Here is a 54,964-nt window from a genome sequence, read left to right on the forward strand (position 1 = left end):
GGCTCGGACCCCGCCTGGTCCCCCCTTCTCAACTAGGCTTGCTTACAGTCGCCACCCCGTAGACTCTGACGGCGCTCCGGCGCTCACCCATCCAAAAGGAGACGCATCACATGGTCATCAGCAGCAAGAGCGCCTGGCGCCTCACGCTCGTCGCCGCCGCCGCCCTGACGGTCACCGCCTGTCAGTCGCGGCCGAAGCCGACCTATCCGGCCCAGACCACGACGCCGGCCCAGCCGACCCAGCCCGGAACGACCACGCCGCCGCCGGTCAGCGGCCAACCGCTCGGGGCCGTGCCCGGCTCGCAGCAGGACTTCGTCGTCAACGTGGGCGAGCGGGTCTACTTCGACTTCGACCGCTACGACATTCGCGCCGATGCCCAGCCGATCCTGGCGGCCCAGGCCGCCTGGCTGCGCCGCTATCCCAGCGTGCGCGTCCGCATCGAGGGCAACACCGACGAGATGGGCACCCGCGAATACAACCTCGCGCTCGGCGCCCGTCGCGCCAACGCGGTGCGCGACTATCTGGTCTCCAACGGCGTGACAGCGGACCGGATCGCCACCGTCTCCTACGGCAAGGAGCAGCCGATCGACCCGGGCTCGTCCGAGGAGGCCCACGCCCAGAACCGCAACGCCAAGACGGCGATCGTCAGCGGCGCCCGCTAGGGCGGTTCAGCCATCCCGGGCATGGTTCGCGTCTCCAGGCGAATCTCGCCCGGGTCGCCGCAAATCCGCCGCCCCGTCCCTGCAGGCTCAAGGTCCATGCTGCTCCATCGTCTCCGCGCTCCCGCCGTCCTCCTCGCCCTGGCGCTCACGGCCGCTCCGGCCGCGGCCCAGACACCCATGGAGGATCCGCTGGATGCGCGGGACGCCCGCCGCGTCGACCGGATGGAGAAGGTGGTGCGCGAACTGCGCGACATCGTCTTCAAGGCCCAGAGGACGGGTGCGCCGGTGGTGGTCCAGCCCGCCGACACCGACGCCCGGATGGCGGAGCTCGGCAACCGGATCTCAGACCTCGAGCAGTCGCTGACCCGCATCAATGGCTCGCTGGAGACCACGACCTACGAACTCGATCTCGCCAAGCGCGAGAACGAGACGCTGAAGGCCCAGGTGAAGGATCTCACCGACCGGCTGACGGTCGCCGAGCGGGCTGTCGCCCCGCCTCCGCCGCCGGAGCCGCCAGCCGAGCAGGCCGCCCGGGCCGCCACGCCACAGGAGGCCTTCACCGCCGCGCGGCAGCTCATGCTGAGCGGCGACTACGGAGCGGCCGAGCAGGCGTTCGCGGACTATGTCCAGGACTACCCGGAGGGACCTCGGATCGCCGAAGCGCGCTACTGGTGGGGGAAGACGCTGACGGTGCGCAGCGCCCACGCCCAGGCCGCCACCGCCTATATCGGCGCCATCCGCGGCTGGCCGCAGACCAGCTGGGCGCCCGACGCCGTGGTGGAGCTGGCCCGCTCCCTGGTGGCGCTGAAGAAACCGACCGACGCCTGCCAGACGCTCGCCGAACTGCCCAAGCGTTACCCCAAGGCTCCGGCCACCGTCACGAGCCGGGCCGCGGCGACCCGCACCCAGGCGAAGTGCGCGGCCTAGACGTCGGCCCGGCGGACAGCCTCGCCGACCAAGTCCGCCCCGTCCTCGACCGCCGTCTGCTGACCGACGTCGACGCCCCGTTGGCCGTGGCCCTGTCCGGCGGCGGCGACAGCCTGGCGCTGACGCTGATCGCCGCCGACTGGGCGCGCGACGCCCGGCGGCGACTCCTCATCCTGACCGTCGACCACCGCCTGCAGCCGCAGGGCGGCGCCTGGACCGAACGCTGCGCCCGAACGGCCGAACGGCTCGGCGCCGGCTTCCAGGCGCTCGCCTGGGAAGGGCCGAAGCCCGCCGCCGGCCTTCCCGCCGCCGCGCGCGACGCCCGCCACCGGCTGCTCGCCGAGGCCGGGCGGCAGGCCGGCGCGCGGGTGATCCTGATGGGCCATACGGCGAGCGACCTCGCCGAAGCCGCCGCCATGCGGGCGGAAGGCTCCACCACGCCCGCCCCCCGCGAGTGGGCGCCTTCCCCTTCGTGGCCGGAGGGGCGGGGGGTCTTCCTGCTCCGTCCGCTGCTCGGCGCTTCCCGCGAGGAGATCCGCGACTGGCTGCGCGCCCGGGACGAGACCTGGATCGACGATCCCGCCAACAGCGACATGGCCTCCGCCCGCGCGCGCGCCCGGGCCGCGGGCGCAGGGGCGGTCGGGGCGATCGCCCCGCCGCCAGAGCCGGCCGCGCTCGCCGAGGCCTGCCTCTTCGATGCCGGTTGCGGAATCCGCCTGCCGCGCCAGGCCCTCCGGGATACGCCGCCCGCGACCGCCCAGGCCTTCCTGGGCATCGCCACGGTCTGCGTGGGCGGCGGCGACCGGCGGCCGGCCGGCGATCGCCTGCGGCGGGTGCGCGAGATCCTGGCGGGTCCGGCGGCGCTCGCCACCACCCTGGCCGGGGCGCGCATCGAGGCCGACGAGCACGAAGTCAGCCTCCTGCGCGAGCCCGGCGAGGCCCGGCGCGGCGGCCTGCCCACCCTTTACCTGACGCCCGGTCGTCGGCTCGTCTGGGACGGCCGGTTCGAGTTCACCGCCGCCCGGGCCGGGATGCACGTCGACCGGCTGGAGGGCGTGTCGCGCCGCCTGTCGCCCGAGCAGCAGCAGATCCTGCGCCAGCTGCCGCCCAAGGCGCGCCTGGGACTGCCGGTGATCGTGGAAGGCGGCCGGGTCGCCTGCCCCGCGCTGGCGGAGGTCGAGGGCGTCGAGATGCGTCCGCTGGTCCCGGACCGGCTGTTCGCCGCCTGCGGGCTGGTGGAGCGCGAGCCGGTCTAGCGGCGGGCGAGCACGTGCTCGACGCCGCGCACCACCGGGTCGGCAAAGCGGGGGCCGAGCAGGCTGGCGTGGGTGGCGCGCGCCACATGCTCCACATAGCCATGCTCGGAGGCGAGCGCCGGGACCGTCTGCAGCTTCTTCAGCCAGGGCCGGCGCCGCTCGCCGCCGGCCGTGATCACCGCGACGGGCAGGGCGGGGGGCAGGTCTGCGGCGCCGGCCTGTTCCGATATCGCCGCCCAGCTCGCCACCTCGTCGGCGGCGCCGCGGGCGTGGGGCGCCGAGGCGTGGATGCGCCGCTTCTCCGTCGCGGCCGATCCGGTCAGGCCGATGAGGTTGCCGGTGATCAGCGCGACCGGCCGCATCAGGCCGAGGTCGGCCCCGACGCCCGCCAGCCGCAGGACCCCAGCGAAGGAGCCGATCGCCTCCCGCCCCGCCGGCAGCCGGATGACGTCGGGCGTCATGGCGTCGACCAGCACCAGCCCCAGCACGCGCTCCGGCCGGGCAAGGGTGAACAGCCGGGCCATCAGCCCGCCCATGGAGTGGCCGACCACCACCAGGGGCCTATCCTCGCCCAGGCGGTCCAGGAGCCGCTCGGCGTCGGCCAGGATCGCGCGGCCGTCCCGCGGCCGCGGCCCGGGGTCGGAGTGGCCGAGACCCGCGCGGTCGTAGGCCAGGCTGCGCAGGCCCTTCACCGCCAGCCGCTCCTGCACCACCGCCCAGTCGGCGGCGCAGCCGAAGGCGCCGTGCTCAAGCAAGACCAGCGGCTGGCCGTCGTCCGGGCCCGCGCGGACGATGCGAAGGCAGCGCCCGCCCAGGTCGACGCGCTCGCCGCGGATCGCAGCGCCGCGGACGGTCTCGGCCGCGCTCACCCCTTCTGGAAGGGCTTGGGCGCGCGGGCCGCGCCTTGACGGGCGAGCATCCAGCCAGGGTACTCGGCGACGAGTTCGCTCACCTCGTCGAGGCGCGACACCTCTTCGGCGGTGAGTTGCAGCTCGGCGGCGGCCAGATTGTCGTCGAGCTGCTCCAGCGTCTTGGCCCCGATGATGATGCTCATCACGTGAGGCTTGGCGAGAAGCCAGGCGAGCGCCACCCGCGCCACGGAGGCGCCGTGCGCCTCGCCCACCTCGCGCATCACCTCCACACACTTCCAGGCGCGGTCCTTGTCCACCGGCGGAAAGTCAAAGTTGGTCCGCCGGGCGCCCTCCGGATTGTTGGAGCCCGGGCCGAACTTGCCCGAGAGGAGGCCGCCTGCCAGGGGCGACCAGACCATCAGCCCGAGTTTTTCGGAGGTGAGCATCGGCACGAGCTCGCGTTCCAGGTCGCGGCCGGCGATGGAGTAGTAGGCCTGCAGGGTCTCGAAGCGGGCGTAGCCCCTGGCCTCGCTGATCCCGAGGGCCTTGGCGATCTTCCAGGCCTGCCAGTTGGAGACGCCCACGTAGCGCACGAGCCCCTGCCGGGTGAGGTCGTCGAGCGCCCTCAGCATCTCGTCGAGCGGCGTCACCGGGTCGTTGGCGTGGATCTGGTAGAGGTCGATATGGTCGGTCTGCAGCCGCTCAAGGCTCCTCTGCACCGAGTCCATGATGTGGCCGCGGGACGCACCACGGTCGTTCGGCCCAGGCCCCATCTCGCCATAGACCTTGGTGGCGATCACCACGTCGCTGCGACTGACGCCGAGGTTCCTGAGCGCCTGGCCGGTGAGCCGCTCCGACTCGCCGAACGAGTAGACATCGGCCGTGTCGATGAAGTTGACGCCGGCCTCGATCGCCCGACCGACGATGGCGTCCACCTCGCCCTGCTGCAGGGCGCCGATGGCCCGCCACATGCCCGCGGCCTCCGTGCCGCCGAAGGTCATGGTCCCGAGGCAGATCTCGGACACGTAGAGGCCGGTCCGGCCGAGCTGGTTGTACTTCATGCGGGCGACCTCCTGGGGGCGCCACAGGTATGGAGAACCTTGGGCGCCAGGTCGAGCCCGTCAGCCGGCGGCGGTGGCGATCGCCTCTTCCGCGGGCAGGGTGGAAACCGGCGGCGGCGAAGGGGCCACCGGAGCCACCGGCGGCGCGGCGGCGGGCTCCACGGGCCGGCGATCGGCGCCGAAGCGGATGGTCGCCCGCGGCCGGCCCTCCTCGTAGCGGACAGTGACGGAAGCGTCCCGGCCGGCGTCGGTCGCGGAGGGCGCGCTGCGCTCCAGCCTGGCCTGCTGCTTGGCCGCCATCAGCGCCTTCTTGCTCTCGGGAATGCGGGAGACGTAGGCGATGCGGACGCGGCGCGGGAAGCGCCGGGCGTCGCGCAGCGGCAGGTCCTCGGCGGTGGCGAAGGACCTGCCGACAAACATGGCGGGGTTCAGCGGCCGGTCCTTGGCGTCACGGATCTCGAAATGCAGGTGCGGCCCGGTGGAGGTTCCGGACGAGCCCACCCGGCCCACCGGCGTGCCGGCGCTCACCGCCAGGCCGGGGCGCATCTCAGCCGCCACCCGGCCCATGTGGGCGTAGAGCGTCGTGAGGCCCTCCGCGTGCTCGACCTCCACGAAACGGCCGTAGGTGTAGCTTTGCCCCGCACGGGTGACGACGCCGTCGGCGGCGGCCAGCACCGGCTCGCCGAAGTCGGCGGCGATGTCCACGCCCTCGTGCAGGCGACCGTTCTCCTCCCAGGGCAGCTGGCGCAGGCCGAACGGGGAGACGATCTCCTGGCCCAGCACCGGGTGCTGGAAAGCGATCAGGTGGGCGGGCTCGGCGGGCTGGGCGGCTGCCGGGACGATGCGCTGGGCGCTGGTCATCCGGACCTCGGACGGACCTTCGCTCCGCTCCGGGAGGGCCGCATGCGCCATGCCGATGGCGCCCAGCGCCACCGCTGCGCCCACCGCCGCATCCACGATCCAATGACGCGCACGCGCCTCGAGAGCCGAACTCGCTTCAGTCAAGGCCGATAGTCTCCCAGCACCGCCGCGCCCTTGGCGGCCTTCCCCAAGGCAGGGGCGGCCGGGCGTCGGCAATTCCCGCGGTAAGGGTTTGGTTAACTGGGGGGCCTTCTAGGCAAAAACTTGGCGGCAGGTCATCAACAATTGTTCGGCGGGGCCGAAACCCCGCCGCCAAGCTTGGCCTTAGCCTCGCGTTCTACCTAGAAGAGGAAGCGCACGACGGCGCGCAGGTCGTAGTCGCTGTAGCCGTCGTCGAAGGTGCCGCCGCCGTCGATGGCGTAGAGCACCTGGTTGGTCCCGCCGCGCACGCCGATCCGCGCCACGGCGCCGCCGGAATAGACGTCCTCCGCGTCGAGGGTGAAGGGCGTGCCGGTTCCGAAGCGGGCGGTGGTCTGACCCGGGTCGCCCGCGAGCTTAGCCCGCCAGCCCACCTTCACCTCGGGCGACCACCAGAAGTCGTCGCCGAAGCGCGCGCCGATCGCCAGCAGCGCCTGCCCCGTGAGCAGATCGCCCTTGCGGTCCTCCACCGTCAGGTCGAAGCCGTCGCCGCCGCCGGTCTCTTCGTAGCCGTCCTCCGACAGCCGCAGATAGTCCACGGAGAGCTCGGGACGGGCATAGAGCCAGCCGAGGCTCGCCTGATAGGAGACGCCCGCGTGGGCCTCGGCGAGCCAGCCATTCCAGTCGGCGTCGCTGCGCAGGTTGAGGTCGGTCGCGGTGAAGATCCGCTTGCTGTCGAAGGACACATAGCCGAGGCCGCCGCGCACGTCGGCCTGCAGACCGCCGGCCTGGAGGCGCCAGTAGAGGCCCCCCTCGACGAAGTTCATCGCCACGCGTTCCCCGGCCGAGGCGGACTTGTCGTTGAAGTCGGCGCTGACGAAGCTGCCGTTGATCCCCACCGCCTGGTTCGCGCCCACCAGCTCGAAACCGGCGGCGAGGCCGAAGCCCTCGGCCTCGAAGCCAAGCGCGTCCTCGGCGTCGCGGTCGATCTGGAAGATGATCTCCTGCGCCCACAGGCCGCTTCCGCCGGCCGCGTTGTCCGGATTGCGGTGGGCGATCGCCGCCGAGATGGCGGTGGAGATGGCCTGGGCCGACATGATCGCCCCGCCGGAGTGGTCCGGCAGCAGCTGGTCGTAGAGCCGCTCGAAGCCCGCCTGCTCCTTCTGGGCGAGGAAGGCTGCCTCGATGCCCGCGTTGCGGTCCAGAGCGTCGAACACGCCTGAATAGGCCTGGCCCTGCGAGCGGTTGAGGCCAAGCTCGGCCGCCGTCTTCGGCCGGATGTCCACCACCACCGTGTCGGCGGCGGCGTCGGCCCGGATTTCCGCCCGGTAGAGCCAGGGCGCGCCCACGACGCTCGCCGCCGTGGCCCCCGCGACCTGCAGGTCGCCCGAGCGGATGATCTCGTAGGACTGCGAACCGCGCAGGACCGACGCGAGGTTGAGGTCGAACTGCGCGCCGGAAGCGATGGTCGTCGCTCCCGCGACGTTGAACCGCGTGGCCGTGCCCGCCTGCCCGTCGATGGTCACCGCGAGCACGCTCTTGGCGCCGAGCGACATGCCGCTGAGCTGGATGGTTTCGGTGTTGGTGACCGCCAGGCGGCCCTCGCCCACGGCGACGGTCAGCAGGCCGTCGGTGTCGGTGAGCCGGCCCGAGACCACGCCGCCTGCGTCGATCACCAGGCTGTCGGCCCCGGCGCCGAAGGCCATGGCGCCGGTCATGGTCCCGCCGACGATCTCCAGGCGGTCGGAGCCCGAGCCGAACAGCACGTCGCCGGTGATCGACGGGGCGCCGGTGCTGGTCGCCTTGGTCTGGCGCACCGTGGCGCCGGCGGTGTTCGCCCGCAGGTCGAGGGCGATCGACTGGCCGACGCTGGTGGAGCCGCTCTTCGGAATGGACACCGCGCGGATGGCGCCGGTGTTTTCCACCAGCGACAGCGTGCCGGAGAGGTCCACCACCGCGCGGGCGTCCTGCGATCCATTGGTGAGCAGGGCCTCGATCGTGCCCGAGTTGCGGAGCGCCGGGACCACGGCCCCGTCGTTCAGCAGGATCGCGGTCGCCGCGCCGCCCTGCGCCGTCACGTCAGCGCCGATGGCCGTGGCCTGCACGCGGCCGCCGAGGATATTGATCCCGCCCTGGATTGTCGTGGCGCCGCCGCCCGCCTGGCCGATGCGCACGGCGGTTGCGGCCACGCCGTCGTTGACCCCGGCGCCCACGACCTCGCCCTTAAGCACCAGGCCGTAGGCGGTGTCGCCCGCACCGACCAGGCCGATGGTGGTGGCGCGGTCGGTCGCGCCGATGTCCAGCGCCGGGGCCGAGCCCACGGAGGTGAGCGCGCCGTTGCCTTCCTGGGCGTCGGCGATCCCGTCGTCGTCCTCGTCGGTGTCGGTGGTGCTGTTGTCGGCCGGACGCACGTCCAGCATCACGCCGCCGCCCACGTTGCCGTTGATCCGGACCGCGGCGCCGCCCTGCTTCAGGTCGTCCGCGTCCAGCTTGGCGCGCGACGCGTCGGGAAGCCGCTGGACGGTGCGGTAGCCGGTGGAGGAGACCACGCCCTGCAGGCGCACGCCGCCGCCGACGTCGCCGAGATGCACGCCGACGGAGCCTTCCCCCTGCACCTGCACGGTGCCGTTGATCTGGGCGTTGCCGACGACGTCCGTTGCGTGGATGCCGACGCCGCGGTCGCCGGTGACGGTCACGGCGCCGCCGTTCGCCAGGTGCCCGTTGATGCGCGTCTCGGCCAGGATGCCGGCCGAGTCGTTGCCCTCGATGTTGATCGCGCCGGCCGGCTCGTTGCGGATGTCGCCGTTGAAGGCGTCGGGGCCGGTCACCCGCACGCCGATCCGGTTGCTGCCCTGTGCGAACGCCCCGTCGAGGTCGCCATCGTTGTCGGTGTCGGTAGGGGTGTAGTCCTCGAGCAGGCCGATCAGGCCGGTGTTCGTGAGTGATCCGGTGCGCCCGCCCAGGATCAGCACGCCCGTGGCGTTGCTCTGGCCGTCGAAGCCGATCGTGCCGGCGTTCTTCACGGCGTTGTTGGAGTTAAGCGTCACCGCCACGCCCGGGCCGGTCGGTTTCACCGAGCCGCTGGACTCCACAGTCACGTCGTCGGGCTGGCCGCTGGCCGCCGTGGCCGTTGCGACAGGCGTCGTAATGGCCGTGGTGATCTTGGTCTCTGCGCCGGCGGACGCGGCGTAAGCCAGCGGCAAAAGGGCCGCGGACACGAACAGACGCTTCATTCTTGGAGATCCCCTCGGACGCCCCCGCGCCCCGAAAAGCAGAGCCATTCTAGTAGGCTGGCATGCAGGTCGTGACAAGCGGCGGCGCGTGACGTATGTATTTGTTTCGTAAAAACTGTACGCGGCTTCCGCTGGCCCTTCAAGATGGTTCTGCGGCGGGCCCCAGCGTCCCGAGGAGCTCCTGATGCCCAGACCCGCCGCCGACCCCGCCAAGGCCGCCCAGACGAAAGTCCTGCGCCAGCAGGCGGGGCGCTGGCTGAAGGCGGCGCGGGAGACGGCCGGCCTGACACAGGCCGAGCTCGCCGAACGGGTGGGGCTGCGCTACTACACCTTCGTCAGCCAGGTGGAGAGCGGTCTGGGCCGGCTCCCCATCGAGACCCAGCGGGCCTGGGCCGAGGCCCTGGGCCTCGAACCGCGGGAATTCGCCCAGACCCTCTTGCGCTACTACGAACCTGAGCTTTATCGACTGCTGTTCGACGAAGACGCCGGCCGCCAGGCGGCCCAGGCCTAGGACTTTCAGCACACCATGGGCGACGTCCTCCCTTTCATCGCGAAGGTTCGCGCCAGCGGCGACTGGACCGCGGCCGAGCGGGCGCGCCTGGAAGAGCTCGGGCGGCAGTTCGCCGAGACCGGCATGGGCGTCGAGGTGGTCTTCGGCACCACCGAGGACGGCGATCCCTGGTGCGTGGTCAAGGACCAGAACGAGGAGGTCATCGTCCACGTCGCGCGGATCGGCGGCCGGTTCGTGGTCCACCATGCGGTGGACGACGCCCTGGCCGAGGGCGCGGATCTGCACACCGCGCTCGCCGAGCGCCTGGCGCCGGCGGACGCCGCGCAGGGCGACGAGTCCGTGGTGGTGCCCTTCAGCCTGGCGGGCCGCCAGGCCCAGACCTTCATGGCGCTCATCGTGGCGACGGCCTTCTTCTACGAGACCAGCGCTGCGGTGGACATGGGCGATCCGGTCGAGGAACTGGCCCTTGAGAGCGATCCGCCCGCGCCGCCGCCGACGCCCGACGACGTCGGCCTGACCCAGAAGCGGGAGGTGGCGGCCCACGCGACGGTGATCAACTCCACCGAGCCCGCGCCCGAAGCCCCCGCCACGGCCTGGGCGGTCCGCGCCGAACCGGCGGCGGCGGTCGGCGGCGGCTTGGCCGTGGCGGAAGCGGCGGAGGCGGGAACGGAGCTCCCGCAACTCGCCGCTCTCGAGGGCGAGCGGCCGGCGGCGCGCCTGGCGCTCCAGTCCGACCCGCCCACGTTCAACCTGATCCGGGGCGGCGACGGCGACGACGTGCTGACCGGAGGCGCCGGCTCCGACCGGGTGATTGGCGGAGCCGGGAACGACACCCTCTCCGGCGGCGGCGCGGGGCATGGAGGCTACGACCTGCTGCAGGGCGGCGCCGGCGACGACCGCCTGGAGGTGGCCGCGGACACGGTGGCCGAAGGCGGTGAGGGCGCCGACACCTTCGTGCTCGCCAGGCCCGCCGAGATGGGGAACGCCGAGACCTTCCTGGGCGTCATCCTCGACCTGCGCTTCGACGAGGGCGACCAGCTTCAGACCGGCGACGGCGGGCCGGTGACGATCCTCCCGACGGCTCCGGGCGGAACCCCGTCGGCCGAACCCCCTGCGACGCCGGGCGACTTCGGTGTGGAGCAGACGCCGCCCCGGCCGGACACCCTGCTGCCCGGCTTTGGTCCGGGCCGGCGCGTGGAAGTCGATCTCGACGGCGACGGCGTCGCCGACGGCTATTTGCTGGTGGGCGAGATGCGGCCAGCCGCCAAGATAGCGCCGCCCGACGTCGATCCCCCGGTGGTGATCACCGGCCAGGCCATCGGGGCATGGGAGATCGGCTGAACAGGCCCTAGAGGGCCTTCAGGATGCCCTCGACCATCTTCTTGGCGTCGGCGAACAGCATCATGGTGTTGTCGCGGAAGAAGAGCTCGTTCTCGACGCCCGCATAGCCCGAGGCCATGCCGCGCTTCACGAAGAGGACGGTCCGCGCCTTCTCCACGTCGAGGATCGGCATGCCGTAGATCGCGGAGGTCGGGTCGGTCTTCGCCGCCGGGTTGGTGACGTCGTTGGCCCCGATGACGAAAGCCACGTCGGCGGTGGAGAACTCCGAGTTGATGTCCTCCAGCTCGAACACCTCGTCGTAGGGGACGTTCGCCTCGGCCAGCAGCACGTTCATGTGCCCGGGCATGCGGCCGGCCACCGGGTGGATGGCGTACTTCACCTCGACGCCCTCCTCCTTCAGCTTGTCGGCCATCTCCCGCAGCGCGTGCTGCGCCTGGCTCACCGCCATGCCGTAGCCGGGGACGATGATCACCTTGGACGCGTTCTTCATGATGAAGGCCGCGTCGTCGGCGGAGCCCTGCTTCACCGGCCGGGTCTCGACCCGCCCGCCGGCCGCCGCGGCGCTGTCGTCCGCGCCGAACCCGCCCAGGATCACGGAGATGAAGCTGCGGTTCATCCCCTTGCACATGATGTAGCTGAGGATGGCCCCCGAGGAGCCCACCAGCGCCCCCGTGATGATCAGGGTGGTGTTCTCGAGCGTGAAGCCCAGGGCCGCGGCCGCCCAGCCGGAGTAGCTGTTCAGCATCGAGACCACGACCGGCATGTCGGCGCCGCCGATCGGGATGATCAGGGTGACGCCGATCAGCAGCGCGAGCGCGAAGATCCCCCAGAAGGCCCAGAGCGCCGTGCCGCCGCTCATCACCAGGACGACGACCAGGGCGACGATGCCCAGGCCGATGGCGATGTTCAGCAGGTGGCGGGCCGGCAGCAGGATCGGCGCGCCGCTCATGTTGCCGTTCAGCTTGGCGAAGGCGATCACCGAGCCGGTGAAGGTGATGGCGCCGATGGCCAAGCCCAGGGAGAGCTCGATCAGGGAGGTCAGGTGCACCCGGCCGGCCTCGGCGATGCCATAGGCCTCCGGCGTGTGGATGGCCGCCACCGCGACCAGGCAGGCGGCCATGCCGACCAGGCTGTGGAAGGCCGCCACCAGCTGCGGCATGGAGGTCATCGCGACGCGCTTGGCGATCACCGCTCCGATCGCGCCGCCGATCGCGACGCCGCCGACGATCAGCGCCAGGGTGAAGCCGTCGAGCTTGCCCTGGCCGGCGAGCGTCGCCAGGACGGTGCCGACCGCGATGGCCATGCCGATCATGCCGTTGCGGTTGCCGGCCTGGCTGGACGTGGGCGACGACAGGCCGCGCAGCGCCAGGATGAAGAGGACGCCGGAGACGAGATAGAGGATGGCCGCGAGGTTGGCGTTCATTTATCAGCGCCCCCCCGGCGCCGGAAAAGGCTGCGCGCGGCGGCGATCAGGCCGCCCGCGATGACAGCGCCGCCGACCACCAGCATGGCGTCGCCGACGATACCGTAGGAGAGTTCGGGGGCGCGCTGGCTGACCGCCACGAGCGCGCCGCCGGCCGCCACGAGGATGGCGGCGCGCGAGAGTTCGGCTTCCCGCTCGTATCCGCGGGTCACTTCGCCCTGTCCTTCTTCTTGTACATGGCCAGCATCCGCTGGGTGACCAGGAAGCCGCCGAAGATGTTCACGGCCGCGAAGGCCGCGGCCACGGCGCCGGCGCCCTTGGAGATCAGGATGTTGCGCGTCAGCTCGCCCGTCTCGGGCCGGGCCGCGGCGGCCACCAGGGCGCCCACGATGATCACCGAGGAGATGGCGTTGGTGACCGCCATCAGCGGCGTGTGCAAGGCCGGCGTCACGCTCCAGACCACGTAGTAGCCGACGAAGATCGCCAGCACGAAGATGGCCAGCCGGAAGACTGTGGGATCGACGGCTTCCATGGGACCTCAGCTTGCGAGTTGCGGGTGGACGACCTTGCCGGCCTGGGTGACGAGCGCGGCCTTGAGGATCTCGTCCTCGTAATCCGGACCGAGCTTGCCCTCCTTGTCGAGGAGGAGCCCTGCGAAGGCGAGCAGGTTGCGGGCGTAGAGGGCTGAGGCGTCGGCGGCGATGCGGCCCGGCAGGTTCGGCCGGCCGAGGATCTTCACCCCGTTGGCGGTCTCGGCCACCTCGCCCAGCTTCACGCCCTCGACGTTGCCGCCCTGCTCCACGGCCAGGTCGACGATCACCGAGCCGGGCTTCATGGACGCCACCTGGGCGGCGCTGACCAGCTTCGGCGGCGGGCGCCCGGGAATAAGGGCCGTGGTGATGACGATGTCCTGCTTGGCGATGTGGCTGGAGACCAGCTCCGCCTGCTTGGCCTGGTATTCCGGGCTCATCTCCTTGGCATAGCCGCCGGCGGTCTGGGCGTTCCGGAATTCCTCGTCCTCGACGGCCAGGAACTTGGCGCCCAGGCTCTCCACCTGCTCCTTGGTTGCGGGCCGCACGTCGGTGGCGGTCACCACCGCGCCCAGTCGGCGGGCCGTGGCGATGGCCTGCAGGCCGGCCACGCCCACACCCATGATGAAGACCTTCGCGGCGGCGATCGTACCGGCGGCCGTCATCATCATCGGCAGGGCCTTGCCGTAGGCCTCGGCGGCCTCGATCACCGCGCGATAGCCGGCGAGGTTGGCCTGGGAGGACAGGGCGTCCATCACCTGGGCGCGGGTGATCCGGGGCACGAACTCCATGGCGAAGGCGCTCGCCCCCTTCTTCGCCAGGGCGTCCACGATCGCCTTGTCCTGGTAGGGGTTGAGCAGGGCGGCGACGATGGCGCCGGCCTTCAGGGCCGCGATCTCCTCGTCGGCCGGGGCGCGCACCTTGAAGAGGATGTCGGCCTTGGCGAGCGCCTCCTTCGCGGTCTTGGCGATCGTCGCGCCGGCGGCCTGGTACTCGCTGTCGGGATAGGATGCGGCCGCGCCGGCTCCCGCTTCGACGGTCACCTCGAAACCAGCGGCGATGAGCTTCTTCACCGTCTCGGGAACCGCGGCCACGCGGGTCTCCTCGGCCCGGCGTTCCCTGGTGACGGCGATCACGGCCATACACATCCCCCCTCGTCTTGGGCGGGACCATAGGTGGCCGAGTCAGGGTCTGTCCAGCGAGCCGAGGGGCCGCTCAAACAGATGTTTGAACAGCGCCCTCAGCTTTGCTGAAAGCGGAGCTAGTGGGCTCCGCCCTTCTTCTCACGCAGCAGGAAGACGCCGGCGACGACCAGCACCGCCGCGGAGACTACGGCGCCCATGAAGCCGGCGTCCGTGCAGAACCAGACGGTCAGCCACAGGATCAGGGCGGCGGTGGCCAGCGAGCCCCACTTGGTGATGCCCATCACCAGGTTGTAGGTCGACGTCTGCTCGCTGATGTCCATCGCGCCGCGGTGGTAGTCGGTGGTGGCGTCGGCCATCGAAGGCTGTCTCTCTTGCGTGAGGGGAAGTCGGGCGGGTTGCTACACGAGACCGCCGCGCCGCTCAAGCTGGGCCGGTCGCGGGCCAGGCCGCCAGCAGGGCGCGGATCGCCGCCACCAGGGCCAGCGGCTGGTCGATCATGATGTGGTGGTGGGAATCGGGGATCTCCACCTCCAGCATGTCCTTCGGGAAGAAGGAGGCCTCGCCGGTCTTGCGGCGCTGGATGATCACCGAATTGGCCCCGTAGATGTGGACCATGGGGGTGACGATCCGCAGGCCCTGTTCGGGCATCATCCCGGTGCGGTCGAGCTTCTCCCACATGCTGGGATCGAAGCGCCAGCTCCAGCCTTCTCCCGAGCCGTCCGGCAGCGGCGCGCGCTTCAGCGAACGGCGAGCGATGAAGTCGGCGACGAAGGCGTTGCCGGCAGGCTGCGGCGGCATCAGCCGGAAGCGCGCGAGCGCCGCCTCGATGGTCGGATAGACGCGGCTTGGCCGATCGACCGTGGGGATGTTGCGGACCTGCTCCATCCGCTTCTGGCGCTCGGCGAGCACCTCCGGCGGCGGGCCGCCGAAGCCGGTGTCCACGAGGATCGCGGCCCGCATCTGCTCGGGCTTGCGGGCGGCGGCAAAGAACACCTGGCCGCCCCCGAATGAGTGGCCGATGTAGACCGGCTTCACGCCGCCGTCGTAGAGGCCGGTGGCGCGGGCCACTGCCTCGGCGTCCTCGGCGAAGTCGGTGAAGGCGTAGCGTTCGCGCCAGTCCGACGCGCCCATGCCGGCGAGCGACATCGAGGTCACCCGGTAGTCGGCGGCGAAGAACGGGGCGATGAAGCTCCACCAGTCGGCGTGCGCGCTGTTGCCGTGCACCAGCAGCAGGCCGGGCTTGCCGCGCTCGCCCCAGGTCAGGGCCTCGAGCTTCGTGCCCAGGCTCTCCACGAAGCTGCGCTCCGGCGCCTGGGCGATGGCGTCCCTGAACCACTGCGGGGCCGGCGGCTCCTCGCCCTTGAACGCCTCCAGCGGCGCGCGGACCTCCGGCGGCAGGTTGTCGGAATGGAACGGCCGGTCGTCGTAGGTTTCCTTCCCGGGCGCGTCCGTTCCGGCCCCTTCCGGCGCCTGTCCCGCTTCGTCGGCCATCATGCGATCCCCAGAACGTCCCGCTCCGCCGGCGCCTTCCGGACCTCGCGGATGCCCTTGTAGACGGCGGTTCCGGTCATCAGCGTCCGGTCGCCGCACCAGATGCGGCCGCGGACGGTGAAGAGGTCGTCCCCCTCCGCCACAATCTCGCTCGTCCCCTCGACCCAGTCGCCCATGCGCGCGGCGGAGAGGAAATCGGTCATCAGCCGCACGGTGACCCAACCGATCGAGCGCTGGCTCGAGATCACCCGGCCCCAGGCCATGTCGGCAAAGCTCATCAGCATGCCGCCGTGGCAGTTGTTCATGCCGTTGGCGTGGTGCTCCTCCACGCGGAAGGCCAGGGTCTCTCGGCCGTCCGCCTCCCGCCGCGAATAGAACGGGCCCACGGTCCGGCCGAACCCCCGCTGCCAGAGGTTGATCTCGTAGCCGTCGGGCACGACGGCGGCCTGGACCTCGGTCAAGTCGTCGGACATCGTCTTCGGGTCTAACGGGCGTTTGAAAAATGGCAAGCACCGAGGCGGCGGGGAAGAAACCCGCTGCCCGCGTCGTTGGCGGGTCGGGACGCTGACCGATTACCGACGCCGCCTACGTGACCGAACCGAACGACCGCCCGAGCCGGCCGCGGACGCCGCAGCTCGAGATCCGCGCGCGCAAGCGCATAGGCCTGCGCCGCGCCTACCGCAGCTGGCGCTACCACAATCGCGAAACCCTCTTCGGATGGACCGCCGGGATCATCGCGCTCGCCCTGCTGACCGGCGTGCTCTTCGTGCTCGCGAGCCTGCTCGCCTGAGGCGGCTTGTCGCAGCAACGGCCTGTTTAGCTTGATATTGCAGGCTCAGACGGCATGTTCAGAGGCGTAGCCGTCGTCGGGGTTTCACCAATGCAGACACTGATCGGACGCCGCGAGGCGCTGCGCCTGGGTGGCGCGGCCGCGCTTTCCGGCCTTGCCATGCCGGCCTGGGCGAGCGCGCTCGGGGACAGCCCGCGGCGGGCGGTCCTGCACAATCTGCACACCGGCGACCGCTTCAACGCCGTCTATTTCGAGAACGGCCGCTATGTGCCCCAGGCGCTCGCCGAGGCCATGCGTGTCCTGCGGGACTGGCGCACGGGCGAGGAGCGCATGATGGAGCCGGCCCTGTTCGACGCCCTGCACGCCATCAACACGCGGCTGGAGAGCAACCGGCCGTTCCAGATCATCTCCGGCTATCGGTCGCCCAAGACCAACGCCATGCTTCACGCCAAGAGCAAGGGCGTCGCCTCGCAGAGCCAGCATACGCTGGGCAAGGCCGTGGACGTGCGGATCGAGGGCGTCCAGCTCGCCCACCTGCACAAGGCGGCCCTCGACGTCTCCGCCGGCGGCGTCGGCTACTATCCCAAGTCCAACTTCGTCCACGTCGACACCGGCCGGGTGCGCCGGTGGTCGGGCTCCTAGGGCACGGGTTCGGCGGCAGGTTCCGGCGGCGGAGCCTCCGGAGCGGTCTCGTCCTGCGGCTCGCGCGTCGTCATGCCCACCGCGGCGGCGTCTTCGGCGACCTGCTCGTCGATGGGCGGCAGCGGCAGCGGCGATGACTCCGGCTCAGGCGCCGTGGCGGCGGCGGGGACCGCCTGCTCCTCCGCGGCGGGCGCGGTCACCTCGGCAGGCGCCTTGGCCGTGGGCTCGGACGTGAACCGCGCGCCACGGGTCAGGGCCAGAGCCAGCAGCAGCACGGCGCACGCCGCCGCGATCCACAGCACCACTCTCAGCATCGGTCAGGCCTCTTCGGTCTTCTTCGGCGCCGCCAGAACGCCCACCCGGCGCAGCAGCTCACGGTCCCAGTCATAGGGGTCGGAGCGGAAGTGCATCTGGCCGTCGGCCCCCGCGAACGTGGTCCAGTAGAGGATGAAGACCGGCACCTGCGTGGGCAAGCGCGCCCGCACGGTCTTGCCGCTGTCGAGGGTCGTGGCGATCTGCTCGGGCGTCCACTGAGCGTCGCCCGCGAAAAGGGCCTCCGCGAGCTCCCTGGGCTTTTCGACACGGACGCAGCCGTGACTGGCCTGGCGGGCGAACCGCTCGAACGTGGCCTTCGTCGGGGTGTCGTGCAGGTACACGGCGAACGGATTGTCGAAGTCGAACTTGTAGCGGCCGAGCGCGCTTTGCTCCGAGCTTTGCTGCAGGCGCCGGGATCCATCGTCGTTGGTGATCACGCGGAAGCCGTTGCGGGCCAGATAGCCCGGGTTCGCCCGCTCCTTGGGCCACAGCTCCTCGTTCGCGATGCTGCTCGGGACGTTCCACGGCGGGTTGATCACCACGCTGTGGATAGCCGACTGCAGCATGGGCGTCTCGTCGCCGGGCTTGCCCGAGACCGCCTTCATCGACAGCACCGGCCGGTCGTCCTGGAACAGGGTTACGATGGCCGCGCCGGAGTTCACCTGCACGCGGTTGGCCGGCATCTCGCGCGGCATCCAGCGCCAACGCTCCATGTTGGCGATGATCTGCAGCACGCGCTGGCCCACCGGCTGGTTCAGCATCCGCAGGGTGCCGGGCCCGACCACACCGTCGGGCTCAATGCCGAACCGGCGCTGGGCCCGCTGCACGGCCTGGTGCAGCGCCTCGTCGAACGTCGCGCCGGCGGTCCCGGCGACCTGCGGATCCTCCACGGCCAGCCGAGCGCGGAGCGACTCCACGCGCGGATCGGTGACGCCAAGCTTGAGCGGCGTCCCCTCGGGGACAGCCTTCCAGCCGCCCGCGGACGCGATCTCGCGATATTTGACCAGGCCGCGCTTGAGGGCCGCGTAACCGGAATAGGGCGGCGGCAGGCTGTCCAGCCAAGGCTTCAGCCGGTCGGCGGCGAGCGCCTGCGCCAGCTCCGGCGCCGGGTCATAGGCGGCCGGCCGCAGGGCCCACATCTTCGGGAAATCGCCGGGCTCCATCCGCCCCACGCGAACGTCGTGGGCATAGCGCAGGAGGGCCGCGGCGACCGCGCCGCCGTCCGGCGCATCGCCGGCCGGGACATAGTCCTTGGGCTGCAGGCCGTGGGCGTCGGCGTCGCGCATCACCTGCAGCGCCAGCTCCTGCTGGGCCGGCGTGAGCGCCGGCTGGGCTGCGCGGCCGGCCGCCGGCGGCGCAGCCGGCTCCTGGGCGTGCAGCGCCGCGCCGGCCAGGACGATCGGCAGGACGGCGGCCACGGCGGCCAGTCGGATGCTCGCGCGCCGCTCTGATCTCAAAGTCATACTCCGGGATACCTCAGCCTTCGCCCTCGGTCCCTCGAACGCGCGAAGAGTTCATTTCGTGGCATTGCCGCGCCGCAGCCTTGATCGACGTCATGTGGAGATCGCGTGCAGGGCTCACCTGTCCGGCACCAGGGTCTCGAACTCGTCCACGAGCCGCTCGATCTGCTTCATGCCCGCGGCCCAGAAGGCCTTCTGGCGCGGATCGAGGCCGAACGGAGCCAGCGCCTCCACATAGGTCTTCGTCCCTCCGGCGGCGAGCAGGGCCTCGTAGAGCGGCGCGAAGCCCTGCGGATCCTCCCGCCGCTTCTCCATGAGACCGCGCACCAGGAGGTCTCCGAAGGCGTAGGCGTAGACGTAGAACGGCGAGTGCACGAAGTGGCTGATATAGCCCCAGTAATGCTCGTAGCCCCGGTTGAGCCGGATCGCCGGCCCCAAGCTCTCGCCCATCACCTCCAGCCAGAGGCCGCCGATCTCCTGGGGCGAGAGCTCGCCCTCCAGGCGCGCGGCGTGGAACCGGGTCTCGAAACGGTGGAAGGCGATCTGGCGTACCACCGTGTTCAGGGCGTCCTCGATCTTGCCGGCCAGCAGGCCGCGCTTCTCCTCCGGGGTGGCCGCCGCCAGCAGCCGCTCGAAGACCAGTCCCTCGCCGAAGATCGACGCCGTCTCGGCGAGCGTCAGCGGCGTGTCGGCCAGGAGGGTGCCGAGAGGCTGGCAGAGCGTCTGGTGGACCGCGTGGCCGAGCTCGTGGGCCAGCGTCAGCACGTCCCGTCGCTCGCCCATGTAGTTCATGAAGACGTAGGGGTGCCGCTCGGCCGTGACCGGGTGAGAATAGGCGCCGGACTGCTTGCCGGGCCGGGGCAAGGCATCGATCCAGGGCTGGTTGAAGAAGGTGTGGGCGGCGTCGGCAAACTTCGGCGCGAGATCGGCGAAGCTCTCCAGCACCAGACCCTTGGCCTCGTCCCAGCTGTAGAGCCGGGGCGGCGCGGTATCGAGGGGCGCGTTGCGGTCCCAGTGGTCCAGCGCTTCCCGGCCCATCACCCGGGCCTTCAGCCGGTAGTAGCGGTGGCTTACCGACGGGTAAGCCTCCACCACCGCCTGCTCCAACGCATCCACCGAGGCGGCGTCGACCTCGTTGGCCAGGTGCCGTCCGGCGGCGGGATCAGGGTACTTCCGCCAGCGGTCCTCCACCTGCTTCTCGAAGGCCAGAGTGTTCAGGCAGAGCGCCAGTGTCGGCGCGCGATCCCCGAGCGCCTTGGCCAGCGCCATGGCCGCCTGCTTGCGCAGGCCCGGATCCGGACTGGAGAGGCGGTTCAGCGCCTCGGAGAGCGTCAGCGTCTCCTTGCCCACCCGGGCGGTGAGCTTCGCCAGGGTCTCGTCGGACAGCCGCCCCCAGTTCGCCACCGCGGGCGCGCGATCCACCAGCATCCGCTCGAGCTCCGCCGAGAGCTCGTGCGGCCGCGCCAAGCGCACCCGGCGGATCCACGGCCGCCAGCGGGCGGCGGGCGGATGGCCCTCGAGCGCGGCCTCGATCTCGGCGTCCTCGAGCTGGTTGATCTCCAGGGTGAAGAACAGGCTCTCCGCGGCGATCTGGGAGGCGCGGGCCCGCAGGTCCGCCTCGAATTTCGACCACGCGGGGTCGTCGCGCGCCACGGACGCGGCGAGCGAGGCGTAGGAGCCCACGCTCCAGAGCGCGTTGGTGGCCGCCTCATAGTGGCCGATCCCCTCATCCAGCAGGCGGCCCAGCCCCGCGGCGTCGGCCCGACTGGCCACGAACCGGCCTTTCAGCGCCACCAGGGCGCCGTTCGCCGTGCGGGCGCGATGGAGATCGGCCTCGATACGAGGATCTTCGCGGTCGGTATAGAGGTCATCCAGCCGCCACTGCGGCAGGGTCTCGGGCTTCACGGGCGCGTTCATGGCTCGGATGTAGTCCATCCGCCCCCGGAGCGGGAGGAGGCGCCCTACAACTTCTGGGTCGCCAGAAGGATCGAGGTCTCGGTGGAGGCGATGCCTTCCAGCGTCCTTATCTGGTCCAGGGTGCGGCTGAACTCGGCCAGGCTCTCGGTGTCGAGCTCGGCCACCAGATCCCAGCGGCCGTTGGTGGTGTGGATCGCCGCCACCTCCGGGAAGCCCTTTAGCGCCTTCACCACTGCGCCGGAGCGCTCGCCCTCGATGGCGATGCACATGATGGCGCGCACCCGGTTCGCCTCGAGTTCGGGACGGGTGCGGACGGTGAAGCCCTGGATCACGCCGCGGGCCAGAAGCCGCTCCATCCGGTTCTGCACCGTACCGCGGCTGACCTTCAGCGCCGCGGCAAGGGAGGAGGCCGGCTGACGCGAATCGGCCCGCAGCAGGGCCACGAGCCTGCGGTCGAGGTCATCAAGCAATTCGCCAGCCATCCATGGCATTCCGACAAGGCCTTTAGCGAAAAGTAGCAGGTTGTCCGCTTTTCGCTAGCGCCGCCTTGGGCGATCCTTCTGAGGGTCAATTGCTGGAGGGTTCGCATGGCGCTCTTCCTCATGACCGATCCCGGTCACTTCGAGGTCTGCTACCAGATCAATCCCTGGATGAAGCCCACCGCGTGGCGCGCCGACCGCGAAGGCTGCCTCACCGCCGCGAAGGCCGCGTCGGACGCCCTGAAGGCCGCGCTGAAGGCCGCCGGCGCCCGCGTCGAGCTGGTAGAGGCCGCCCGCGGCCTGCCTGACCTGGTGTTCCCGGCCAACGCCGCCGTGGTGCTCGACGGCCGCGTCCTCCTGGCCCGCTTCCGGCATCCGGAGCGGCAGGGCGAGGAGGCGATCTTCCGCTCGGCCTTCTGCAAGCTGAAGACGCGCGGCGTGGTGCAGGAGATCATGGACCTGCCGGAGGGCCTGTTCCACGAGGGTGCGGGCGACGCGATCTGGGACCTCGGCCGGCAGCTCTTCTGGGCTGGCTACGGCCCCCGCTCGAGCCGCGGCGCGCTGGCCGTCCTGCAGGGCTTCTTCGGCCAGGAGGTGGTCCCGCTGGAGCTGGCGTCGGAGCGCTACTACCACCTGGACACCTGCTTCTGCCCGCTGTCGGGCGGCGAGGTGCTCTACTATCCACCGGCCTTCACCGAGACCGCCCTCGCCACGATCCGCGAGCGGGTGCCCGAAGAGCAGCGCATCGAGGCCACCGACGAGGACGCCGCCGCCTTCTGCGTGAACGCGGTGAACATCGACCGGACCATCGTCATGGCCAAGGCGCCCGCGGCGCTGCGCGCCCGCCTGGAGCAGCGCGGCTACCAGCTGGTCGAGGTGGACCTCTCGCCCTTCATCCTCTCGGGCGGGGCCGCCTATTGCATGACGCTGCGCCTCGACCGGACCAGCGTCCCCCAAGCTTCCGCCATCGCCGCCGAATAGGGGCTCGACACCGATGAACGACATCACGCTGCAACGCTCGATCGCCGCCGACCTGATCGCCACCGAGGCCCTCTACGGCGCCAAGAACTACAAGCCCCTCGACGTGGTGCTGACCCGCGGCGAGGGGGTCTACGTCTGGGACGTGGACGGCAACCGCTACATGGACTGCCTCTCGGCCTATTCAGCCGTGAACCAGGGCCACTGCCACCCGAAGATCCTGGAGGCCCTGGTCTCCCAGGCCTCGCGCCTGACGCTCACCTCGCGGGCCTTCCGCAACGACCAGCTCGCGCCTTTCTACGAGGAGCTCTGCGCACTCACCAAGTCGCACAAGGCCCTGCCGATGAACTCGGGCGCCGAGGCCGTCGAGAGCGCCATCAAGGTCGCCCGCAAGTGGGGCTACGAGGTGAAGGGCGTGCCGGAGGGCCAGGCCGAGATCATCGTCGCCGCCGACAACTTCCATGGCCGCACCGTGGCTATCGTGGGCTTCTCCACCGATCCGGGTTCGCGCGGCGGCTTCGGGCCCTTCGCCCCAGGTTTCAGGGTCGTGCCCTACGGGAACGCCGACGCCCTGGAGCAGGCCATCGGGCCCAATACGGTGGCCTTCCTGGTGGAGCCGATCCAGGGCGAGGCGGGCGTGATCATTCCGCCGGCGGGGTACCTGAAACGCGCCCGCGAACTCTGCACGAAGCACAACGTGATCCTGATCCTCGACGAGATCCAGACCGGCCTCGGCCGCACGGGAAGGCTGCTCGCCGAGGAGCACGAGGGGATCGAGGCCGACCTCACCCTGATCGGCAAGGCGCTCTCGGGTGGCTTCTACCCGGTCTCGGCCGTGCTCTCGAACTCCGAGGTCATGTCCGTCCTGCACCCGGGTGAGCACGGCTCCACCTTCGGCGGCAACCCGCTGGCCTGCGCCGTTGCGCGCGCGGCCCTGAGGGTCCTGACCGAGGAGGGCATGATCGACAACGCCGCCCGCGTGGGCGAGCGCCTCAAGACCTCGCTCTCCGGCATCCGGGCCGACGGGGTCAAGGACGTCCGCGGCCGCGGCCTGATGCTGGCCGTGGAGCTCCATCCCGAGGCCGGAGGCGCGCGGCGGGTCTGCGAGGCCCTGCAGGCCCGCGGCCTGCTGGCCAAGGAGACGCACGACCACACCATCCGCATCGCCCCGCCGCTGATCCTCTCCGACGGCCAGGCCGACTGGATCGCCGAGCAGTTCGCTGCGGTCCTGCCCTAGCTCTTGGGCGGCGGCGCGGGCGTCCTGGACCCCTGCGCCGTCGCGGGGGCGGCGGCGGCGTTCCTCGCCTCCTGGATGACGTAGGCGCGAACGTCCTCGGCGTCCTTGGGCGTCAGGAAACGGGCGAAACTCGCCATGCCGCGCGGGGCCAGCACGCCGTCGATCACCACGCCCTTCCAGTCCTCGGCGCTCGCCAGCATCGGCGAGGCCCGCAGGTTGGGCAGCCACGCGCCCGCCGCGTTCGGTCCGTGGCAGACCTGGCATTGCTGGTGGAAGACCGCGAAGCCGTTCTTCACGTCGCCGGATGAACTGACGCCCGTCAGGTCGATCTCGGGTTGGGCGGGCACGTTGAACGGCGGCGCCGTCGCCTGGCCGCCGATCTTGAAGACCAGCAGCCGGCCGGGAAGCCTCGGCCGCTGCGGCATGAAGCCCGGGGCCGAGATCTGGCCGCCGCCGCCCGCGCCCACCATCACGGCCACGTACTGCTCGCCGTCGATCTGGTAGCTCATTGGCGCGGCGATGATCCCGTTGCCGGTCTTGTAGGTCCACAGCTTGGCGCCCTTGGCCGCGTCATAGGCCACGAACTCGCCCTGGGCCGCGCCCTGGAAGACCAGGCCGCCGGCCGTCGACAGCACGCCCGCGTTCCAGAAGTAGGGGTGCTCGACGGTCCAGACCGCCTTCTGCTGCACCGGGTCCCAGGCGACCAGCGCGCCGCGGATCATCGACGCCACGGCCTTCTGCGTCGCCTCGTCGGTGGGCAGCGCATTGGTGAGGAAGTCCACCCCGACGTTCCAGGCGCCGTCCTTGTAGGTGAAGCCCGTGTCGTCCGTATAGGCGAACGGCGTGACGTTGGTGGGGATGTAGACCAGCCCGGCCTTCGGATTGTAGGCCATGGGCTGCCAGTTGTGCGCCCCGAGCGGCCCCGGGATGGCCAGCGCCGGGCCCTGGCCGTAGCGGGCGTTGGGCGCCTCGATCGGCCGGCCGGTCTTCAGGTCGACGCCGGTGGCCCAGCTGATGTTGGTGTAGTTCTTGGCCGAGAGCAGCTGACCGGTGGCCCGGTCGATCACATAGAAGAAGCCGTTCTTTGGCGCCTGCATCAGGACCTTGCGCGGCTGGCCCTCGATGTTCAGGTCGGCCAGCATGATGTGCTGGGTGGCGGTGTAGTCCCAGCTCTCGGCCGGGGTGGTCTGGTAGTGCCAGACGTACTCGCCGGTGTCCGGCTTCAGCGCCAGGATCGAGGACAGGAAGAGGTTGTCTCCCTTGCCGCCCGAACGGCGCTGGTGGTTCCACGGCGTGCCGTTGCCGACGCCTAGGTAGACGATGTCCAGGGTGGGGTCATAGGCGATGGAGTCCCACACCGTGCCGCCGCCGCCGGTCTTCTTCCACTCCCCGTCCGACCAGGTGGCCGCGGCCTTCTCGGCCATGACCTTGTCGGAGGCCGCGCCGTCGGCCGCGCCGGTGGGGTTGGGCGTGGTGTAGAAGCGCCAGGCCTGCTTGCCGGTCGCCGCGTCATAGGCGGCGATGTAGCCGCGCACGCCGTATTCGGCGCCGCCGTTGCCGATCAGCACCTTGTCCTTCACGACCCTGGGCGCGCCGGTGATGGTGTAGGGCTTGGAGGTGTCGGTGGTCTGCACGGACCAGACCGGCTGGCCGGTCTTGGCGTCCAGCGCGATCAGCCGGCCGTCGATGGTGCCGAGGTAGACGCGGCCCTTCCACAGGGCGACGCCGCGGTTGACCACGTCGCAGCAGGCGTTGAAGCCCTTGGCGCCCTCCACCTTCGGATCGAAGGCCCAGAGCTGCTTGCCGGTCTTCGCGTCGAAGGCGTAGGCCTTGGACCAGGCGGTGGTCGTGTAGAGCACCCCGTCGGCCACCAGGGGCGTCGCCTCCTGTCCACGGTCGGTGTCGAATTCGGCATACCAGGCCAGGCCGAGCTGGCCCACGTTGGCGGCGTTCACCTGGTCGAGGGGGCTGAACCGCTGCTCGGAATAGCCCTTGCCGTAGGAGAGCCACTCCGCGTTGCCGTCGGCCGCGGCGATCCGCGCTCCGTCGACCTGGCCGCCCGTCGCCGCCGGCTTCTGACAGGCGGCTACCGCGCCGGCCAGCGCCAGCACAACCGCAAGGGTCCTGATCCTCATCTCGCCTCCCCGTGGCCTTTGCCGGCCTTGCCGAGACGTTAGGCCCGGAGCGGAGCGGCGGGCAAGCACGCCGCCACGTCAACCGAGGCGGCGGGGGGAGCCCCGGAGCGCCGCTCCGGAGCCCCCTTCATCCACTAGCGACGGTAGTTGTAGCCGTAGCGGCGGTCGTCGTCCCTGCGTTCCCAGCGGATGCGCGCGGCGAGCGCGTCGAAGCGGCGGTCGAGGTCGGCCATCTCACGGGGTGTGTAGCCGCCGCGGCGGTAGCGCATGTCCAGTCGCGCCACGTCGCGGTACTCGGCCCGCAGGCGCGCCGCCTCGCCGGCGGTCAACTGCCCGCTGCGCAGGCCCTGTTCGATGCGGCGCTCGAGCTGCGCCTTGCGCCGCTCGACCGGCACCCAGCGGCCGCCCTCGTCGGCCCAGCCGGACCCGCCGAACCAGCCGCGCTCGCGGTCGGTGCGGTCATAGCGGATGCGCATCGAGAGCTGGTCGAAACGCCGGTCGAGATCCTGCCGCTCCCAGGCTGACAGGCCGCCGGCCCTGTAGCGGGCCTCCAGGCCGATCAGGTCGCGGAACTCGGCCCGAAGGGACATCGCCTCCGATCGCGACAGGTCGCCGGAGCGCATCCCCGCCTCGATGCGCTCGTCGAGGCGAGCCTGCCGTTCATTGATGGACATCCAGGCCTGTGCAGAGGCTGCGCCGGCGCTCATCGCCAGCGCCACGCCGGCCAGCATGGCGGTCCGGTTGTGCTTGGTCATGGGGTCTCTCCTTCTCGTGTCGTCCCCCCACGCGAGGCGCCCCTGGCGCGGCTCAAACTCGCCAAGGCCGCGTTTGGTTCGCCCCAGGCGGCCAAGCCGGGCCGTGAACCCATTGACCGGCTTGGGTGTTTAGGAGCGTCCGCAACGGAGATGCGAAAAGGCGATGACCCAGTCGACCCGCCCCCTTATCGCGGCCCTCGCCGCGGCCGGCGTGGCGCTGGCCGCCTGGCCGGCCGCGGCCGAGATCAAACCCGGTGAGCAGCAAGGCCTGGGCCTCACCGCCAGCGAGGTCCCCGAGCTGCTGAAGAAGGTGAAGGCCGATCCCTACGCGCCGGCAGACTGCGAGGCGGCCTATCAGGAACTTGCCCAGCTCGACCAGATCCTCGGCCCCGACGCTGACGAGCCCGATGTCGAGAAAACCAACGCCGGCGACCTGCTGGTGAAGGGCGCGCGAAGCCTGATCCCCTACCGGGGGGTGTTCCGCATCATCACCGGCGTGGACCGCAAGGAGCGCGAACTCGCCGACGCCGCCATGGCCGGCTGGGCCCGTCGCGGCTTCCTGAAGGCCAAGCTGCGCCAGTGCGAGGATGCGCCGGAAGCCACCATCGCCGCCGCAGACACCTACGCCGCTCCGGCCGCGGTCACGGCCACGGTCCCGCCCGCCGCGGAGCCCGTCGACTTCGCGCCGCCGCCGCTTGAGCCTGCCGCGCCGGCGGAGACCTTCGGGCCCTCGGATGCGCTCGCCGGTCACAGCCAGACGGTCGCGGCCGTTAACCCCTGATTCGGGTCTCCGAAACTCGGCCTTTACCCACCGCCTGTATCAATTCGGGCCACGAAGAGCATCGTCCAGAAGAGACGAGTGTCCGATTGAGGTGGGTATTCTCCAATGTCCAAGACGGTCCTCGTCGTCGATGACGACCCGACCCAGCGCAGGCTGATCCAGGCTGTCCTGGAGCGCGAAGGCTTCGCCGTGGCCCACGCCGAGAGCGGCGACGAAGCCATCCGCAAGCTCGGGGCGGGGGTGAAGGCCGACGTGGTTCTCCTCGATCTGGTCATGCCCGGTATCTCCGGCCAGGACACGCTCGCGGAGATGCGCGCGCGCGGCTTCAACCAGCCCGTGATCGTGGTCACCGCCACCGGCGGGATCGACACCGTGGTGCAGGCCATGCAGGCCGGCGCCATCGACTTCTTCGTCAAGCCGGCCGCGCCGGAGCGGATCATCGTCTCGATCCGCAACGCCCTGTCCATGGGCGCCCTGAAGGGCGAGGTGGACCGGCTGAAGAAGCACGCCACCGGCCGCACCACCTTCGACGACCTGATCGGCGCCTCGCCGGCCATGACCATGGTCAAGCGCCTGGGCGAACGGGCCGCCAAGTCGTCCATCCCCATCCTGATCACCGGCGAGAGCGGGGTCGGCAAGGAAGTGATCGCGCGGGCCGTGCATGGCTCCTCCGAGCGCGCCGGCAAGCCGTTCGTGGCCGTCAACTGCGGAGCCATTCCCGAGAACCTCGTGGAATCCATCCTGTTCGGCCACGAGAAGGGGAGCTTCACCGGCGCCACCGACAAGCACCTGGGCAAGTTCCAGGAGGCGAGCGGCGGCACCCTGTTCCTCGACGAGGTGGGCGAACTGCCGCTCGACATCCAGGTGAAGCTGCTGCGGGCCCTGCAGGAGAGTGAGATCGATCCGATCGGCTCCAAGCGCTCCATCAAGGTCGACGTGCGGATCGTTTCGGCGACGAACCGCGACCTCTCACAGGCCGTGGCCGAGGGCCGCTTCCGCGAGGACCTCTACTACCGCCTGAACGTCTTCCCGATCGAGGCGCCGGCGCTGCGCGAGCGCAAGGAAGACATCCCGGCCCTGGTCGACGCCTTCGTGCGCCGGTTCAACGTGGAAGAGGGCAAGTCCGTGGTCGGCGCCGCGCCCGACACCATGAGCTTCCTCACCGCCTTCGACTGGCCGGGCAATGTCCGCCAGCTGGAGAACGCCGTCTACCGCGCCATCGTGCTGTCAGACGCCCCGTATCTGGCTCCGCACGACTTCCCGGCCATCTCTGGCGTCGCCGCCCCGCCCCCGGAGTCGGTCGTGCAACCGGTGGCGACCGCCCTGCCCCAGGCCATCCCGACCGCCGAGCAGCTCGTCGCCGAGATGCCGAAGGACGCCCCGGTGCGCATCCTGGACGAGCGCGGCCACCTGCGGACGCTGGAGGAGATCGAGCGCGACCTGATCCAGCTCGCCATCGGGATTTACGCCGGCCACATGAGCGAGGTGGCCCGCCGCCTCGGCATCGGTCGCTCCACCCTCTACCGCAAGGTCAAGGAGCAGGGCCTGGAGGACGTGGTCGAGCAGGTGGCGGCGCAGGGCTGACCTAGTCTTCGCCACCCTTCGGCTTCCGGCGGAAGCCCTTGCCCCGGCTCATCGGCTTCTTCTCGCCCTTGGCCTTGGCGGCGATCTCCTTGAGCTTCACCGACTGCATGAGGGAGAGCGCCTCGCCGCGGGCGCCCTTCTCCGGGTCGCCGAAGGCGCGGCCATAGGTCTTCACGCGTTCGGCGACGCTGCCGAGGAATTCGCCCTCCCAGTCGGAGAGCTCGACGCCCGCCTTCTCGGCGGTCCGGCGGGCGCGTTTCAGGGCGTTGAGGGCGGCGCGCCTGGCGGCCGCCCGCTGCGCCTCGAAGGGCGATGGTGGCGCCTTGCGCTTCAAATCTCTCCGATCGCCGAGAGGTAGAGGTCGAGGATCGCCTCTTCCTCCATCCGCTTGGCGCGGTCCTGCTTTCGGATCCGGACCACCTTGCGGAGCACCTTCACGTCGAAGCCGTTGCCCTTGGCCTCGGCGAAGACCTCCTTGATCTGCTCGGCGATCTCGGACTTCTCCTGCTCGAGGCGCTCGATACGCTCGATGATGCTCTTCAGCTGGCCCTGGGCCGCCTGGTTGAGCACGTCGGGGTGGGCGTCGGCGGCGTCGTCGGCCATGGGGGAGAGCCTCTCACAAGTCTCGGGGGTTCGGAAAGCGGCGGAACCTAGCCACCGGCCGGCCCCGTGTCATCCGTCGCTTGAACCTTTGCCGAAGCCCGACCATTGAGACGCATCGACGCGGAGGCAGCCGATGGCCGAAGAGAAACGCCCACTCACGCAGCAGGACGCCGAGGCCGCCGTCCGCACCCTCATCGAATGGGCGGGGGACGACCCCACGCGCGAGGGGCTCCTGGAGACGCCGAAGCGAGTGGCCAAGGCCTACCGGGAACTCTTCGCCGGCTACGAGACCGACCCGCGGGAGTACCTGGCCCGCACCTTCGAGGAGGTGGGCGGCTACGACGAACTGGTGATCCTGAAGGACATCCGGGTGGTCAGCTTCTGCGAGCACCACATGCTGCCGTTCCTGGGCAAGGCGCACGTGGGCTACCTGCCGGCCAACCGCGTGGTCGGCATCTCCAAGCTTGCGCGGGTCGTCAACGGCTTCGCTCGCCGGCTGCAAATCCAGGAAAAGCTCACCGCCGAGATCGCCGAGGCGATCCAGGACATCCTGCAGCCGAAGGGCGTGGGCGTGGTGCTCGTCTCCGAGCACAGCTGCATGACCATGCGGGGGGTGAACACGCCGGGCTCACGGCTGACCACCAGTCACCTGCTGGGCGAGGTCCGCGACGACCCGCGGACGCGGCAGGAGTTCTTCGAGCTGGTCCGCGGCGGCCCCGCCTAGAGGAGACCGCGGGCCTCCAGGGCCGGCCGCAGCGAGGCGGGGTCGGTGAAGTGATGGACGTCGAAGCCAAGCTCGCGGGCCGCCTCGATGTTCTTCGCGCTGTCGTCCACGAACAGCAGGTCACGCGGCGCATAGCCGAACCGCTCCGCCGCCAGGCGGAAGATCGCGGGATCCGGCTTTGTCAGCCGCTCCCGGCCGGAGATGATGGCGTCCTTCAGCCGCCCGAAGGCCGGGCTCATGGCGTAGGTGCCCTCGACGGTGTCCTGATGGATATTGGACAGGCCGAACTGGGGCACGCCGCGCACGTCCAGGGCCTCGATGGCCGCCTCGGTCTCCGGGATCGCGCCGGAGAACATCTCCCACCAGCGCTCGCGCCACGCGCGGATCGCCGGCGCATGGTCGGGATGCCTGGCGATGAGGACAGCGATGTTGTCCTCGAAGCTCTCCCCGCGGTCGTGCGCCATGTGCCAGTCCATGGTGCAGACATGGGCGAGGAACCGGTCGCACTCGGCCGGGTCGGGGAAGATCTTCTGGTAGAGCGTGCGGGGATTCCACCGCACGATGACGTTGCCGAAGTCCCAGACAACGGCCCTAGGGCCGACAGCCTGGGGGCCAACCGCCTCAGGCATCGGCCGGCGCGCTTAGCCCTGCTTGGCTTTGAAGCGCGGGTCCGTCTTGTTGATGATGTACACCCGGCCCTTGCGGCGCACGAGCTTGCAGTCGCGGTGGCGAGTCTTGAGCGACTTGAGCGAGCTTCTGACCTTCATGACCTGTTCTCGGGCGTGCGCGGACGCGCGGCGTCCTGGTTCAACAAGAGAGCGGGCGCATATACGGGGAGGCTGGGCCTGAGTCAACGCATTGGCCCCTGACGGCGTTGTGACTGGGCGCCGACTCGCGGCTCACTAGATAAGGTCATGATGCGCCGCCGCTATCTTCTCGCCCTGTACGTCCTGGCCGGGTGCGCGAGCCCCGCCAACAAGGCCCTCTTGCCGACGCCCACCGTGACGCCGCCGCCGCCGGCCGTGGCGCCTGCCCCGGCGCCGGCGCCGCAGCCGGTGATCCCGCCGGTGGTCTCCGGCGACCAGGTGTTCGACGCCTGGGCGGCCGAGTTCTACGGCCGGGCCACAAAGGCCGGCGTCTCGCGCTCGGTGTTGGACCGCGAGCTGAAGGGCCTGACCCCCGATCCCCGCGTCGGCAACCTGGACAGCCGGCAGCCCGAGTTCTCCAAGCCGATCTCGGAGTATCTGAAGGGCGTGGTCACCGGCGGCCGGGTCTCCATGGGCCTGCAGCGCCGCAGCGAGCCCTATTTCGACCGGATCGAGCAGCGCTATGGCGTCCCGCGGGAGATCCTGATGGGGGTCTGGGCGCTGGAGAGCGGCTACGGCGCGATCCAGGGCGACTATGACGTGATCCGCTCGCTGGCCACGCTGGCGGCCCAGGGCCGGCGGCGGAGCTGGGCCGAGGGCGAACTGATCGCGGTTCTGAAGATCATCGAGTCGGGCGAGCACGCGCGCTCGCGCCTGCGCGGCTCCTGGGCTGGGGCCATGGGGCAGACCCAGTTCATCCCCACGACCTTCGCCTCCACGGCCGTGGACCACGACGGCGACGGCAAGCGCGACATCTGGGCCTCGCCGGCCGACGCCCTGGCCTCGGCGGCCAACCTGCTGTCCAAGGCCGGCTGGGTGCGCGGGCAGAGCTGGGCGCGCGAGGTCACCGTTCCCGCAGGCTTCGACTGGAGCCTTACGGAAGGCCCGCGCGAGACGCCTGGCTGGTGGGCGGACAGGGGCGTGACGCGCGCTGACCGCCTCCCCTGGGCCGACACCGACCTTTCCGCCAAGGCCCAGCTGGTCGCGCCCACGGGCGCGCGGGGGCCGGTATTCCTGCTGTTCCCGAACCACTTCGCCATCCGCCGGTACAACAACTCCATCGCCTATGCGCTCGGCGTGGGGCTGCTGGCCGACCGCATCGGCGGCCAGGGCGACCTGGTGAAGCCGTGGCCGGCCGAGACGCCCCTCTCGCTGGCAGATCGCATGACCGCCCAGCGGGCGCTGGCGGCGCTGGGCTTCGATCCCGGCGCACCCGACGGCGTGGTCGGCATGGGCACGCGCACGGCGCTCCGGAACTGGCAGAAGGCCCGCGGCCTGGTGGCCGACGGTTACCTCTCGCCGGAGATGGTGCAGCGGCTGAAGACCGAGGCCCAGGCCGCCGGCGCCGCAAGCTAGGGCGCGCCGCCCTCGTCCTGCTTTTCCAGGGTGGCGATGGCGGTGTCGGCGCGCGTGGCGGGCTTCGGGTCGGCGTTGCGGAGCTGCTTGTTGCGGAAGGCGTAGACCAGCATCCCCAGCATCAGCGCCATGTTCAGCAGGAACGGCGCCGGGTTCGAGTGCTGGTAGAGCCAGACGAAGAACGGCGCGAGCACCACATTGACTCCGTTGACCGCCGCGATGGCGCCGGCCACGCGGGCCTGTTCGCCCATGTCCACGGCCAGGGACGAGCCGGCGGTGAAGCCGGGCCGGGCGAAGCCGAACCCGAGGCTGGAGACCGCATAGCCCGCCACCACCGTCCAGTAGTCCGGCGACAGCGCCACCATCAGGTTGCCAAGCGCCGCCACGGCCACGCCCCAGCGCAGCAGCTGGCGCGGCGTCATCTCGAACATCCGGATGATGCCCCACTGGGCGAGGAGCCCCGCCACCGCGCCGAACATCATGGCGATGGCGATGAAGCCCTGGGCCTGGGTCGGCGTGAAGCTCAGCTTGTCGATGATCAGGAAGCCCAGCGTCTGGGCCTGGGCCGTCTGGCAGACGGCGACCACGAAGCCGTAGATCAGGAAGGGCGTCACCCGCGGGTCGCGCCACATCGGCGTGTCGCGCTTGGCGCCGGCGACCACCGGGCGGCGTGGGCGGGCGGCCTCGGGATCGACGGGCGACTCCGGCAGGTAGCGCCAGACCACGAACAGCATCGCCGCGGCGATCAGGGCGAAGGTGAAGAGGGGACCCGCCAAGCCGAGGACGGGGAAGATGAACAACGGCGCCAGGAACGGCCCGATGACCGTGCCCAGGCCGAAGGCGCCGGCCAGGCTGGACATCGCCTGGGTCCGCTTCTCCGGCGCGGTGCGCTCGGCCACATAGGCCTGGGTGGCGGGGTTCGAGGCCGCGCCGAACAGGCCGAACAGCGCCCGCGCGAAGAGGAAGAGGACGAAGATGACCAGCGGCGCGGCGAGGTGCCGAAGGCCGGCGCTGACCACGAAGCCGCAGGCGATCATCGAGATCATGAAGCCCGACAGCCCCACCAGCATCAGCGGCTTTCGACCGTAGCGGTCGGACGCGCGCGCCCACCACGGCGAGGACAGCGCCCACAGCAGCGCCGAGAGCGAGAACACCGCCGCCACCATGGGGTCGGGAATCCCGATCGAGCGGCCGATGGCCGGCAGCACGCTGATCAGGCCGGTGTTGCCCAGCGCGGTGGCCAGGGACACGCCGAAGATGATCGTGAACGCCCGCTTCGAGAGGTCGCGTTGGGGGGCGGGCGGAGCGGACATGGCCCATCGATTAAGATGCCCGCCGCGGGCGCGCAAACCCGAAAGCCGCTCACCGCCCATTAAGCATTAACGGCCATGTTCCGGGAGACTACGGGGACCCGCGAAGTATGTTTCAGATCATCGGCATCGTGCTGCTGTTCGCCCTGGTGTTCGGCAGCTACCTGATCTCCGGCGGGAACATGGGCGTGATCATGCACGCCCTCCCTCACGAAATGATGGCGATCGGCGGCGCGGGCGTCGCCGCCTACCTGATCGGCAACTCGATGCCGGTGATCAAGGGCACCCTGTCGGGCTTCTCGAAGGTGTTCGGCGGGCCGAAATGGAAGGCCTCCGACTACCGCGACCTGCTCAGCCTGCTCTTCCTGCTCACCAAGACCATGAAGTCGAAGGGCGTCATCGCGCTCGAGAGCCACATCGAGAACCCGAAGGAGAGCACCATCTTCTCGCGGTTCCCGAAGATCATGAAGGACCACTTCGCGGTCGACTTCATCTGCGACACGCTGCGCATGATGACCATGAACCTGGAGGATCCCCACCAGGTCGAGGACGCCATGGAGAAGCAGCTCGAGAAGCACCATCACGAGGCGATGGGGCCGCCGCATGCGCTGCAGAATCTGGCCGACGCTCTTCCCGCGCTCGGCATCGTCGCCGCGGTGCTGGGCGTCATCAAGACCATGGGCGCGATCACCGAGCCCCCCGAAGTCCTCGGCGAGATGATCGGCTCCGCGCTCGTCGGCACCTTCCTGGGCGTGTTCCTCGCCTACGGCCTGGTGGGGCCGATGGCTACGCGCATGAAGGAGGTCACCGAGGAGGAGGGCTCCTTCTATCGGATCATCCAGTCCGTGCTGGTCGCCCACCTGCACGGCAACGCCGCCCAGATCTCCGTGGAGATCGGCCGCGGCAGCGTGCCCTCCGGCGCACAACCCAGCTTCCTGGAGCTGGAAGAGGCGCTCAACGCGATCCCGAACGAGGCGTGATCGCCCGCCTTTCCCCCCGGCCGGGCCGGATTCGGAAAGGTAAAAAAGTGATCACGGACCCGTGAATAAAGGACTTGCCCGGGGGGCGAAGCGCGGCATATTCCTGACTCGCGCCCGGGGACTCCGCAAAGGCCCGCGGGTGTTTTGACACTCCGATCAGGGGAACCAGGGATATGACCTCCGAACTGCTCCGCAAGATGCTCGTCGCCGGCGCCGCCGTCGCCGCTCTCTCCGTCGCCGCCTGCAACAAGCCGGAAGAGAAGACCGAAGCCGCCGCCGAAACCACCACGGAAGCTCCGGCCGCCGCTCCGGCTGACGCCGCTGCGACCGCCGCCGCCGACGCTTCGGCCGCTGCTCCGGCCGCCGACGCCGCCGCTGCTCCGGCCGCCGACGCCGCTGCCGCTCCGGCTGCTCCGGCCGCCGACGCCGCTGCCCCGGCCGAGAAGCACTAAGCTTCTCACGCGGAAACGCGTTACGAGAGGGCCGCTCCCCTTGGGGGGCGGCCCTCTTTCTATTTGGACCATGAGAGAAGACCCGAGCGCCTCCGACAGCCCGCTCGCCTGGGGCGAGGATGGCCAGCCGCGCTCCCGCCTGTTCGGCGACGTCTACTTCTCCACCGAGGACGGCCTGGCCGAGACCCGCGCGGTCTTTTTGGAAGGCTGCGGGCTGCCGGACGCGTGGAAGGGCCGCTCCCGGTTCGTGGTCGGCGAGCTGGGCTTCGGCACCGGCCTCAACATCCTGGCCCTTCTCGACCTCTGGCGACGCCTCCGTGAACCGGGCGCCCGGCTCCACGTCTTCACCATCGAGGCTCATCCGCTGGCCCGGGACGAGGCCGCCCGCGCTCATGCGCGCTGGCCCGAGCTCGCGGAGCTTTCTGCGCTCCTGCTGGCGCGCTGGCCCGGCCGCGCTCGGGGCTTCCACCGCGTGGACCTGCCCGAGCTCGGCGCGGTCATCGACCTCGCCGTCACGGACGTGGAGCCGGCGCTGAGCGGCTGGAGCGGCCGCGCCGACGCCTGGTTCCTCGACGGCTTCTCGCCGGCCCTGAACCCCGCCATGTGGCGCGACGAGGTGATGGCGCTGGTGGGCGCGCGCTCGGCGCCCGGGGCGCGGGCCGCCACCTTCACCGTCGCGGGCCAGGTGCGCCGCGCACTCGCCGCCGCCGGCTTCCAAGTGGAGAAGAAGCCCGGCTTCGGCCGCAAGCGGGAGCGGCTGGAGGCGCGCTTCCCCGGGACGCCGGTCGATCCATCGGTGCGGAGCGTCGCGATCGTCGGCGGAGGGATCGCCGGCGCGGCCGCGGCGCGCGCCGTCCGGGCGCTCGGAGGCGAGGCCCTGCTGCTGGAGGCGGAGCAGCTGGGCGCCGGGGGCTCCGGCAATCCGGCGGGCCTGGTCACGCCGCGGCTGGACGCGGGCCTCGGCCCTCCGGCCGAGCTGTTCGCCCAGGCCTTCAGGCGCGCCGTGGCGCTCTACGAGGCGGAACGCCCGGAGGCGATCATCGCGCGGAGCGTCCTCCAGCTCGCCGCCTCTCCACGGGACGAGCCGCGCTTCGCCCGTATCGCCCAGTCGGACCTGTTCGAGCCCGGAGCGCTGCGCCGGCTGGACGCGGGGGAGACGGGAGCGCGGATCGGCGAACCGGCGCCGGCCGCCCTGGCGCAGGAGACCGCGCTCGTCCTGGAGCCGGCCGCGGTCCTCGCCGCCTGGGCCGGCGCGCTCCGGTTCGGCGCGGTTGCGGCGATCGAATGGGTCCCCCAGGGCTTCGTACTGCGCGATCCGGCGGGCGCTGAGCTCGTGCGGTGCGACGCGGTCATCGTGGCCGCCGGACTGGATTCAGGCCGTCTTGCGCCCGGCCTCGCCCTCGCCCCCGTGCGCGGCCAGGCGACCTGGGCCCGGACGGCGGCGCCCACGCCCGCCGTCGCCTGGGGCGGCTATGCGATCCCGACGCGCGACGGGGTGCTGTTCGGCGCCACCCACGACCGCGGGGACACGGGCGGCGACCTGCGCGACGCCGACCATGCCCGCAACCTGGAGACCCTGGCGGCCGCCCTGCCGGCCCTCGCCCGCGGTCTGCGGGACCTGCCGCTGGAGGGCCGCGCCTCCGTGAGGGCCACGACGTCCGACCGCCTGCCGGTCGCAGGTCCCGCCGACGGCGGGCCGGAGGGTCTGTTCGTGCTCACCGGCCTGGGCTCCCGCGGGCTCTCGTGGGCGCCGCTGCTGGCGGAGCACGTGGCGGCTGTGGCCCTCGGCGCCCCGTCACCCCTGCCGTCGCCGCTCGCCGCCCTCGTCGATCCCGCACGGTTCCGTCGTCGGGCGGCGCGGCGGGGCGCTTCCTGAACGGCGGCGGCGGGCCTATATCTGGGCTGCTTCGGGGGACGCCCAGGCAGGGACCGAAGATGATGCACTCCAAGCTATTCTGGGCCGCGCCGCTGGCCGCGCTGGCGCTCTCCGCCGCCGCCCCGCAGATCGCCGGCGCCCTCTCGCCGGCAGAGCCCGACGCCGCCGAGGCAAAGCCGCAGCGCAGCTGCTTCTGGGCCCGCAACGCCAACGGTTTCGCAGCCGCCGACGAGAAGACCGTCAACATCCGGGTCGGCGTGAAGGACGTCTACCAGTTCGAGATGCTGGGACGATGCACGGACATCGACTGGTCGCACAAGATCGCGCTGGTGGCGCGCGGCTCGTCCTCCATCTGCACCGGCCTCGACGCGGAGATCGTCACCGGTTCGCCCCTCGGTCCTCAGCGGTGCCCGGTGCGCGCCGTGCGCAAGCTGACGCCGGAGGAAGTGGCGGCCCTGCCGCCCCGCGCCCGACCGTAGCCGGAAACGGAAAGGGCGCCGGACCTCGCGGCCCGGCGCCCCTGCCCGTCCTACGCGGCGTCTAGAAGCGCTTCTGGAAGCCGATCTCGAACACCCGGCCCAGCGGATTGCCCTGGGTCAGGTCGTAGTTGTACGGCGAGGGCACGTAAGGGGGATCCTCATCCAGAATGTTCTGGATGCTGAAGGTGACCACCGTGTCCCACGGCGCCTGCCAACGCGCGATCAGGTCGTGCTGCCAGTAATCGTCGGACTTGCCGACCGCTTCAAGCCGCCGTCCGGCGCAGGCGTTGGTCGGGCACACCGTCCCCGGTGCGATCGCGGGCGCGCTGGCGTCCGGGACCGTAATGAAGAAGGGCGAGCCGAACGCGGGCGACGTCCCCTCCGAGTACCGCGTCTGCCAACGCAGCGTCAGCGGCCCGCGGCTGAACGTGGCGAAGCCGTTGGCCTTCACCTGCGGGTAGGAGAAGAAGTCGTTCAGCACGTCGCTGAGCCCCGCCCGATCTTCGGCCGGTGCGATCTCGATGGCGGAGTCTTCGAGAAGGGTGATGGCGCCGCGCTTGTACTCGATGAGGTAGGTGACCTCGCCGCCCACCGACCAGCTGCCGTCGAACCAGCCGTCCCAGGCGTACTGGGCGCGGGCTTCGATGCCGGAGGTGTCGGTGGTCGGGCCGTTGACCACGAAGCTGCGCAGCCGGGCCACGTTGCCGGCGCCGCACGCGCCGCCGGCGAAGGTGAAGCGGGCCTGCAGGGCGGCGAAGGCCGGGTCGTTGCAGCGCACGTTGGCGCCGTTCGGGAACATGGTCGCGTAGAGGCGCGAGCCGCTTTCCTCGATCAGCTCTTCCTTGAACTTGAAGTTGAAGTAGTCGACCGTCGCGGAGAACCCGCCAAGTTCGACGATGGCCCCGACGTTGAAGGTGTCGGCCTTCTCCGGCTTCAGGTCCGGGTTTCCGCAGCTCTGGAACGCCCGGTAGGCGCCGCCCAGAACGCGGACGCCGTTGTTGCAGTTCGGCGCCGTGAGGCCGGGGCCCGGCGCCCGGAAGGTGGTGCTGGCGCTGCCCCGCACCGCGAGGAAGTCCGTCAGCTGCCACTTCGCCGCGATCTTCGGGTTTGTCGTGGAGCCGATGTTGCCCTGGTAGTCCTCGTGCCGGATGGCGAAGTTGACGTTCAGGGCGTCGGTGACGGGAAGCTGGAGCTCGCCGAACACCGCCTTCACGTTGGCGTCGTCGTCCCGGTCCGTGTTCGAGCCGAAGAACACCAGGGGACCCGTCTCGTCAGCGCAGGCCGCGCGGTCCGGGCAGGGGTTCTCATCAGCGTTGAAAAGCGCGCCGTACTTCCGAAGCTCGCGGTTGTAGCGGTACTGGGCGCCAGCGGCCCAGGCCACCGGCCCGCCGCCGAGTTCGAAGCCCGTCTCGCCGGAGAACACCGCGTCCAGCACCAGGATCTGGTTGGTCAGCACGTTGGTGTAGTTGCCGTACAGCCACCGCACCACCTGCGGGTCGTTGGCGACCGCGGCGTTGAAGAACGGATTGGCGGCCCCGTTCACCGCGCTCGTCTGCACCCCGTTGGTGAAGGGGTTGAAGAAGTAGCAGCCCAGGGCCGCGTTGCCGGCCCCAGTGGTGAAATTGCCCGTCTCGCCGGCCGTGCAGCCGTTGGGGTCGTCAGCCTTCGCCCCGAAGCCGCGCAGCGCGAGCTGCAGGTTGCGCACCAGCAGGTCGTTGGTGTTCGAGGTGTTCTTCTGCTCCATGTAGGTGACGGCGGTGTCGTAGTTGATGCCGCCGAAGATGGAGCCCTTGAAGCCGCCGGAGATCCGGTAGGCGTCGTTCACGATGGTCTGGTGGTCGGCCTTGTCCGGGTTGGTCGGATGGCCCGCGAAGGCGATCGCCCGCCAGCCGAGCTGGACGATGTCCACCCCGCGCGCGCCTCCGGGCGCCCCGGGCTGAGCCCCGGCGCTCGAGAACGCGCCCGCCCGGATCGCCGCACATTCGGTGGCGGTCAGCGGCGCGCGGCAGTCGTTGATGAGCGCCAGGAAGCCGGGGTTGTTCACCGGCACGTTGAACGGCACCGACAGGTTCGGACCGCTCCCGGCGCTGGGCGAGAAGGAGGTGCCGCCGTCGGACACCCGCGACGGGTACTGCGCCGTCAGGTTGGCCGGCGACAGGCGCTGCATCGGGATGTCGTTGCGCGACCAGGCCACCTCCCCGTGGAAGGCGACGTTCTCCGACAGGTCGAAATTCACCTCGCCGTAGAGCTGGTAGTGATCTTCCTCGTTCACCAGGTCGTTGAAGTTGGAGAACTGGAAGCGGCAGAGGGTGGCGCTACCCGATCGCGCCGCATTATTGGGGCCGACTGGGGTGGCGAAGGTCACCGTCGGCGTCTGGCCGGGCTGCCCCGCCAGCGGGTTCTGGTAGGTGATGTTGTTGGTGAGCGTGCCGCCCAGTTCCTCACAGCCGTTGTCACGGAAGACGGTCGCGCCGCCGACGAACAGGCCGGGATTGGACGCGCCGGTGTAGCCGGCCGCGCCGGACGAGCCGGCGAAATCGAACGACTTCAGGGCGTAGTCGCGCTCATGGATGTCGAGGCGCGATCGGTGGCGGTAGCCGCCGGACAGCAGGACGTTGCCGTTGTCGAACTGCTTGCCCCAGGCGACGTTGGCGTTCCAGTCGCCGTCCGAGCCGTCGATGAAGGCGTATTCCGCGTCCATCTCCAGGCCGTCGAGGTCCTTTCGGGTGATGAAGTTCACCACCCCGCCGATGGCGTCGGAGCCGTAGGTCGCCGCGGCGCCGTCCTTCAGGATCTCGATCCGGCCCACGGCCGAGGTCGGGATGAAGTTGAGGTTCGCGCCGCCGCCTTGGAAGGCCGCGACGGGGCTGTCCGCAAGACGCCGCCCGTTCATCAGGGTGAGCGTGCGCGCGGCGCCGAAGCCGCGCAGGTTAATGGTCGCCGTGCCGGCGCCGCCGTTGTAGCGGTTGGACTCGCCGAGCGAGGCCTGCGAGGCGGTGATGGTCTTCACCAGCTGGACGACAGTGGGCGAGCCCTGCTCCTGCAGGTCCTCGGTCGAGAGGACGTCCACCGGAAGGGCGGCGTCCTCGGGCGTTCCGGCGATGAATGAGCCGGTGACCACCACCTCCTCGACCTCGGCGGCGCGGGGGGCGGCGGTTTGGGCGGCGGCCGGAGCGGCCAGGCCCAGGATCATGGCGACGGTCACGACGGAGCCGCCGCAGAAATATCTGCTCTTCAACATGTTCGGGTTTCCCTCCCCAATCGAGACCTCGCTCCCATCTGACGCAGGAGCTTTCGGCCCTAAACGGAAGGATCATCCGGCAGCTTTGCCGCCAGCGCTAGGGTTTTTCGGGCTCGAAACATAACAATGTGTGCTCGATCGATCCTCGGCGAGCGCCAGTCCAAGCTGTTGTATTTGAAGATAAATACTCCCGGCGCCGCAACGTCAGGCGTACTCGGCCTTCGATGACGGGACCGTCATCCGACCCAAGGTCAACGTACCCAACGTTCTAAACAGGGCCTGCCAGGAAAAGCGAGTTGGCATACCCGTGTTTCGGAATATGCGCCACGCAGGCCTCTGTTGCACAAATGACGCTCGCGGCCCCCAAACGAAGAGGGCGCCGCCGCGATGCGGCGACGCCCTCCCTGGAGTTGCGGACGGTTCTCAGAACCGCTTGCGAACGCCCAGCTTGTAGGTGCGTCCGTAGGGATTGCCGACGAACGGGTCGTAGCTCAGCTCCAGGCGCGCGGCCGACGGATCGCGGTCGAACACATTGAACACCGAGGCGGTGATCGTCGTGTCTCCTGCCAGCTGCAGGCGGTAGTTCAGGTCGAGCGTGTAGAAGTCCTCGACCTTCTGCCCGAAGCTGACCGCCCGGAGCGCGCCCGTGGCGTCCTGGACGCTGATCGGCGCGCGGTTGTCGACCACGCCGTCGACGAAGGTCACATCGGCCCGCAGATTGTGCGGCCCGCGCTCGTACTCCGCATAGGCGTTGGCGCGCCAGTCGGAGATGGTGCCCGGCAGGCGGTCGTAGTTGGCGAAGCCGCGCGCATCGTAGGCCGCGCCGACGAAGACGCCGTTGAAGCGGAACTCGTCGTATTCGTACTGGAGATAGTAGCTCGCGGAGGCGCCCAGGCGAGCGGATCCGCCCAGGATGTCGTCGAGCCGGAAGTCCACGGAGCCGTCGATGCCGGAGACGTTGATCTCCGGGCCGTTGACCGTGTCCGACCGGACACGGGCGATATCGTTCCCGGTCGTGACGCCCTGGGTGCAGGTGTCGTTGTTGTTGAAGGTGATCAGGCCGCGCAGCGCCGCCGAACAGTTCACCAGCTGGGTGCCGTTGCCGACCCCCGCCACGGCGGTGGCGATCACATTGGCGGGCACCGAGGTGATCTGATCCTCGATCTTGAAGCTCCAGTAGTCGACGATGGCCCGGAAGCCACCGGTCTCGAAGATCGCCCCGACGCTGTAGGTCAGGGCCTTCTCCGGCCCGACCGCAGGGTTGCCGACGAAGTCCACGGACTTGAAGTTGTTGCCCGCCGCGACGATGCCGGAGAGGCCTGTGGGGCCGGTCGGCGACCTGTTCGCCGGCGTCGGGCCCCGGAAGGTGGTGCCGACCGATGCTCGGAACGCCAGCTGGTCCATCGCCTGCCACTTCAGGGCCAGCTTCGGGTTGGTCGTGGAGCCCGTCTGGCCGCCGTAGTCCTCGAAGCGGACCGCCAACTGGGCGTTCAGGGTGTCGGTGATCGGCAGGTTGGTCTCGGCGAACAGCGCGTAGACCGAGTCCTCCAGCGAGGTCGGACGGCTCTGCCCCAGGAAGATGTAGGGACCGGTGGGGAAGGCGCAGTTGGTCTGCCCGACCACCGGGCACGGCGTGACCCGTGCGTCCTGGAAGTCGCTCATGGGCCGGGAGTCGAACTCGGTGGTGCGGTATTGGGCGCCGGCCGCCCAGCCGACCGGGCCGCCACCCAGGTTGATCGGCAGCTCGCCGTTGAAGACCACGTCGGCGACGAACAGGCTCTGCCGCTGACGGGTGACCTGGGTGTCGAACAGCCAGGCCACGAGGTCGCGGTCATTGGCGTTAGCGGCCACGAACCCGGGGTTGCTCAGTCCCAGCGCCGGGTTGCCCGGATAGGCGTTCGAGAACGGATTGAAGTACTGGCATCCGTTCGCCCCGGCGGTCGTGCCCGTGCAGTTGGCGCCGCCCAGGCCGTTGAGCGCCCGCTGCAGCCGATCGATCAGGATGTCCGTCGTTCGCTGGGTATTGCGGGTCTGCGAGTAGGTCACCGCGACGTCGTAGCCGACGCCCCCGAGGATCTCGCCGGTAACCCCGCCCGAGATCCGGTAGATGTCGTACTCGCGCGAGCCGATCTGGCCGCCGCCCGTCGCCGGGTTGCCGCCCGCTCCCAGAGGCCGGAACAAGGTCAGCGAAACGTTCGTCGTCGCCGCGATCGCGGCCGGCGAGAGACCGGCCTGCTGCAGGGCGGTGAGCACGCCCGGGTTCGAGCGCGGGACCGTGAACACCCCCACGCTTCCGGGCCCGTTCGGCCCCGAGGTGGGAGGATAGGACGGCGAGAAGCGGATGTTGGGGATGCTGGTCTTGGCGTAGTGCGCCTCGACGTGGAAGCGCGTGGTCTCGTTGAGGTCGTAGTTCGCCTCGCCGTAGACCTGGTAGCGGTCTTCGTCCTCGATCAGGTTATCGAAGGGAACGTAGGTGAAATAGCAGGCCGGCGTCGTGCCCGAGAATCCTGCGAAGCCGCCGAGCGCCGTGCAGTTGGCGTCCCGCTGCACGCCGGCGACCGGCGTGGCGCCGTTGCGGGGCAGGAACGACGGCGGCTGCCCCAGAACGGAATAGCCGGCCGGGTTGACGGTGTACGGCTGGTTCGCCCAGTCGCGTTCGGTGCTGCGCAGCTCGGAGCGATGCTGGTAACCGGCGCTGATCAGGATGTTGCCGGTGTCGCCGGCCCAGCCCCAGAGCACCCCGGCGTTGTAGTCGCCGTCGGATCCCGGCACGTAGCGGTAGTCGGCGCTCGCCTCGAGGCCGGAGAAGTTCTTGCGGGTGATGAAATTGACTACGCCCCCGATGGCGTCGGACCCGTAGGTGGCCGCGGCGCCTTCCTTCAGCACCTCCACGCGGCCGATGGCGCCCACAGGAAGCAGGTTGGTGTCCACGCCGCCGCTTCCGGAGCCGGCGGAGGGCACGGTGCGGCGGCCGTTCAGGAGCACGAGGGTTCGCAGACTGCCAAGGCCGCGAAGGTTCACGGTGCCCGCACCGACCTGGCCTTGGGCGGAGGTGGAGAACTGGTTGGTGTCCCCCAGCACGGGGCCGCTTACGGGGAGGCTCTTGATCAGGTCCACGGTGCTCGGCGAGCCGCGCCGCTGCAGTTCGTCGACCCCGATCACCTCCACCGGCAGGGCAGCGTCCTCGGGCGTGCCGCGGATGAAGGAGCCGGTGACCACCACCTCCTCCACCTGGGACTCCTGGGCCGCAGCCTGCGGCGCGCAGGCGAGCGAGAGGGCGACGGCCAGCGCGGAGCCGCCACAGAAAAATTGGGCTTTCAACATGCAGTCCTTCCCTAGGCGCGAAGCCCCGACGATCCAGGCCGACGGTTTAAAGCTCGCGAGCAGAGCGATTTCTGCGCCCGGGGGCACGGGTCCGAAAGGCGAAATCGCGGATCTGTCGAAACGCGTCGAGATGGTGCGTCACATCTGCAACACTTTGAACAATAACGATATTTCTATTCGGTACGCACAGAAACATACTGCGCATTCGAATAAATACGGTCACGTATCGACGTTGTTCGAGTTCTTCAGAAAAGTCAGCCTCCTGAGTTTCGCATAACAGACTCGCGGTCCCCGGCCTTGTTCGAAAACACGCCATGTCGCCGCACGAAAACGCCGCCGGCCCGAGCCGGCGGCGTAGCCGTCGAGAGACCTGTCGGAGCCGTCAGAAGCGCTTCTTCAGGCTCACCTTGTAGGTCCGCCCCAGCGCGCTGCCGGTGAACGGATCGTAGTTCAGGTCGAGTCGGGCGAAGGACGGATCCTGGTCGAACAGGTTATCCACCGACAGGGTGGCCGTGGTGTCCCACGGCAGCTGCACCCGGTAGTCGAGCTCGGCCAGCCACGTTTCCTCGATCTTCTTGCCGGCGCCGGAGATCGTGGTGCGCTGGTCGGTGTAGGAGTCGATGTAGTTGAGGGTGAAGCGCAGGTTGTGCGGCCCCCTGGCGTATTCGACGAACGCCTGCCCCTTCCACTCCGGCAGAGATGTGGCCGCCAGCTGGTAGTTGAGGAAGCCGGCCGCGTCGTACGCCGCCTCCACGACCACGCCCTCCACCTCGAAGTCCTCGAACTTGTACTCCATGGTGTAGGTCGCCGAGCCGCCGACGCGCACCTCGCCGCCCAGCAGACTGCCGACCTCGAAGTCGGCGAGGAAATCGATACCCGAGGTCTTGATCGAAGGCCCGTTCACCACCTGGGTCCGCACCCGGGCGATGGTGGCCGTCGAGCAGGCGCCCTGGAAGGTGAAGCGCGAGCGCAGGCCTGCGTAGGTGGGATCGGCGCATCGGGTCGTGGCGCCGCCGGGGAACATGGTGTTGACGATGGAGCCGGAGGGCTCGCCCACGATCGGGTTGTCGAAGTCGAAGCGCCAGTAGTCGATCGTCGCCTTGAACCGCCCGAGGTTGAAGATCGCTCCGACGCTGTAGGTGTCGGCCGTCTCGGGATCGAGGTTCGGATTGCCGAAGAAGTCGATGGCCCGGAAGGAGCCGGCGATGAAGCTCAGCGCCGTCACGCTGGAGTTGGAGAGCGAGGTGAGCGGCGGCCCGCGGAATGTGCTGCCCACCGACGCCCGCACCGCGCCCCAGTCGGTGATCTGCCAGCGGCCGGTGGCCTTGTAGTTGGTGGTGGAGCCCACCGCCTCGTAGTCCTCGTAGCGGATGGCGAGCTGCAGTTGCAGGGCGTCGGTGATCGGCACGGCCAGTTCGCCGAAGCCGGCCCAGACGTTCCGGGCCAGGTCCTGCTCCTCCCCGGTCCCGAGGAACACCAGCGGGCCGTTGCGGATGGCGCATTGGGTGGTGCCCGTCACGGGCGTGTCGATGCAGGGGCTGACCTCGATGTTGCTCAGGTCGCTGTACTGGGACTCGAACATGTCGCGCCGGAACTGGACGCCGGCCGCCCAGGCGACCGGCCCGCCGCCGAGCTCGATCCCGGTCTCGCCGTTGAACACCGCATCGCCCACCAGCAGGCGCGCGGTCTGCTTGGTGCCCACCTGCGGGAAGAACCAGCGGATCAGGTCCGGATTGTTGGCCAGGGCGGCGTTGAAGCCGGGATTGGTCGCCCCGCTGACGGCGCTGGACTGCACCGCGTTGGAGAACGGGTTGAAGAAGTAGCACCCCAGGGCGTTGTTGCCGGCGTTGGTGGTGAAGTTCGCCGTCTCCGCAGCCGTGCAGCCGCCCGTGGTGTCGCCGGCCAGGCTGCCGAAGCCGCGGAGCGCCAGCTGCAGGCGCGAGACCACGGTGTCATAGCCCGTCCGCCGGCCGGTCTCCTGGCCATAGGTAAGCGCGAAGTCGTAGCCGACGCCTGCCCACGGCAGGTCCCCGCGCAGGCCGCCGGACACGCGGAAGGCCTCGTACTGGCGCAGGCCCTCGGACGCTCCCTCGTTGCCCTCGAAGATCGGGTTGCCCCCGAACGAGAGCGGCCGGTAGAGCACGCCCGGCAGGTGGGCGCCCGTGGCCGCGGCGGGGAAGCTGGGGTTCGCCGCGCGGAAGGCGACCAGGCCCGGGTTGTTGGCCGGCACGAACCAGCCGAGCAGCACCGCCGGCGTCAGGGAGCCGACCGTGGGGTTGGTGGACGCGGTCGGCGTCTGCAGGGTCAGGTAGGACGGCGAGGTCTTCCAGTTCGGCATGTCGGTCTTGGCGTAGAGCACCTCGGCATGCAGCCGGTGGCCCTCGGCAAGCTCGGCGTTGGCTTCGCCGTAGATCTGGTAGCGGTCCTCCTCCTCAACGATGTTGTCGTACTCGGTGTAATGGAAGCGGCACGAGGGGATCGCGCCAGGCACCACGATGCCACCGAGCGGGGCGCAGCCCGGATCGGTGATGCCCGGAAGCAGGGGGACCCAGGCGCCCGTACCGAGCTGGGTGATAGGCACCACGCCCGTCACGCTGCTGCCGCCCGACCAGCCGCCTTCCGGATTGTCCGCGAACGGCCGCACGGCCCAATCGCGGTCGGTCACCTTCAGTTCGGAGCGGTGCTGCCAGCCGGCGCTGAGCAGGATGTTGCCGTTCTCGAAGGTCATGCCCCACAGCGCGCTGAGGTCGTAATTGCCCTTCGAGCCGTCGAGGAAGCTGTAGCTGCCGCCCACCTCGAGGCCGTCGAGGTTTGTGCGGGTGATGAAGTTCACGACGCCGCCGATGGCGTCGGAACCATAGAGGGCGGCGGCCCCCTCCTTCAGAACCTCGACCCGGCCGATGGCCGCTTGGGGCAGGGTGTTGGTGTCGACGATGCCGGCCCCCGCCTGGCCGAACGGGTTGATGGCCATCCGCCGGCCGTTCAGCAGCACCAGGGTACGCTGGGCGCCGAGGCCCCGCAGGTTGATCGAGCCCGAGCCCTCGGAGCCCTGGGCGCGGGTGTCGAACTGGTTGGTGTCACCCAGCACGCCGCTCGACACCGACAGTTGCTTGATCATCTCGAGCGTGGACGGCGACCCCTGCTTCTCGAGGTCCTCCTGGCTGATCACGTCCACCGGCAGGGCCGCGTCTTCGGGCGTCCCGCGGATGAAGGAGCCGGTGACCACCACCTCGCCGACCTCGGTACCGCCCTGCTGGGTGGCGGCCTGGGTGGCCTGGGCGGCCGCCGGACCGGCCATGGCGAAGGTGGCCATCGCGGCCAAGGCGGACGCGCTGCAGAAGAAGCTGCTTTTGGTCATGAGTATCCTCCCCCTCGGCGCTCTCTCCGCCCGAGGTGGGGTCGCGGAGCGCCTGAGCTCCGCCATAACGACGCATTTGTTGCAGCCGCGCTACACGAATTCCACCGTTCGCCTAACGCGGCTCTCCGAGAGCGGCGCCCGCGCAACACCCTGTTGCGCAAGGGATTCCGCCGGCCGCGAGGGCGCCGTGACGTCAAGCTTTGCAAGGGAGATCGAGCCGCAGCGGCCGGACCTGGAGCCTGGAACTGGCGAAGAGGAGGATGGTGGACGCGACAGGGATCGAACCTGTGACCCCCTCGATGTCAACGAGGTGCTCTCCCGCTGAGCTACGCGTCCGTACCGGCCGTCTCGGGAAGGCGGGGATATAACGGGGCGCCTGCGCTCGCGCAAGCGGCCGGACTCAGGCCGCGATCATCCGCTCCACCTCGGAGACGATCTCGCGCAGGTGGATGGGCTTCGAAAGCACCTTCGATCCGGGCGGCGCCTGCTCTCCGGCGGCCAGCGCCACGGCGGCGAAGCCGGTGATGAACATGATGCGCAGGCCGGGGTGCCGGGCGGCCGCCTGGCGGGCGACCTCGATGCCATCCATGCCGGGCATGACGATGTCGGTCAGCAGCAGGTCCCAGTCCTGGTCGAGGATGGCCGCGGCCTCGTCGCCGTCGGCGCAGGCCACCACGTCGTAGCCGGCCCGCTCCAGGGCGCGGGCGAGGAAGCCGCGCAGGGAATCGTCGTCTTCGGCAAGCAGGATGCGGGGCATGGGCTCGGGGCCTGGCGGTCGGAGTTCGGTCAGGAAGCCGAAAGCATAGCGCGCCAAGCGTAAACTCGCGATGAACCCTTTGACCGATCCCACCGGCTGAGCGTTCTATGGGCGAGATGAACGCCTGGGAGCCCATCGCCGCCGAGCCTGCGACCGCGCGCCCCGTGGCCTTCGACGTGCGCCGCGCCGGCGCGGACGGCGGGGCGCCGCCCACGCCGCTGGTCTTCGCCTCGCCCCACTCCGGGCGGCTCTATCCCGACGACATGATGGCCGCCGCGGCTCTGGACGCCCTCGCCATCCGTCGCTCCGAGGACGCCTTCGTCGACGACCTGATCGCCGCCGCGCCGGGTCTGGGGGCCTCGGTCATCACCGCCCGCTTCGCCCGCGCCTACATCGACCTGAACCGCGAGGCCTTCGAGCTCGATCCGGGCATGTTCGCCGACGAACTGCCGGAGTTCGCCCGGGCCCGCACGGCCCGGGTCGCGGCAGGCCTCGGCGCCATCGCCCGGGTGGTCTCCGAGGGCCAGGAGATCTACGCACGGAAGCTGACCTTCGCCGAGGCCAGGACCCGGATCGAGGGCGCGCATCGGCCCTATCACGCCGCGCTCGCCGGGCTGATCGCCGAGGCGCGGGCGGCGCACGGCTTCGCCATCCTGATCGACTGGCACTCCATGCCCGCCGCCGCCGCCAAGGCCGGCGGCCGCGACCGGCCCTGCGACATCGTGCTGGGCGACCGTTTCGGCGCCGCCTGCGCCGGCCTGCTTACGGCGCGGGTGGAGCGCGAGCTGGAGGCGATGGGCTACCGCGTCGCCCGCAACACACCCTACGCCGGGGGCTACACCACTGAGCACTACGGGCGGCCGGCCCGACGCACCCACGCCCTGCAGATCGAGATCAACCGCGCCCTTTACCTCGACGAGGCCCGGCTCTCTCCCACCGCCGGCTTCGACCGGCTCCGAGGCCATCTGGAGGCGCTGACGCGCGCGCTCGCCGCCGCCGACTGGAGCGCGCTCCGCGCCGGCTGAGGCCAAAAAAAAGCCGCGCCAAGCGGCGCGGCCAGTTCATTAGGGAGGAAACGCCCAGGAAGGGCAGAGGCGTCAGCGACGCCTCACATCCCCCATATACGGTGCAGCGCACAAAAAGGCAAGCAAGCACTGTCAAGATACCGCTATCACATTCCGTTACAGGAAATTTCCTCAATAATTTCCGTCTATTGAATTTTCGCTGCGGCGCGGGCATATTTAGGTGCACCGCAAAACAGCTTGGCCATGGGACCCGACCGGTCCGGGGCAGGCCGTCGCGCCTGTGAACTGTGGCTGGCGGTGAGGCCCCGCCTCGCCTACAAGCCCGCCTTCCTCGAATATGAAGACCGCCCACTCCATGTCGCTGCGCAACATCGCCATCATCGCTCACGTCGACCACGGCAAGACCACGCTCGTGGACCAGCTGCTCGCCCAGTCCGGCGTGTTCCGAGCCAATGAGGCGACCGTCGAGCGCGCCATGGATTCCAACGACCAGGAGCGCGAACGCGGGATCACCATCCTGGCGAAGTGCACCAGCGTGCTCTGGCACGGCAAGGCCGGCGAGACCCGGATCAACATCATCGACACCCCCGGGCACGCCGACTTCGGCGGCGAGGTGGAGCGGATCCTGGGCATGGTGGACGGCTGCGTCCTGCTCGTGGACGCCGAGGAAGGCGTCATGCCGCAGACCAAGTTCGTGCTGGGCAAGGCGCTGAAGATGGGCCTGCGGCCGATCCTCTGCCTGAACAAGGTGGACCGTCCGCACGCCGACCCGGACCGCGTGCTGAACGACGCCTTCGACCTCTTCGCCGCCATGGGCGCGACGGACGAGCAGCTCGATTTCCCGCACATCTACGCCTCGGGCAAGAACGGGTGGGCGACCCTCGACCTTTCCAAGCCCAACGACAACCTGGCCCCGCTGTTCGACCTGATCGTCGACCACGTGCCGCCGCCCGCCGCCGAGGCGCGCAAGGACGAGCCGTTCCGCATGCTGAGCGTGCTGATCGAGAGCGACCCGTTCCTCGGCCGCCTGCTGACCGGCCGCATCGAGGCCGGCAAGGCCGTGCCCGGCCTGGCGATCCACGCCCTGTCGCGCGACGGCAAGGAGATCGAGCGCGGCCGCATCACCAAGGTGCTGGCCTTCCGCGGCCTGAAGCGCCAGCCGGTGGACGAGGGCGCCGAGGCCGGCGACATCGTCGCCATCGCGGGCCTCTCCAAGGCCACCGTGGCGGACACCCTGTGCGCCATGGAGGTCACCGAGGCCCTCCCCGCCCAGCCGATCGACCCACCCACCATCTCCATGACCGTGTCGGTCAACGACAGCCCGCTGGCCGGCCGCGAAGGCGACAAGGTGCAGAGCCGGGTGATCGCCGCGCGCCTGCTGAAGGAGGCGGAATCCAACGTCGCCATCCGCGTCACCGAGACGCCGGACAAGGACGCCTACGAGGTGGCCGGTCGCGGCGAACTGCAGCTCGGCGTGCTGATCGAGGGCATGCGCCGCGAGGGCTTCGAGGTCTCCATCAGCCGCCCGCGGGTGGTGTTCCAGACGGATCCGGAAACCGGCGAGCGGCTGGAGCCGATCGAGGACGTGATGATCGACGTGGACGACGAGTTCACCGGCATCGTCATCGAGAAGCTGTCGGCCCGGAAGGCCGAGCTGAAGGACATGGGCCCCTCGGGCGCGGGCAAGACCCGCATCAGCCTGATGAGCCCGTCGCGCTCGCTGATCGGCTACCAGGGCGAGTTCCTGACCGACACCCGCGGCTCCGGCGTGCTGAACCGGGTGTTCAGCCACTACGAGCCGTACAAGGGTCCGATCGACGCCGGCCGCAAGGGCGTGCTGGTCTCCAACTCCGACGGCGAGACGGCGGCCTACGCCCTGTGGAACCTGGAAGAGCGCGGCACCATGTTCGTCGGCGCCGGCGAGAAGACCTACCAGGGCATGATCATCGGCGAGAACTCCCGGTCCGACGACCTGGACGTCAACCCGATGAAGGCCAAGCAGCTCACCAACGTCCGGGCGTCGGGCAAGGACGAGGCCGTGCGCCTCACCCCGCCGCGCCGCCTCACCCTCGAACAGGCCATCGCCTACATCGAGGAGGACGAGCTGGTGGAGGTGACGCCCAAGTCCATCCGCCTGCGCAAGAAGGTGCTGAACCCCTCCTTCCGCAAGAAGCGCGTCCGCGAGGACTAGACGCCGGCGCCACGAGCGTGACACGTGGGGGCGCTAGAGGTGTCCCCATGACCGACACGTTCGCCAAGCCGCCCCGCCACTATCCCACGCCCGCCGCCAAGTGCGCCGACCTGGTCGTGCACGTGGTGGGCCTGACGCTCTCGCTGGTGGGCGGGATCGTGCTGCTGGCGCTCGCGGTCTCGGCCGGGCGGATCGGCGCCATCGTCGGATGCGCCATCTATGCGGCCGGCGTGGTGGCCATGCTGGCCTTCTCCACCGCCTACAATTTCGCCCACCACCGCTACCGGCCGACGCTCCGCCGGCTCGACCACGCCGGCATCTTCCTGATGATCGCCGGCTCCTACACCCCCTTCACGCTCAGCCTGCCCGGCGCCTGGGGCTGGGGGATGACCGCCGCGGTCTGGTCGATCGCCACCCTGGGCGCGCTCGGAAAGCTGTTCCTGAAGAACCTCGACCGGAAGTTCTGGGTCGGCGTCTACCTGGCGCTCGGCTGGCTGGTGGTCGTGGCGCTGGGGCCGATGATCGACAGCCTCGCCTGGTACGCGCTCGCCCTCTTGGCCACCGGCGGAGTGCTCTACTCCACGGGCGTGATCTTCTACGTCAACAAGCGCCTGAAGTTCGCCCGGGCCATCTGGCATGGCCATGTGGTGGCGGCGGCGGCCGCACACTGGGCGGCGGTGCTGCTGGGCGTGGTGTTGGCCACCCAGCCCTGATCCGGGGCGGCAGGACCAGGCCGTTTATCCCGAACACCTCGGCCACCAGGCAGGCCGCCGCGCCGAGCGCGCCCGGCGGCTTGTCACACGTCAGTCGGGCCAGCCGCGCGTCCAGCCCCTGGTAGTTGTCGGCCTGGGCGCAGGCGAAGGCCTCCAGCACCAGGGCCTCGTCGGCGGTTGGCGGCGCCGCAGACGGCGGAGCCACCGCGATCCGCCGCCGGCCATGGATCCTGAGCTGCTGCACGAAGGCCTCCAGCGCCCGGAAGGCCGCCGGACCGGCGCAGCCGCAGGCCCGCTCGAACGAGGGCCGCAGGTCGACGCAGGCGGCGTCCGCCGCCATCACCCGCAGCCCGCAGAGCAGCAGCCGCTCGCCGCAGGTCAGCCCCGAATCGAAGTCGTCCATCGCCAGCTCCATCTGAGGCGCTGACGCTATTGCAGTTGCGAGTCATTCGCAACTTCTTCCTCCCCTGTGAAGCGGGGCGGTAAGGGCCGCTCCATCCACACGTCGCAGCGGGCGTATTCGGTGTCGGAAGGCTCGAGCTCGCGGAAGCCCATGGCCCGGTAGAGGGCGATCGCCGGCGCCAGGCCGGAGTTGGTCTCGAGGTAGAGGCGCGGGGCGCCCAGCCGCGTCGCCTCGTCGATGCAGCGCTGCATGAGGCTGCGGCCGAGGCCGGAGCCGCGCAGGCCCTCGGCCACCGTCATCTTGGCCACCTCATAGCCGCCGTCGGCCATCTTCAGCAGCGCGACGCAGCCCGCCGGTCGGCCTCCGTCCAGGGCCATGAAGATCTTCCCGCCCTTGGCGAGGATCTGGCCCTGCGGGTCCTCGAGGACCTCGCGGTCCTTGGCCTCGATCGTGAAATGCCGGGCGATCCAGGCCTCGTTGAGGGTGCGGAAGGCCTCGGCGTGCTCGGGGCGGAACTCGACGATCTCCATGGACGTGCGCCTTCGGAATTGGTCATGAAGAGAAGATCATGGCGAACCCGATCTTCTCAAGCCTGCCGACCACCATCTTCGAGGAGATGTCGGGCCTAGCGCGCACCTTGGGCGCGGTGAACCTCGGCCAGGGCTTCCCGGACGACCCGGGGCCGGAGCCGATCCGCGCCAGGGCCGCCGACGCCGTCCTGAACGGCTACAACCAGTACCCGCCCATGGCCGGCCTGCCGGAGCTGCGCCAGGCGGTCGCCGCCCACTACGCCCGCACCCAGGGCCTGGACCTCGACTGGGAGACCGAGGTTGCCGTGACGTCCGGTGCGACGGAGGCGCTGGCGGCGTCGTTCCTGGGGCTCATCGAGCCGGGCGACGAGGTGATCGTCTTCCAGCCCCTCTACGACGCCTACGTTCCCCTGATCCGCCGGGCCGGCGGCATCCCCCGGTTCGTGCGCCTGGAGCCGCCCGGCTGGCGCTTCGACCGCACGAGCCTGGAAGCCGCGATCACGCCCCGCACCCGCTACGTGGTGCTGAACAACCCGATCAACCCGGCCGGCGTGGTGCTCCCGGCCGAGGACCTGGCCCTGCTCGCCGAGCTCTGCGTCGCCCACGACCTGACCGCCATCTGCGACGAGGTCTGGGAGCAGGTGGTGTTCGACGGCGCCGTCCACCGGCCGCTGATGGCCTTCCCGGGGATGCGGGACCGGTGCGTGAAGATCGGCTCGGCGGGCAAGATGTTCGGCCTGACCGGCTGGAAGGTGGGCTTCCTCTGCGCCGCGCCGGAGCTCACCCGCACGCTCGCCCGCACCCACCAGTTCCTCACCTTCACCACCCCGCCCAACCTGCAGGCGGCCGTCGCCTGGGGCCTGGAGAATTCCGCCGGCTGGTTCGCCGACATGCCCCGCGACCTCGAGCGCTCCCGCGATCGCCTGACCGAGGGGCTGCGGCGCGAGGGCTTCGTCGTGCTGTCCAGCCAGGGCACCTACTTCCTCAACCTCGACCTGCCCGGCTCGGGAATCCACGAGCCGGACCGCGCCTTCGCCCTGCGGGCCGTGAAGGAGGCCGGCGTCGCCTCCATCCCCGTCTCGGCCCTTTACGAGGAGGCGCCGGTGACCGGCATCCTGCGCCTGTGCTTCTCCAAGCGCGACGCGACCCTGGACGCCGGCGTCGAGCGGCTGGCCCGGGCCCGCGAGCTCTCGATCAGCGCCGGGCGCGGTAGCGCGCAGGCGTCGCGCCGAACGCCCGCTTGAAGGCGGCGATGAAGGCCGAGGGGCTCTGGTAGCCGGCCTCCAGAGCCGTCTCCGTCACCGAGGCGCCGGCGCTCAGCGCCACCACCGCCTGCTGCATCCGCGCCCGGCTCCGCCAGGCCTCCAGCGGAAGGCCGGTCTCCGCCAGGAACAGCCGCTGCAGGGTGCGGAGCGACGCCCCGGCGCCGCGGGAGAGATCCGCCAGCGTCTCCTCACGCCCTGGCTCGGCCAGGATGCGCGCGGCGAACCCGCGCGCGCGGGGATCGCGCGGCAGGGGCAACTCCAGGGGCGCGGTCTCGCCGGCCGCCAAGAGGTCGGTCAGCAGCCCCTCCAGCCGCTCGTGCTGCGGTCGGCCAGCGTCCAGCATGCCGAGCTTCACAATGTGCAGGATCAGCTCGCGCAGCAGCGGCGCGACCTCGATGGCCCGGCAGGCGGCGAGCGCCGGGCGGCCGTCCGGCGGCGCCAGGTAGAGGGTGCGCATAGCGACCGTCCCGCGCATCTCGATGGCGTGGGGCGTGCCGCCCGGCAGCCAGATTGCCCGCGTCGGCGGCACCAGCCAGGCGGCGTCCGGCGTCTGCACCACCATGACGCCGCTCGCCGCATAGACCAGCTGGGCCCAGGGATGGGTGTGGGTGTCGAGCCGCGCGCGGTCGCCGTAGGTCACCGCAAGGCCCCGCACCGGGAAGCCGTCGGGATCGCGGAGGGTTTGGCGCGCCTGCGACATGGATTGTCAGGATAGCGCAAGCGCGACGCACGGCGAACGGCCAAGCTCCAGGGCATAGGAGAACGCCGCCATGCCCGCGACCCTGCGCCATTTCGCCATCAACGCCGACGACGTGCCCCGCGCCCGGACCTTCTACGAGACGGTGTTCGGCTGGACCTTCCAGCCCTGGGGCCCACCCGGCTTCTACCAGGTGCGCGACGCCGGGAAGGGCTTCCGCGGCGCGCTGCAGGGCCGGCGCGACGTCGGCGGCCACCGGATGCCCGGGATGGAGATCACCTTCGGGGTGGACGACATCGACGCTACCGTCG

The 54,964-nt window shown here is 70.3% G+C and carries 51 protein-coding genes and 1 tRNA gene (1 of these 52 cut by a window edge); 22 read left to right on the plus strand and 30 right to left on the minus strand.

The genetic code is table 11. From position 1 onward, the window contains the following. Positions 1-110: 110 nt before the first annotated feature. From pal to tilS, 3 genes are all read left to right on the plus strand, one after another. On the plus strand, positions 111-662 hold the full coding sequence (gene pal, locus V7Z97_RS04145; protein ID WP_334161616.1) for a peptidoglycan-associated lipoprotein Pal: 552 nt from the start codon (positions 111-113) through the stop codon (positions 660-662). Between the two features lie 96 nt (positions 663-758). After that, the gene (ybgF, locus tag V7Z97_RS04150; RefSeq protein WP_334161618.1) at positions 759-1,589 is read left to right on the plus strand and encodes a tol-pal system protein YbgF; all 831 of its coding nucleotides are present in this window, start codon (positions 759-761) and stop codon (positions 1,587-1,589) included. Then, positions 1,577-2,845, plus strand: coding sequence for a tRNA lysidine(34) synthetase TilS (gene tilS, locus V7Z97_RS04155; RefSeq protein ID WP_334161620.1), 1,269 nt, complete (start codon positions 1,577-1,579; stop codon positions 2,843-2,845). Before ybgF ends, tilS begins: the two co-directional genes overlap by 13 nt. On the opposite strand, the gene V7Z97_RS04160 is transcribed toward tilS, so the two are convergent. From V7Z97_RS04160 to V7Z97_RS04175, 4 genes are all read right to left on the minus strand, one after another. Next, complete coding sequence (locus V7Z97_RS04160; RefSeq protein WP_334161621.1) at positions 2,842-3,714, minus strand: alpha/beta fold hydrolase; 873 nt, start codon at positions 3,712-3,714, stop codon at positions 2,842-2,844. The two genes, tilS and V7Z97_RS04160, sit on opposite strands and share 4 nt — an antisense overlap. Continuing rightward, entirely contained in the window at positions 3,711-4,757 is a 1,047-nt protein-coding gene (locus V7Z97_RS04165; RefSeq protein ID WP_334161622.1) for an aldo/keto reductase, read from the minus strand. Before V7Z97_RS04165 ends, V7Z97_RS04160 begins: the two co-directional genes overlap by 4 nt. Before the next feature lie 60 nt (positions 4,758-4,817). Then, positions 4,818-5,762: a M23 family metallopeptidase gene (locus V7Z97_RS04170; protein WP_334161623.1), complete on the minus strand. Its 945-nt coding sequence runs from the start codon at positions 5,760-5,762 to the stop codon at positions 4,818-4,820. Between the two features lie 197 nt (positions 5,763-5,959). Beyond that, positions 5,960-8,989, minus strand: a complete 3,030-nt coding sequence (locus V7Z97_RS04175; RefSeq protein ID WP_334161624.1) for an autotransporter outer membrane beta-barrel domain-containing protein — start codon at positions 8,987-8,989, stop codon at positions 5,960-5,962. 184 nt (positions 8,990-9,173) lie between these two features. Between V7Z97_RS04175 and V7Z97_RS04180 the strand changes: the two genes are divergently transcribed. Both V7Z97_RS04180 and V7Z97_RS04185 read left to right on the plus strand, forming a co-directional pair. Further along, the gene (locus V7Z97_RS04180) at positions 9,174-9,500 is read left to right on the plus strand and encodes a helix-turn-helix domain-containing protein (protein ID WP_334161625.1); all 327 of its coding nucleotides are present in this window, start codon (positions 9,174-9,176) and stop codon (positions 9,498-9,500) included. 15 nt (positions 9,501-9,515) lie between these two features. Then, positions 9,516-10,841, plus strand: a complete 1,326-nt coding sequence (locus V7Z97_RS04185; RefSeq protein ID WP_334161626.1) for a hypothetical protein — start codon at positions 9,516-9,518, stop codon at positions 10,839-10,841. A 7-nt stretch (positions 10,842-10,848) separates the two neighbouring features. On the opposite strand, the gene V7Z97_RS04190 is transcribed toward V7Z97_RS04185, so the two are convergent. From V7Z97_RS04190 to V7Z97_RS04220, 7 genes are all read right to left on the minus strand, one after another. Further along, positions 10,849-12,264, minus strand: a complete 1,416-nt coding sequence (locus V7Z97_RS04190; RefSeq protein WP_334161627.1) for an NAD(P)(+) transhydrogenase (Re/Si-specific) subunit beta — start codon at positions 12,262-12,264, stop codon at positions 10,849-10,851. Beyond that, positions 12,261-12,476, minus strand: a complete 216-nt coding sequence (locus V7Z97_RS04195; protein WP_334161629.1) for a hypothetical protein — start codon at positions 12,474-12,476, stop codon at positions 12,261-12,263. Before V7Z97_RS04195 ends, V7Z97_RS04190 begins: the two co-directional genes overlap by 4 nt. Then, complete coding sequence (locus tag V7Z97_RS04200; RefSeq protein ID WP_334161631.1) at positions 12,473-12,796, minus strand: NAD(P) transhydrogenase subunit alpha; 324 nt, start codon at positions 12,794-12,796, stop codon at positions 12,473-12,475. The genes V7Z97_RS04195 and V7Z97_RS04200 overlap by 4 nt, the downstream gene beginning before the upstream one ends. Positions 12,797-12,802: 6 nt before the next feature. Beyond that, positions 12,803-13,942, minus strand: a complete 1,140-nt coding sequence (locus V7Z97_RS04205; RefSeq protein WP_334161632.1) for a Re/Si-specific NAD(P)(+) transhydrogenase subunit alpha — start codon at positions 13,940-13,942, stop codon at positions 12,803-12,805. 113 nt (positions 13,943-14,055) lie between these two features. Beyond that, on the minus strand, positions 14,056-14,295 hold the full coding sequence (locus V7Z97_RS04210) for an aa3-type cytochrome c oxidase subunit IV (protein ID WP_334161634.1): 240 nt from the start codon (positions 14,293-14,295) through the stop codon (positions 14,056-14,058). Positions 14,296-14,359: 64 nt separating this feature from the next. Next, complete coding sequence (locus V7Z97_RS04215) at positions 14,360-15,430, minus strand: alpha/beta fold hydrolase (protein ID WP_334161635.1); 1,071 nt, start codon at positions 15,428-15,430, stop codon at positions 14,360-14,362. Further along, complete coding sequence (locus tag V7Z97_RS04220; protein WP_334161636.1) at positions 15,430-15,903, minus strand: PaaI family thioesterase; 474 nt, start codon at positions 15,901-15,903, stop codon at positions 15,430-15,432. Before V7Z97_RS04220 ends, V7Z97_RS04215 begins: the two co-directional genes overlap by 1 nt. A 116-nt stretch (positions 15,904-16,019) precedes the next feature. On the opposite strand from V7Z97_RS04220, the gene V7Z97_RS04225 reads away from it, so the two are divergent. Further along, a complete protein-coding gene (locus V7Z97_RS04225) occupies positions 16,020-16,220 on the plus strand; it encodes a hypothetical protein (RefSeq protein WP_334161638.1) in 201 nt (66 codons plus the stop codon). Positions 16,221-16,310: 90 nt separating this feature from the next. After that, entirely contained in the window at positions 16,311-16,862 is a 552-nt protein-coding gene (locus V7Z97_RS04230; protein ID WP_334161639.1) for a YcbK family protein, read from the plus strand. Here the strand turns inward: V7Z97_RS04230 and V7Z97_RS04235 are convergent. The 4 genes from V7Z97_RS04235 to V7Z97_RS04250 form a co-directional block, all read right to left on the minus strand. Beyond that, entirely contained in the window at positions 16,859-17,176 is a 318-nt protein-coding gene (locus V7Z97_RS04235) for a hypothetical protein (protein ID WP_334161640.1), read from the minus strand. The genes V7Z97_RS04230 and V7Z97_RS04235 overlap by 4 nt on opposite strands. A 3-nt stretch (positions 17,177-17,179) precedes the next feature. Further along, complete coding sequence (locus tag V7Z97_RS04240; protein ID WP_334161642.1) at positions 17,180-18,640, minus strand: L,D-transpeptidase family protein; 1,461 nt, start codon at positions 18,638-18,640, stop codon at positions 17,180-17,182. A gap of 114 nt (positions 18,641-18,754) precedes the next feature. Then, positions 18,755-20,554, minus strand: coding sequence for a M3 family oligoendopeptidase (locus tag V7Z97_RS04245; protein ID WP_334161793.1), 1,800 nt, complete (start codon positions 20,552-20,554; stop codon positions 18,755-18,757). A 44-nt stretch (positions 20,555-20,598) separates the two neighbouring features. Beyond that, entirely contained in the window at positions 20,599-21,036 is a 438-nt protein-coding gene (locus tag V7Z97_RS04250; protein ID WP_334161644.1) for an Lrp/AsnC family transcriptional regulator, read from the minus strand. Positions 21,037-21,141: 105 nt separating this feature from the next. Between V7Z97_RS04250 and V7Z97_RS04255 the strand changes: the two genes are divergently transcribed. Together V7Z97_RS04255 and rocD are read left to right on the plus strand one after the other, a co-directional pair. After that, positions 21,142-22,014: a dimethylarginine dimethylaminohydrolase family protein gene (locus V7Z97_RS04255; protein ID WP_334161646.1), complete on the plus strand. Its 873-nt coding sequence runs from the start codon at positions 21,142-21,144 to the stop codon at positions 22,012-22,014. Positions 22,015-22,027: 13 nt separating this feature from the next. Beyond that, positions 22,028-23,248: an ornithine--oxo-acid transaminase gene (rocD, locus tag V7Z97_RS04260; protein WP_334161647.1), complete on the plus strand. Its 1,221-nt coding sequence runs from the start codon at positions 22,028-22,030 to the stop codon at positions 23,246-23,248. On the opposite strand, the gene V7Z97_RS04265 is transcribed toward rocD, so the two are convergent. Together V7Z97_RS04265 and V7Z97_RS04270 are read right to left on the minus strand one after the other, a co-directional pair. After that, complete coding sequence (locus V7Z97_RS04265) at positions 23,245-25,383, minus strand: PQQ-dependent dehydrogenase, methanol/ethanol family (protein WP_334161649.1); 2,139 nt, start codon at positions 25,381-25,383, stop codon at positions 23,245-23,247. The genes rocD and V7Z97_RS04265 overlap by 4 nt on opposite strands. A gap of 134 nt (positions 25,384-25,517) precedes the next feature. Next, positions 25,518-26,138, minus strand: a complete 621-nt coding sequence (locus V7Z97_RS04270; protein ID WP_334161650.1) for a hypothetical protein — start codon at positions 26,136-26,138, stop codon at positions 25,518-25,520. Between the two features lie 163 nt (positions 26,139-26,301). Between V7Z97_RS04270 and V7Z97_RS04275 the strand changes: the two genes are divergently transcribed. Both V7Z97_RS04275 and V7Z97_RS04280 read left to right on the plus strand, forming a co-directional pair. Beyond that, a complete protein-coding gene (locus V7Z97_RS04275; RefSeq protein WP_334161651.1) occupies positions 26,302-26,919 on the plus strand; it encodes a hypothetical protein in 618 nt (205 codons plus the stop codon). 105 nt (positions 26,920-27,024) lie between these two features. Then, the gene (locus V7Z97_RS04280; protein ID WP_334161652.1) at positions 27,025-28,503 is read left to right on the plus strand and encodes a sigma-54-dependent transcriptional regulator; all 1,479 of its coding nucleotides are present in this window, start codon (positions 27,025-27,027) and stop codon (positions 28,501-28,503) included. A 1-nt stretch (position 28,504) separates the two neighbouring features. Here V7Z97_RS04280 and V7Z97_RS04285 read toward each other — a convergent pair whose 3' ends face one another. Continuing rightward, positions 28,505-28,837 carry a hypothetical protein gene (locus V7Z97_RS04285; protein ID WP_334161653.1) on the minus strand — a complete coding sequence of 111 codons (333 nt, stop codon included), beginning with the start codon at positions 28,835-28,837 and terminating at the stop codon, positions 28,505-28,507. Then, the gene (locus V7Z97_RS04290) at positions 28,834-29,106 is read right to left on the minus strand and encodes a DUF2312 domain-containing protein (RefSeq protein WP_334161654.1); all 273 of its coding nucleotides are present in this window, start codon (positions 29,104-29,106) and stop codon (positions 28,834-28,836) included. Before V7Z97_RS04290 ends, V7Z97_RS04285 begins: the two co-directional genes overlap by 4 nt. A gap of 133 nt (positions 29,107-29,239) precedes the next feature. Here V7Z97_RS04290 and folE point away from each other — a divergent pair, with 133 nt between their 5' ends. Next, on the plus strand, positions 29,240-29,830 hold the full coding sequence (gene folE, locus V7Z97_RS04295) for a GTP cyclohydrolase I FolE (RefSeq protein ID WP_334161655.1): 591 nt from the start codon (positions 29,240-29,242) through the stop codon (positions 29,828-29,830). Here the strand turns inward: folE and V7Z97_RS04300 are convergent. Continuing rightward, the gene (locus tag V7Z97_RS04300; RefSeq protein WP_334161656.1) at positions 29,827-30,459 is read right to left on the minus strand and encodes an HAD family hydrolase; all 633 of its coding nucleotides are present in this window, start codon (positions 30,457-30,459) and stop codon (positions 29,827-29,829) included. The two genes, folE and V7Z97_RS04300, sit on opposite strands and share 4 nt — an antisense overlap. Positions 30,460-30,471: 12 nt before the next feature. Further along, positions 30,472-30,597 carry a type B 50S ribosomal protein L36 gene (ykgO, locus tag V7Z97_RS04305; protein ID WP_111513452.1) on the minus strand — a complete coding sequence of 42 codons (126 nt, stop codon included), beginning with the start codon at positions 30,595-30,597 and terminating at the stop codon, positions 30,472-30,474. 150 nt (positions 30,598-30,747) lie between these two features. Here ykgO and V7Z97_RS04310 point away from each other — a divergent pair, with 150 nt between their 5' ends. Further along, positions 30,748-32,052: a lytic murein transglycosylase gene (locus V7Z97_RS04310; protein WP_334161657.1), complete on the plus strand. Its 1,305-nt coding sequence runs from the start codon at positions 30,748-30,750 to the stop codon at positions 32,050-32,052. Here the strand turns inward: V7Z97_RS04310 and V7Z97_RS04315 are convergent. Then, positions 32,049-33,365: an MFS transporter gene (locus V7Z97_RS04315; protein WP_334161658.1), complete on the minus strand. Its 1,317-nt coding sequence runs from the start codon at positions 33,363-33,365 to the stop codon at positions 32,049-32,051. The genes V7Z97_RS04310 and V7Z97_RS04315 overlap by 4 nt on opposite strands. Positions 33,366-33,472: 107 nt before the next feature. Here V7Z97_RS04315 and motA point away from each other — a divergent pair, with 107 nt between their 5' ends. The 4 genes from motA to V7Z97_RS04335 all read left to right on the plus strand — a co-directional run bounded on the left by motA (position 33,473) and on the right by V7Z97_RS04335 (position 37,149). Continuing rightward, complete coding sequence (gene motA, locus V7Z97_RS04320) at positions 33,473-34,342, plus strand: flagellar motor stator protein MotA (protein WP_334161660.1); 870 nt, start codon at positions 33,473-33,475, stop codon at positions 34,340-34,342. A 173-nt stretch (positions 34,343-34,515) separates the two neighbouring features. Next, complete coding sequence (locus V7Z97_RS04325; protein ID WP_334161661.1) at positions 34,516-34,794, plus strand: hypothetical protein; 279 nt, start codon at positions 34,516-34,518, stop codon at positions 34,792-34,794. A gap of 70 nt (positions 34,795-34,864) precedes the next feature. After that, the gene (mnmD, locus tag V7Z97_RS04330) at positions 34,865-36,670 is read left to right on the plus strand and encodes a tRNA (5-methylaminomethyl-2-thiouridine)(34)-methyltransferase MnmD (protein WP_334161663.1); all 1,806 of its coding nucleotides are present in this window, start codon (positions 34,865-34,867) and stop codon (positions 36,668-36,670) included. 59 nt (positions 36,671-36,729) lie between these two features. Then, entirely contained in the window at positions 36,730-37,149 is a 420-nt protein-coding gene (locus tag V7Z97_RS04335; protein WP_334161664.1) for a DUF6491 family protein, read from the plus strand. 61 nt (positions 37,150-37,210) lie between these two features. Here V7Z97_RS04335 and V7Z97_RS04340 read toward each other — a convergent pair whose 3' ends face one another. From V7Z97_RS04340 to cpdR, 5 genes are all read right to left on the minus strand, one after another. Beyond that, positions 37,211-40,390: a TonB-dependent receptor domain-containing protein gene (locus V7Z97_RS04340; RefSeq protein ID WP_334161665.1), complete on the minus strand. Its 3,180-nt coding sequence runs from the start codon at positions 40,388-40,390 to the stop codon at positions 37,211-37,213. Positions 40,391-40,813: 423 nt separating this feature from the next. Beyond that, complete coding sequence (locus tag V7Z97_RS04345; protein ID WP_334161666.1) at positions 40,814-43,714, minus strand: TonB-dependent receptor domain-containing protein; 2,901 nt, start codon at positions 43,712-43,714, stop codon at positions 40,814-40,816. A gap of 382 nt (positions 43,715-44,096) precedes the next feature. Continuing rightward, a complete protein-coding gene (locus tag V7Z97_RS04350) occupies positions 44,097-47,072 on the minus strand; it encodes a TonB-dependent receptor domain-containing protein (RefSeq protein ID WP_334161667.1) in 2,976 nt (991 codons plus the stop codon). 261 nt (positions 47,073-47,333) lie between these two features. Then, positions 47,334-47,408 (minus strand) — tRNA-Val (locus tag V7Z97_RS04355). Between the two features lie 64 nt (positions 47,409-47,472). Next, entirely contained in the window at positions 47,473-47,829 is a 357-nt protein-coding gene (cpdR, locus tag V7Z97_RS04360; RefSeq protein ID WP_325459786.1) for a cell cycle two-component system response regulator CpdR, read from the minus strand. A 116-nt stretch (positions 47,830-47,945) separates the two neighbouring features. Between cpdR and V7Z97_RS04365 the strand changes: the two genes are divergently transcribed. The 3 genes from V7Z97_RS04365 (at position 47,946) to trhA (ending at position 51,758) form a co-directional block, all read left to right on the plus strand. Next, complete coding sequence (locus V7Z97_RS04365; RefSeq protein WP_334161795.1) at positions 47,946-48,854, plus strand: N-formylglutamate amidohydrolase; 909 nt, start codon at positions 47,946-47,948, stop codon at positions 48,852-48,854. A 355-nt stretch (positions 48,855-49,209) separates the two neighbouring features. Beyond that, complete coding sequence (gene typA / locus V7Z97_RS04370) at positions 49,210-51,045, plus strand: translational GTPase TypA (protein WP_334161668.1); 1,836 nt, start codon at positions 49,210-49,212, stop codon at positions 51,043-51,045. A 47-nt stretch (positions 51,046-51,092) separates the two neighbouring features. Further along, the gene (gene trhA, locus V7Z97_RS04375; protein WP_334161670.1) at positions 51,093-51,758 is read left to right on the plus strand and encodes a PAQR family membrane homeostasis protein TrhA; all 666 of its coding nucleotides are present in this window, start codon (positions 51,093-51,095) and stop codon (positions 51,756-51,758) included. On the opposite strand, the gene V7Z97_RS04380 is transcribed toward trhA, so the two are convergent. Next, entirely contained in the window at positions 51,646-52,161 is a 516-nt protein-coding gene (locus V7Z97_RS04380) for a hypothetical protein (RefSeq protein ID WP_334161671.1), read from the minus strand. The genes trhA and V7Z97_RS04380 overlap by 113 nt on opposite strands. A gap of 26 nt (positions 52,162-52,187) precedes the next feature. Further along, entirely contained in the window at positions 52,188-52,691 is a 504-nt protein-coding gene (locus V7Z97_RS04385) for a GNAT family N-acetyltransferase (protein WP_334161672.1), read from the minus strand. Positions 52,692-52,729: 38 nt separating this feature from the next. On the opposite strand from V7Z97_RS04385, the gene V7Z97_RS04390 reads away from it, so the two are divergent. Then, positions 52,730-53,935 (plus strand): aminotransferase, encoded by a 1,206-nt coding sequence (locus V7Z97_RS04390; protein WP_334161674.1) that lies wholly within the window; start codon positions 52,730-52,732, stop codon positions 53,933-53,935. On the opposite strand, the gene V7Z97_RS04395 is transcribed toward V7Z97_RS04390, so the two are convergent. Next, positions 53,886-54,656 carry an AraC family transcriptional regulator gene (locus V7Z97_RS04395; protein WP_334161676.1) on the minus strand — a complete coding sequence of 257 codons (771 nt, stop codon included), beginning with the start codon at positions 54,654-54,656 and terminating at the stop codon, positions 53,886-53,888. The genes V7Z97_RS04390 and V7Z97_RS04395 overlap by 50 nt on opposite strands. A gap of 70 nt (positions 54,657-54,726) precedes the next feature. Between V7Z97_RS04395 and V7Z97_RS04400 the strand changes: the two genes are divergently transcribed. Next, on the plus strand, positions 54,727-54,964 hold the 5' portion of the coding sequence (locus V7Z97_RS04400) for a VOC family protein (RefSeq protein WP_334161678.1). The gene runs 140 nt beyond the window's last position; the window shows 238 of its 378 coding nt (coding positions 1-238); its start codon is at positions 54,727-54,729; its stop codon lies off the right edge, out of view.

The sequence above is a fragment of the Phenylobacterium sp. genome (genome assembly GCF_036821595.1).
In the GTDB taxonomy this organism is placed as follows: Bacteria; Pseudomonadota; Alphaproteobacteria; order Caulobacterales; family Caulobacteraceae; genus Phenylobacterium.

What these genes read in the sequence shown, in the direction of transcription:
- V7Z97_RS04210 (WP_334161634.1), bottom strand. Translation starts at nt 14,295, where the DNA reads ATGGCCGACGCCACCACCGACTACCACCGCGGCGCGATGGACATCAGC.
- trhA (WP_334161670.1), top strand. Translation starts at nt 51,093, where the DNA reads ATGACCGACACGTTCGCCAAGCCGCCCCGCCACTATCCCACGCCCGCC.
- motA (WP_334161660.1), top strand. Translation starts at nt 33,473, where the DNA reads ATGTTTCAGATCATCGGCATCGTGCTGCTGTTCGCCCTGGTGTTCGGC.
- V7Z97_RS04165 (WP_334161622.1), bottom strand. Translation starts at nt 4,757, where the DNA reads ATGAAGTACAACCAGCTCGGCCGGACCGGCCTCTACGTGTCCGAGATC.
- V7Z97_RS04180 (WP_334161625.1), top strand. Translation starts at nt 9,174, where the DNA reads ATGCCCAGACCCGCCGCCGACCCCGCCAAGGCCGCCCAGACGAAAGTC.
- V7Z97_RS04350 (WP_334161667.1), bottom strand. Translation starts at nt 47,072, where the DNA reads ATGACCAAAAGCAGCTTCTTCTGCAGCGCGTCCGCCTTGGCCGCGATG.
- V7Z97_RS04200 (WP_334161631.1), bottom strand. Translation starts at nt 12,796, where the DNA reads ATGGAAGCCGTCGATCCCACAGTCTTCCGGCTGGCCATCTTCGTGCTG.
- V7Z97_RS04175 (WP_334161624.1), bottom strand. Translation starts at nt 8,989, where the DNA reads ATGAAGCGTCTGTTCGTGTCCGCGGCCCTTTTGCCGCTGGCTTACGCC.
- V7Z97_RS04250 (WP_334161644.1), bottom strand. Translation starts at nt 21,036, where the DNA reads ATGGCTGGCGAATTGCTTGATGACCTCGACCGCAGGCTCGTGGCCCTG.
- V7Z97_RS04280 (WP_334161652.1), top strand. Translation starts at nt 27,025, where the DNA reads ATGTCCAAGACGGTCCTCGTCGTCGATGACGACCCGACCCAGCGCAGG.
- V7Z97_RS04380 (WP_334161671.1), bottom strand. Translation starts at nt 52,161, where the DNA reads ATGGACGACTTCGATTCGGGGCTGACCTGCGGCGAGCGGCTGCTGCTC.
- V7Z97_RS04265 (WP_334161649.1), bottom strand. Translation starts at nt 25,383, where the DNA reads ATGAGGATCAGGACCCTTGCGGTTGTGCTGGCGCTGGCCGGCGCGGTA.
- V7Z97_RS04290 (WP_334161654.1), bottom strand. Translation starts at nt 29,106, where the DNA reads ATGGCCGACGACGCCGCCGACGCCCACCCCGACGTGCTCAACCAGGCG.
- ykgO (WP_111513452.1), bottom strand. Translation starts at nt 30,597, where the DNA reads ATGAAGGTCAGAAGCTCGCTCAAGTCGCTCAAGACTCGCCACCGCGAC.
- typA (WP_334161668.1), top strand. Translation starts at nt 49,210, where the DNA reads ATGTCGCTGCGCAACATCGCCATCATCGCTCACGTCGACCACGGCAAG.
- V7Z97_RS04390 (WP_334161674.1), top strand. Translation starts at nt 52,730, where the DNA reads ATGGCGAACCCGATCTTCTCAAGCCTGCCGACCACCATCTTCGAGGAG.
- V7Z97_RS04325 (WP_334161661.1), top strand. Translation starts at nt 34,516, where the DNA reads ATGACCTCCGAACTGCTCCGCAAGATGCTCGTCGCCGGCGCCGCCGTC.
- folE (WP_334161655.1), top strand. Translation starts at nt 29,240, where the DNA reads ATGGCCGAAGAGAAACGCCCACTCACGCAGCAGGACGCCGAGGCCGCC.
- V7Z97_RS04190 (WP_334161627.1), bottom strand. Translation starts at nt 12,264, where the DNA reads ATGAACGCCAACCTCGCGGCCATCCTCTATCTCGTCTCCGGCGTCCTC.
- V7Z97_RS04345 (WP_334161666.1), bottom strand. Translation starts at nt 43,714, where the DNA reads ATGTTGAAAGCCCAATTTTTCTGTGGCGGCTCCGCGCTGGCCGTCGCC.
- V7Z97_RS04220 (WP_334161636.1), bottom strand. Translation starts at nt 15,903, where the DNA reads ATGTCCGACGACTTGACCGAGGTCCAGGCCGCCGTCGTGCCCGACGGC.
- rocD (WP_334161647.1), top strand. Translation starts at nt 22,028, where the DNA reads ATGAACGACATCACGCTGCAACGCTCGATCGCCGCCGACCTGATCGCC.
- V7Z97_RS04315 (WP_334161658.1), bottom strand. Translation starts at nt 33,365, where the DNA reads ATGTCCGCTCCGCCCGCCCCCCAACGCGACCTCTCGAAGCGGGCGTTC.
- V7Z97_RS04185 (WP_334161626.1), top strand. Translation starts at nt 9,516, where the DNA reads ATGGGCGACGTCCTCCCTTTCATCGCGAAGGTTCGCGCCAGCGGCGAC.
- V7Z97_RS04300 (WP_334161656.1), bottom strand. Translation starts at nt 30,459, where the DNA reads ATGCCTGAGGCGGTTGGCCCCCAGGCTGTCGGCCCTAGGGCCGTTGTC.
- cpdR (WP_325459786.1), bottom strand. Translation starts at nt 47,829, where the DNA reads ATGCCCCGCATCCTGCTTGCCGAAGACGACGATTCCCTGCGCGGCTTC.
- V7Z97_RS04385 (WP_334161672.1), bottom strand. Translation starts at nt 52,691, where the DNA reads ATGGAGATCGTCGAGTTCCGCCCCGAGCACGCCGAGGCCTTCCGCACC.
- V7Z97_RS04365 (WP_334161795.1), top strand. Translation starts at nt 47,946, where the DNA reads ATGAACGCCTGGGAGCCCATCGCCGCCGAGCCTGCGACCGCGCGCCCC.
- V7Z97_RS04235 (WP_334161640.1), bottom strand. Translation starts at nt 17,176, where the DNA reads ATGCTGAGAGTGGTGCTGTGGATCGCGGCGGCGTGCGCCGTGCTGCTG.
- V7Z97_RS04205 (WP_334161632.1), bottom strand. Translation starts at nt 13,942, where the DNA reads ATGTGTATGGCCGTGATCGCCGTCACCAGGGAACGCCGGGCCGAGGAG.
- V7Z97_RS04240 (WP_334161642.1), bottom strand. Translation starts at nt 18,640, where the DNA reads ATGACTTTGAGATCAGAGCGGCGCGCGAGCATCCGACTGGCCGCCGTG.
- V7Z97_RS04310 (WP_334161657.1), top strand. Translation starts at nt 30,748, where the DNA reads ATGCGCCGCCGCTATCTTCTCGCCCTGTACGTCCTGGCCGGGTGCGCG.
- mnmD (WP_334161663.1), top strand. Translation starts at nt 34,865, where the DNA reads ATGAGAGAAGACCCGAGCGCCTCCGACAGCCCGCTCGCCTGGGGCGAG.
- V7Z97_RS04270 (WP_334161650.1), bottom strand. Translation starts at nt 26,138, where the DNA reads ATGACCAAGCACAACCGGACCGCCATGCTGGCCGGCGTGGCGCTGGCG.
- V7Z97_RS04275 (WP_334161651.1), top strand. Translation starts at nt 26,302, where the DNA reads ATGACCCAGTCGACCCGCCCCCTTATCGCGGCCCTCGCCGCGGCCGGC.
- V7Z97_RS04245 (WP_334161793.1), bottom strand. Translation starts at nt 20,554, where the DNA reads ATGAACGCGCCCGTGAAGCCCGAGACCCTGCCGCAGTGGCGGCTGGAT.
- V7Z97_RS04255 (WP_334161646.1), top strand. Translation starts at nt 21,142, where the DNA reads ATGGCGCTCTTCCTCATGACCGATCCCGGTCACTTCGAGGTCTGCTAC.
- V7Z97_RS04215 (WP_334161635.1), bottom strand. Translation starts at nt 15,430, where the DNA reads ATGGCCGACGAAGCGGGACAGGCGCCGGAAGGGGCCGGAACGGACGCG.
- V7Z97_RS04395 (WP_334161676.1), bottom strand. Translation starts at nt 54,656, where the DNA reads ATGTCGCAGGCGCGCCAAACCCTCCGCGATCCCGACGGCTTCCCGGTG.
- V7Z97_RS04230 (WP_334161639.1), top strand. Translation starts at nt 16,311, where the DNA reads ATGCAGACACTGATCGGACGCCGCGAGGCGCTGCGCCTGGGTGGCGCG.
- pal (WP_334161616.1), top strand. Translation starts at nt 111, where the DNA reads ATGGTCATCAGCAGCAAGAGCGCCTGGCGCCTCACGCTCGTCGCCGCC.
- V7Z97_RS04335 (WP_334161664.1), top strand. Translation starts at nt 36,730, where the DNA reads ATGATGCACTCCAAGCTATTCTGGGCCGCGCCGCTGGCCGCGCTGGCG.
- V7Z97_RS04340 (WP_334161665.1), bottom strand. Translation starts at nt 40,390, where the DNA reads ATGTTGAAGAGCAGATATTTCTGCGGCGGCTCCGTCGTGACCGTCGCC.
- ybgF (WP_334161618.1), top strand. Translation starts at nt 759, where the DNA reads ATGCTGCTCCATCGTCTCCGCGCTCCCGCCGTCCTCCTCGCCCTGGCG.